This is a genomic window from Shewanella ulleungensis (genome assembly GCF_014648315.1).
In the GTDB taxonomy this organism is placed as follows: domain Bacteria; phylum Pseudomonadota; class Gammaproteobacteria; order Enterobacterales; family Shewanellaceae; genus Shewanella; species Shewanella ulleungensis.
Window position 1 is genome coordinate 115,343 of record NZ_BMQW01000009.1, and the last position, 57,671, is coordinate 173,013.

Annotated in this window: 40 protein-coding genes and 1 pseudogene (2 of these 41 running past the window's edge); 7 read left to right on the forward strand and 34 right to left on the reverse strand. The window is 39.5% G+C overall.

The genetic code is table 11. The features are described 5' to 3' along the window. Positions 1-403 carry the 3' end of a methyl-accepting chemotaxis protein gene (locus IEY40_RS16005; protein ID WP_188957921.1) on the forward strand. 1,220 nt of this gene lie to the left of the window's left edge, so only the last 403 of its 1,623 coding nucleotides appear in the window; its start codon lies beyond the left edge, outside the window; its stop codon occupies positions 401-403. 56 nt (positions 404-459) lie between these two features. On the opposite strand, the gene IEY40_RS16010 is transcribed toward IEY40_RS16005, so the two are convergent. Further along, positions 460-1,530, reverse strand: coding sequence for an L-dopachrome tautomerase-related protein (locus IEY40_RS16010; RefSeq protein WP_188957923.1), 1,071 nt, complete (start codon positions 1,528-1,530; stop codon positions 460-462). Between the two features lie 233 nt (positions 1,531-1,763). Here IEY40_RS16010 and IEY40_RS16015 point away from each other — a divergent pair, with 233 nt between their 5' ends. Next, positions 1,764-2,327 carry a TetR/AcrR family transcriptional regulator gene (locus tag IEY40_RS16015; protein WP_188957925.1) on the forward strand — a complete coding sequence of 188 codons (564 nt, stop codon included), beginning with the start codon at positions 1,764-1,766 and terminating at the stop codon, positions 2,325-2,327. Here IEY40_RS16015 and IEY40_RS16020 read toward each other — a convergent pair. Then, entirely contained in the window at positions 2,293-2,583 is a 291-nt protein-coding gene (locus tag IEY40_RS16020; protein ID WP_188957927.1) for a TetR/AcrR family transcriptional regulator, read from the reverse strand. The genes IEY40_RS16015 and IEY40_RS16020 overlap by 35 nt on opposite strands. A gap of 242 nt (positions 2,584-2,825) precedes the next feature. Between IEY40_RS16020 and IEY40_RS16025 the strand changes: the two genes are divergently transcribed. Then, positions 2,826-3,875 (forward strand): GGDEF domain-containing protein, encoded by a 1,050-nt coding sequence (locus IEY40_RS16025; protein WP_229777135.1) that lies wholly within the window; start codon positions 2,826-2,828, stop codon positions 3,873-3,875. A 253-nt stretch (positions 3,876-4,128) separates the two neighbouring features. Here the strand turns inward: IEY40_RS16025 and acnA are convergent, their stop codons facing one another. Then, a complete protein-coding gene (gene acnA, locus IEY40_RS16030; RefSeq protein WP_188957930.1) occupies positions 4,129-6,855 on the reverse strand; it encodes an aconitate hydratase AcnA in 2,727 nt (908 codons plus the stop codon). 92 nt (positions 6,856-6,947) lie between these two features. On the opposite strand from acnA, the gene IEY40_RS16035 reads away from it, so the two are divergent. Further along, positions 6,948-8,321, forward strand: a complete 1,374-nt coding sequence (locus IEY40_RS16035) for a lyase family protein (RefSeq protein ID WP_188957932.1) — start codon at positions 6,948-6,950, stop codon at positions 8,319-8,321. A gap of 309 nt (positions 8,322-8,630) precedes the next feature. Here IEY40_RS16035 and IEY40_RS16040 read toward each other — a convergent pair whose 3' ends face one another. Continuing rightward, positions 8,631-11,099, reverse strand: a complete 2,469-nt coding sequence (locus IEY40_RS16040; RefSeq protein ID WP_188957934.1) for an alpha/beta hydrolase family protein — start codon at positions 11,097-11,099, stop codon at positions 8,631-8,633. Between the two features lie 105 nt (positions 11,100-11,204). Then, entirely contained in the window at positions 11,205-11,888 is a 684-nt protein-coding gene (locus IEY40_RS16045) for a DUF6933 domain-containing protein (RefSeq protein ID WP_188957936.1), read from the reverse strand. Between the two features lie 211 nt (positions 11,889-12,099). Here IEY40_RS16045 and IEY40_RS16050 point away from each other — a divergent pair, with 211 nt between their 5' ends. Then, a complete protein-coding gene (locus IEY40_RS16050) occupies positions 12,100-13,509 on the forward strand; it encodes an MBL fold metallo-hydrolase RNA specificity domain-containing protein (RefSeq protein WP_188957938.1) in 1,410 nt (469 codons plus the stop codon). Positions 13,510-13,555: 46 nt separating this feature from the next. Here the strand turns inward: IEY40_RS16050 and IEY40_RS16055 are convergent, their stop codons facing one another. After that, the gene (locus IEY40_RS16055; RefSeq protein WP_188957940.1) at positions 13,556-15,613 is read right to left on the reverse strand and encodes a TonB-dependent receptor plug domain-containing protein; all 2,058 of its coding nucleotides are present in this window, start codon (positions 15,611-15,613) and stop codon (positions 13,556-13,558) included. 76 nt (positions 15,614-15,689) lie between these two features. Here IEY40_RS16055 and IEY40_RS16060 point away from each other — a divergent pair, with 76 nt between their 5' ends. Both IEY40_RS16060 and IEY40_RS16065 read left to right on the forward strand, forming a co-directional pair. Further along, complete coding sequence (locus IEY40_RS16060; RefSeq protein WP_188957942.1) at positions 15,690-16,079, forward strand: Cd(II)/Pb(II)-responsive transcriptional regulator; 390 nt, start codon at positions 15,690-15,692, stop codon at positions 16,077-16,079. A gap of 200 nt (positions 16,080-16,279) precedes the next feature. Further along, on the forward strand, positions 16,280-16,501 hold the full coding sequence (locus IEY40_RS16065; RefSeq protein ID WP_160053997.1) for a DUF2375 family protein: 222 nt from the start codon (positions 16,280-16,282) through the stop codon (positions 16,499-16,501). A gap of 398 nt (positions 16,502-16,899) precedes the next feature. Here the strand turns inward: IEY40_RS16065 and IEY40_RS16070 are convergent, their stop codons facing one another. The 28 genes and pseudogenes from IEY40_RS16070 to IEY40_RS16205 form a co-directional block, all read right to left on the reverse strand. After that, complete coding sequence (locus IEY40_RS16070) at positions 16,900-19,371, reverse strand: EAL domain-containing protein (protein WP_188957944.1); 2,472 nt, start codon at positions 19,369-19,371, stop codon at positions 16,900-16,902. Positions 19,372-19,808: 437 nt separating this feature from the next. Then, the gene (gene galU / locus IEY40_RS16075) at positions 19,809-20,687 is read right to left on the reverse strand and encodes a UTP--glucose-1-phosphate uridylyltransferase GalU (RefSeq protein WP_188957945.1); all 879 of its coding nucleotides are present in this window, start codon (positions 20,685-20,687) and stop codon (positions 19,809-19,811) included. Between the two features lie 11 nt (positions 20,688-20,698). After that, a complete protein-coding gene (locus tag IEY40_RS16080; protein WP_188957947.1) occupies positions 20,699-21,706 on the reverse strand; it encodes an NAD-dependent epimerase in 1,008 nt (335 codons plus the stop codon). 32 nt (positions 21,707-21,738) lie between these two features. Then, entirely contained in the window at positions 21,739-22,017 is a 279-nt protein-coding gene (locus IEY40_RS16085) for a hypothetical protein (RefSeq protein WP_188957949.1), read from the reverse strand. Beyond that, complete coding sequence (locus tag IEY40_RS16090) at positions 22,018-22,986, reverse strand: DHH family phosphoesterase (RefSeq protein WP_188958004.1); 969 nt, start codon at positions 22,984-22,986, stop codon at positions 22,018-22,020. A 34-nt stretch (positions 22,987-23,020) separates the two neighbouring features. Further along, positions 23,021-23,662, reverse strand: coding sequence for an adenylyl-sulfate kinase (gene cysC / locus IEY40_RS16095; protein ID WP_188957950.1), 642 nt, complete (start codon positions 23,660-23,662; stop codon positions 23,021-23,023). Positions 23,663-23,691: 29 nt separating this feature from the next. Next, positions 23,692-25,419: an SLC13 family permease gene (locus IEY40_RS16100; RefSeq protein WP_188957952.1), complete on the reverse strand. Its 1,728-nt coding sequence runs from the start codon at positions 25,417-25,419 to the stop codon at positions 23,692-23,694. A 94-nt stretch (positions 25,420-25,513) separates the two neighbouring features. After that, complete coding sequence (gene cysN, locus IEY40_RS16105; RefSeq protein ID WP_188957954.1) at positions 25,514-26,920, reverse strand: sulfate adenylyltransferase subunit CysN; 1,407 nt, start codon at positions 26,918-26,920, stop codon at positions 25,514-25,516. A 101-nt stretch (positions 26,921-27,021) separates the two neighbouring features. Further along, on the reverse strand, positions 27,022-27,930 hold the full coding sequence (gene cysD, locus IEY40_RS16110; protein WP_188958006.1) for a sulfate adenylyltransferase subunit CysD: 909 nt from the start codon (positions 27,928-27,930) through the stop codon (positions 27,022-27,024). A 218-nt stretch (positions 27,931-28,148) separates the two neighbouring features. Next, a complete protein-coding gene (locus IEY40_RS16115) occupies positions 28,149-29,021 on the reverse strand; it encodes a glycosyltransferase family 2 protein (protein ID WP_188957956.1) in 873 nt (290 codons plus the stop codon). A gap of 2 nt (positions 29,022-29,023) precedes the next feature. Next, positions 29,024-29,929 carry a glycosyltransferase gene (locus IEY40_RS16120; RefSeq protein ID WP_188957958.1) on the reverse strand — a complete coding sequence of 302 codons (906 nt, stop codon included), beginning with the start codon at positions 29,927-29,929 and terminating at the stop codon, positions 29,024-29,026. 115 nt (positions 29,930-30,044) lie between these two features. Continuing rightward, complete coding sequence (locus tag IEY40_RS16125; RefSeq protein WP_229777136.1) at positions 30,045-31,838, reverse strand: glycosyltransferase family 2 protein; 1,794 nt, start codon at positions 31,836-31,838, stop codon at positions 30,045-30,047. Positions 31,839-31,872: 34 nt separating this feature from the next. Beyond that, positions 31,873-33,219 carry a hypothetical protein gene (locus tag IEY40_RS16130; protein ID WP_188957960.1) on the reverse strand — a complete coding sequence of 449 codons (1,347 nt, stop codon included), beginning with the start codon at positions 33,217-33,219 and terminating at the stop codon, positions 31,873-31,875. A gap of 80 nt (positions 33,220-33,299) precedes the next feature. Then, positions 33,300-34,301 carry a hypothetical protein gene (locus tag IEY40_RS16135; RefSeq protein WP_188957962.1) on the reverse strand — a complete coding sequence of 334 codons (1,002 nt, stop codon included), beginning with the start codon at positions 34,299-34,301 and terminating at the stop codon, positions 33,300-33,302. Further along, positions 34,301-35,515, reverse strand: coding sequence for a glycosyltransferase family 2 protein (locus IEY40_RS16140; RefSeq protein ID WP_188957965.1), 1,215 nt, complete (start codon positions 35,513-35,515; stop codon positions 34,301-34,303). The genes IEY40_RS16135 and IEY40_RS16140 overlap by 1 nt, the downstream gene beginning before the upstream one ends. Then, positions 35,512-36,546 (reverse strand): hypothetical protein, encoded by a 1,035-nt coding sequence (locus tag IEY40_RS16145; protein WP_188957967.1) that lies wholly within the window; start codon positions 36,544-36,546, stop codon positions 35,512-35,514. Before IEY40_RS16145 ends, IEY40_RS16140 begins: the two co-directional genes overlap by 4 nt. A gap of 2 nt (positions 36,547-36,548) precedes the next feature. Further along, on the reverse strand, positions 36,549-38,567 hold the full coding sequence (locus IEY40_RS16150; protein WP_188957969.1) for a rhamnan synthesis F family protein: 2,019 nt from the start codon (positions 38,565-38,567) through the stop codon (positions 36,549-36,551). Beyond that, positions 38,567-39,634 (reverse strand): HAD family hydrolase, encoded by a 1,068-nt coding sequence (locus IEY40_RS16155; RefSeq protein WP_229777137.1) that lies wholly within the window; start codon positions 39,632-39,634, stop codon positions 38,567-38,569. The genes IEY40_RS16150 and IEY40_RS16155 overlap by 1 nt, the downstream gene beginning before the upstream one ends. A gap of 563 nt (positions 39,635-40,197) precedes the next feature. Next, positions 40,198-40,401 (reverse strand): annotated as a pseudogene (locus IEY40_RS20200) (CatB-related O-acetyltransferase); the annotation flags it as partial. A gap of 438 nt (positions 40,402-40,839) precedes the next feature. Further along, entirely contained in the window at positions 40,840-41,856 is a 1,017-nt protein-coding gene (locus IEY40_RS16165) for a hypothetical protein (protein ID WP_188957973.1), read from the reverse strand. Further along, positions 41,853-43,046 carry a sulfotransferase gene (locus IEY40_RS16170; RefSeq protein ID WP_188957975.1) on the reverse strand — a complete coding sequence of 398 codons (1,194 nt, stop codon included), beginning with the start codon at positions 43,044-43,046 and terminating at the stop codon, positions 41,853-41,855. The genes IEY40_RS16165 and IEY40_RS16170 overlap by 4 nt, the downstream gene beginning before the upstream one ends. Position 43,047: 1 nt before the next feature. Further along, positions 43,048-44,277: a glycosyltransferase family 4 protein gene (locus IEY40_RS16175; protein WP_188957977.1), complete on the reverse strand. Its 1,230-nt coding sequence runs from the start codon at positions 44,275-44,277 to the stop codon at positions 43,048-43,050. Then, positions 44,270-46,030, reverse strand: coding sequence for a glycosyltransferase family 2 protein (locus IEY40_RS16180; RefSeq protein WP_188957979.1), 1,761 nt, complete (start codon positions 46,028-46,030; stop codon positions 44,270-44,272). The genes IEY40_RS16175 and IEY40_RS16180 overlap by 8 nt, the downstream gene beginning before the upstream one ends. Positions 46,031-46,242: 212 nt before the next feature. Then, the gene (locus IEY40_RS16185; protein WP_188957981.1) at positions 46,243-47,490 is read right to left on the reverse strand and encodes a hypothetical protein; all 1,248 of its coding nucleotides are present in this window, start codon (positions 47,488-47,490) and stop codon (positions 46,243-46,245) included. A 28-nt stretch (positions 47,491-47,518) separates the two neighbouring features. Next, on the reverse strand, positions 47,519-49,468 hold the full coding sequence (locus tag IEY40_RS16190) for a hypothetical protein (protein WP_188957983.1): 1,950 nt from the start codon (positions 49,466-49,468) through the stop codon (positions 47,519-47,521). Positions 49,469-49,603: 135 nt separating this feature from the next. Continuing rightward, complete coding sequence (locus IEY40_RS16195) at positions 49,604-52,612, reverse strand: hypothetical protein (RefSeq protein ID WP_188957985.1); 3,009 nt, start codon at positions 52,610-52,612, stop codon at positions 49,604-49,606. Positions 52,613-52,785: 173 nt separating this feature from the next. Beyond that, positions 52,786-56,487: a reprolysin-like metallopeptidase gene (locus IEY40_RS16200; protein ID WP_188957987.1), complete on the reverse strand. Its 3,702-nt coding sequence runs from the start codon at positions 56,485-56,487 to the stop codon at positions 52,786-52,788. 242 nt (positions 56,488-56,729) lie between these two features. After that, a protein-coding gene (locus tag IEY40_RS16205) for a thrombospondin type 3 repeat-containing protein (RefSeq protein ID WP_188957989.1) crosses the window boundary here: on the reverse strand, positions 56,730-57,671 show its end. 3,744 nt of this gene lie beyond the right edge of the window; 942 of the gene's 4,686 nt are visible here — the last part of the coding sequence; its start codon lies off the right edge, out of view; it ends in the stop codon at positions 56,730-56,732.

Here is a 57,671-nt window from a genome sequence, read left to right on the forward strand (position 1 = left end):
TGCTGATGAAGTGAGAACATTGGCAGGTAAAACGCAAACCTCTACCATCAACATTCAAGAAATTATTACCAAACTGCAAAACCAAGCATCCAAAGCTGATGAATACATGCAATCAAATGCATATTTAATTGATGAAGCCCAAAAAATTGCTCAAGAAGTACGGGACTCCTTCTCAGACATTGCCCTATCGGTCTCTAGAATCTCAGAAATGAACTCTTTAGTCGCAACCGCTTCAACAGAGCAATCAAGCGTAACGGATGATATTTCTAAAAATATTACCCAAATGGTCGACATGGTGAATCAAAATGTCGCGGGAATTAGTCATAGCTCTAAAGCCAGTATCGATTTATCAAAGCAATCATCTAATCAGAAAAAAGTACTTTCATTTTTTACTATCAATTAATTATTGAGCATTAAAAAAGGCTACCCCAGGTAGCCTTTTTGTTAATTAGGGATTCATTATCTGCCCACAGTCGTCTCTGCTAAGGCATCAAATTGGATAATATAGTAACGTCCATCACTCTTATCTTCTTGGTTATTCACTGCTGGAGATAAGTGTAATTTATTAACTGCTACGAGAATTTTACCGTCAGTAGTGGTGGCAAAACCGTCTGCCCAACTCAATTTATCAGCGTCTTGGTATAAAATATGGTACTGGCGATCCGTATCAATATACCCAACAGCATTGTGAGTCATGTCAGTGACATAAATGTTACCGCTGTTATCTATTGTAATACCATCACTGATAGGCTTGTTGGCATAAAACTCTACTTTGCTACGCAACATATTGGCCGAAATTTTAGCATCTAATAAATATTGGGTATGCACGCGATACAACTTCTCACCACTCAACGCGCCAAAATAAACCCATTCATTATGAATGTCTAATGTAATAGAATCGACGCCAATACGGATAGGTTGCTCACCAATCGATAATGTTTTGCCATCAATCACTGCATCGATATCTTCAGGGCGTGTATAAACAGTGCTATCGAGAACTCTACGTGCATTACCTGTCGTTATATCAACCACAATTAAGCCTGCATTATCGCCACCAGCAGGGTCACTGATGTAAATAGCCTCATGATCGCGATCGACCGCTAAGTCATTCAAAAATGAATTAACCGGCAATACTGCTGCAGTTAACTCAATTGTTTTATAAAGTTGGTTATTTAACGTATCCCAACCGATTAAATGCCCTGCTCGGTCATGCCCAGTGGCCGTTTCAAGCATCCATAAAATCCCTTTTTCATCGACAACAACGCCGAGTACAGGGTTAAGCTTTTGATTAAAATCGCGATTAGGATAATCTATTATCGTACCGTCTTGCTTAAGCTCTACGATTCGAGCATCCACACCATAAAAGTGGTGATTACTCATAAAAACACGACCTGTCGCAGATACTGCAATATTACCCGGTGGATGCTGTTTATCTAACTCTCGAAAAACAGAAAATTCACCTGCATTCACACTGATTGCCGTAACACTTAATAAAGCGAGCAGTAATACGACAAAAATGAGCCTTAACATAACGAGGATCCCTATTGAATAATGAGTCTAGCGAGCTGTAATGATCAACGACACGCACAAACTAACTCATATCGTTCTTATTTGAATATGCATTCAAGATAATCATTTTCAAGCTTAGAAGCAAGCTTTTTTGAACAATCATTCAAGTGGTGTTATTATTATAAATAAGCCTCATGGATAACTCATTCAACTAGGCTAATTGAAATATGCAGTAGGATTTAGGAATAAGCGCTATGGCGAAGAAGAATTATCAACGTGAAGACGTATTAGATAAAGTTATTACTTTATTTTGGCAACAAGGCTATGCCGCATCAAGTGTCCAACAGATTACTAAAGCGACAGGATTAAAACCGGGCAGTATTTATCATGAGTTTGAAAGTAAAGAAAAGCTGTTTCAGGAAGCATTAGCTCGCTATGCCTCGTCCTCAATTGGCTCAATTCACCAAAAAATGGCCAATACCTCGAACGTCAATGAAGGTATCAAGCAAATATTGACTGATTTAATTGAACAGTCAAAAGCGTGTGATTACTGCGGCTGTTTTTTAATCAAAACACAACTTGAGTTGGCATCGCAAGGAAATAGTTTATACAAGTTTGCCTCAGAGCAATTAGCCAACATAGAAAAAATTTATACCCAATATCTAAGCCTAACCTACTCAGAAGTACAGGCTAAAGCTTACGCAGCACAGCTGATGACGGTCATTTTTGGCATTCGTATATACGGTTACCAGGCGGACTCGGCCAATACCATCATCCAAACCATCAACGCGCTACTCCCCTGGTTAAATGAGCACTAATGCGATAAGTACAATAAGTGCGATAAATGCCCATTATCTTATTATCAACAACTTCAACAATTTCAACAATAAGTTGTTCAAAAATATCGCTTTTCTTACCCAATAAATTATGGACAGTAGGAATACTCAACTGCTCCTTAGACGCAAGCTCATTAATGGTAAAGGCTTCAAAACCATTATTCGAAATAAGCTCTCTGGCTATAGAGAGTAGTCTCTCTTTTCTTAACGCTTTATTTGCACATAAGGAAGTTGGCATTAATGGTTCTGTCTGACATAACCATTAGCCACAATAAAAATGCCTTTCGAGATCTCATGCCATTTATTTATCTGGTTTTCGTTGGCAGCCACTTTAATGCGTTTTATTACAAATTTCATTGGAGAAACTATTATTTTATGGCACCCTAAATAAAGGCTTTACATGGCATTATTTTACAATTTCTGAGTGACTTATCTTATATGATGTAATGCCTCGCTCTTCAATCAAAAAAGGATTAAGCATTGCTAGCACTCATCAAAAAACACCGAAATAGTACCGCAGAGCAGCAACAGGCTCGGGTTATTTCGTTGTTTTCATTGGTTGGAATGTCAATCACCTTATTGATGGGAATAGTGAGCTTATTTGGTGATAACACAATCCTAACTATCGTCTTGTTTATTGCCAGTATCACGTATTTGCTGGCCTTCTTTTCTGTGAAGCGTTTTGATATTAGTATTAGCGCCACACTCGTGATTTACTCGCTGTATTTATTAATGTTTTATCTGGTCTTTAGTGGCGGAGTTTCCCTAACGGGCCCATTATGGATTTTCATTGTCGCGCCAGTATCGGTTTACGTATTGGGTTTGCGTCACGGCTTAATTAATTTATCTCTGTTCCTATGCATCATCTGCATTATCATATTTTTACCGCAGCAATGGGTTGAGCATGCACAATACAGCAATGAATTTTCGCTCAGGTTGATTATTTCGTTTTTAACCATGTCCTTTTTATCAGCTCTGTATGAATATTCCAGAATGCAAGCCTATATCAGTGCTCTTGAACTGAGCAGACAATACCAAGAGCTTGCTATGCGCGATCCACTAACCAAACTGGCGAATAGACGCAATGCCGCTGCGATTTTGGAACAAGAGAAATCAAGATTACAGCGCAACAATGAACCTTTATCAGTATTATTGTGCGATTTAGACCACTTTAAATTGGTCAACGATAAATACGGCCATAATGGCGGAGACATGGTACTCACCGAGTTATCGGCCCTCTTTAAAGAACAAGTCCGACAGCAAGATTGTGTCGCACGCTGGGGCGGCGAAGAGTTTTTGATTATTCTGCCACAAACATCATCAGAGCAAGCGAGCGTCATCGCAGAGAAAATCCGTAGCAGTGTTGAGCAATACACCATCAACTTTGTTAAACATCAGATCCGCGTCACCATCAGTATTGGCATATCACAGCTTGCTGAAGATCAAACTATTGATGAGCTGATCAACAATGCCGATAAATGTTTGTACCAAGCGAAAACTTTAGGTCGAAATCGGGTTCATCCGACGTAAATACGATTGCCCCGCGAGACGCTGTGCAGTGGTATTATTAGGCTTAATTGACCAGATAATTACATCATGTACAACATGGCTTACTTAGACATGGCTTACTTAATAGTGTCACTGTTCGTTAAGAGATAAACCAAACAGTTGCGGAGCTCACACCTCCCCGCTCATGAATGGGTTTAATATAAGCGCCTTAAAAATCAATTTATTAACAAGGCCAACATTAAACATGACCTTGTTAATAAGATTAATATGGGTATTACTTCGCTAGGTTTCGTAATACATAATGCAAGATGCCGCCATGTTGGTAATAACTAAACTCATTAGGGGTATCAATGCGAATTTTAGCTTCAAACGAATGTTGCTTACCCGCTTTGTCGGTCACTGATACCTTAACTGTTTTCTGTTCGGCACTTATCGCAGGAATACTAAATTGTTCTTCACCTGTGAGGTTTAGTGCTTCTGCACTGTCATCAGGCATAAACTGTAGAGGCAAGATGCCCATTCCTACCAAATTAGAACGGTGAATACGCTCATAACTTTGTGCTATAACCGCTTTTATCCCCAACAGTGCAGGCCCTTTTGCTGCCCAGTCCCGCGAGCTGCCAGTGCCATATTCTTTACCTGCCAGCACAATACAAGGCGTACCTTGTTGCTGATACTCCATAGCAGCATCAAATACGGTCATCGACTCACCGTTAGGCATTAAACGTGTCCAACAGCCTTCGGTCCCCGGAGCCAGCTGATTTTTTAACCTTACATTGGCAAAGGTGCCGCGCATCATGACTTCATGATTGCCACGACGTGAACCGTAAGAGTTAAAGTCTTTTATGGCGACTCCAGCTTGCTGTAAGTAGTCTCCAGCAGGGCTGTCTGGTGCAATAGAGCCCGCTGGTGATATATGGTCAGTCGTGACCGAATCACCTAACTTAAGCAAACAACGGGCATTGTCGATAGCCATAATGTTAGGTACTTCAGCACTGATCCCATCAAAAAATGGCGGCTGTTTAACATAGGTGGAGTCGGGCCAGTTATATTTTTGGCTTTGTACTACCTCGAGCCCTTGCCAGTCTGCATCGCCGCTATATACGTCGGCATAACGGGAAACAAACATCTCACTTTGTACCGCGCTGGCCATGACCTGTTGAATTTCCTGATTGTCTGGCCAGATATCTTTTAAATAAACTGCATTACCATCAGCATCTTCACCCAATGGCTCAGTAACCATATCGGCTTTCATATTTCCGGCCAATGCATAAGCAACCACCAGCGGCGGCGATGCTAAGTAATTGGCTTGTACTTCTGGATGGATGCGGCCATCAAAGTTACGGTTGCCCGATAACACCGAAGACACCTTTAACCTGCCTTGTTGTATCGCTTCACTAACGGGTTGAGGCAATGGACCTGAATTACCAATACAAGTGGTACAACCATAGCCAACCAACTGAAAACCTAGAGCATCTAAATCAACACTAAGACCCGATTTAATTAAATAATCCGTCACTACCTGTGAGCCTGGTGCAAAGCTGGTTTTCACCCAAGGTTTAACCTGTAAGCCTTTTTTACGCGCATTTCGGGCCAATAATCCGGCTGCGATTAACACCGATGGATTAGAGGTATTAGTACAACTGGTTATCGCCGCTATCACCACCGCGCCAGCTTCCAGCACAAAGTCTTTATCTCGATAACGACAAGCAACACCAGTACTGCCATCGGCGACGGGTACTTGCACCGATGGACCACCCTCGCTTGCCAACTCGTCTTTACCTTCGGCATCGATGTGGCTCACAGGGATTTGACTGTCCAACCATTGGCGGAAACTGACTCCAGCTTGCTCAAGTGCAATTCTGTCCTGAGGTCTTTTAGGGCCAGCAATAGAAGGCACAATACTGCCTAAATCCAGTTTTAAGGTTGCGTGATAACAGGCTTTGTTGTCGGATGCACTGGCCCACATGCCCATCTGTTTAAGATACGCTTTGATCAGTGCGATACGCTCTGGATCTCGACCGGTAAGCTTGAGATAATCTAGGGTTTGTTCATCAATCGGGAAGATGCCACAAGTCGCACCGTATTCTGGCGCCATATTGGCAATGGTTGCCCTATCAGCCAAGGTTAATTGATCAACACCGGCACCAAAAAATTCTACAAACTTACCTACCACGCCAAATGAGCGCAGCTGTTCGGTTACCGTTAACACGAGATCAGTCGCGGTAACTCCTGGGGGTAATGTACCGACAAATTCAAATCCGACAATTTCGGGTAACAACATCGTCACCGGTTGGCCTAACATCGCGGCCTCAGCCTCAATGCCACCGACGCCCCAACCCAATACTCCCAAACCGTTGATCATGGTGGTGTGAGAATCGGTTCCCACTAAGGTGTCGGGATACAATAGGTTATCGTCATCTTCTTTGACAAAGACCACTCTCGCCAAATATTCCAGATTGATTTGATGCACGATACCGCGCCCGGGCGGTACCACTTTAAAGTTGTCGAAGGCTTGCTGACCCCAACGCAAAAACTGATATCGTTCGCGGTTTCGTTGAATCTCAATGGCAGTATTTTTTTGTAGCGCCCCTGTTTCGGCAAATACATCAACCATCACTGAGTGGTCAATCACCAACTCTACCGGATTCAGTGGATTAATCGCGTCGGCATTGCCGCCCAATGTCACGATGGCATCACGCATTGCGGCTAAATCGACCACCGAAGGTACGCCAGTAAAATCTTGTAGAATGACTCGAGAAGGAACAAAGGCAATTTCGGTTTCTGACCAGTTATCTAAATCCCAGCGGGCCAAGGTTTCAATATCTTCTGGCTGGACAAAATCCGACTTTTCGTAACGCAGAAGATTTTCTAATAATATTTTTGCCGCAAAGGGTAAGCGGGCTAAATCGTAGTGTTCAGCTAATCGATCAAAGCTGTAATACCGGAAAGTTTTTCCATTACTTTCAAGCTGTTTCAATAATTGCATAGAATGGTTCATTACTGATCTCCCTATAAACGTTTATTGGCACTTCCTGCTAAGCTTAGTGAACACACTAACATATACAAATCAAAAATCGAGTCGGAAACCTTATGAGTAAGATGCGTATAGAATATGACAGTATGGGGAAAGTACAGGTGCCAGATGACGTTTGTTATCAGGCGCAAACTCAACGCGCACGAGATAACTTTCAGTTTTCGAAGCGGCGCTTTCCGACGCCAGCGATACTCGCCCTACTCGACATAAAATCAGCTGCAGCAAAGGCGAATAGCCAACTCGATTTGTTAGATAGCGCCATGGCCAAAGCGATTCAACAAGCGATTATCGCCGCTAAAAAGCTTGATTTTTCGCAGCATTTTCCGATTGATTTGTTCCAAACAGGCTCTGGCACCAGTTCGAATATGAATGTTAATGAAGTCATTGCCAGCCTTGCCAGTGACATTTTGCAGGCAAAGGTTCACCCTAATGATCATATCAATATGGGTCAAAGTAGTAACGATGTGGTGCCCGCCTGTATTCATATTAGTACGGTTAGGCAATTAAAGAACTTATTGTATCCGGCCATTAATGGCTTGCATGACAGATTAGCGTTTTTGGCCGATGAGTATTCCAATACAGTCAAAACTGGTCGCACCCATTTAATGGACGCCATGCCAATTACGCTTGGTCAGGAACTGCGATGTTGGCAACAACAGCTAAACAGTGCTCAAGCTCGAATTCAGCAAGTAGAACTTAGCCTGCATCATTTGCCATTGGGCGGTACAGCGGTTGGCACTGGCGTTAATTGTGATCCCAATTTTGCCAAACTTGCATGTGATGACTTACAACAGCAAGATAAAATCCCTTGGCAGGCGGCGATAATGCCTGCGTTATATATGAGTAGCCAAGACCACACCTTAGCCATGGCTTCGGCGCTCAAAGGGTTAGCGGTTACGTTATTGAAAATCGCCAATGATTTACGCTGGATGAACTCAGGGCCTGTAGCAGGGTTACAAGAAATTAGCTTAACTGCGCTGCAACCCGGCTCATCGATAATGCCCGGTAAGGTTAATCCCGTGATCCCAGAAGCGGTAGCCATGATTGCCGCTGAAGTTATTGGCAATGAAGCAACCATAACCATTGCGGCGCAATCGGGTAATTTTCAATTGAATGTGATGTTGCCACTGATTGCCGACAAGCTACTGTCCAGTATTGATTTATTAACCCATGCCTGCCAAGCCATGACCGACAAAGTGTTTGCCGAGTTTAGCCCCAATGTAGAACATTTAACCCAGGCATTGGAGAAAAATCCTATTCTGGCGACCGCACTTAATTCCGTGGTGGGTTACGATATGGCCGCAAAAATTGCTAAACGTGCAGATAAAGAACATAAATCAGTATTAGCCATTGCACTTGAAGAAACCGATTTGGACGAAGATAAACTCAAAACGATACTTGACCCATTGCATTTGGCCAAAACGAAATAATATTTGTAATGTACAAAGAAAAATGTGCGCGGCTTATTGGATACAAAAAGCAAACGCTTAACATGGCATACTGGCGTGTTAAGCATTTATCGTAACGTTAACAGGAAGGCATTTCATTGCTGGCTGCAGATTTTATCACGAGACAAGTCAATTCAATGGATCGAAATAGACCTATCTCATTGATACAGGCCGTCGCTATTTTCTTCACTCTTTACTTCACATTTTATCTCAGAGCGTTGAGTTAATAATGACAGCCTAATGATCTTTAATATGCTATTAACATGCATTTGCATAGGTAATAAGAGTTAACTACTTATCTGCAGTCTCAGGATAAAGGCTATTCCACCACTGAGGTTCGTCTTTGAGTTTCATATCAAACCAGGCCATGGTGGTGTTCCACCAATCAAAGCGTGCTTGGCGGGTATTGATGTGATGGTCTTGATCATTAAACTCCACCAACTCAACTTCCTTACCTAATAACTTCAGCGCGGTGTACATATAATGGCTTTCACCTACAGGTACGTTGGTGTCGCTATTACCGTGTATAAGTAATAACGGCGTAGAGATTTTATCAGCATGATAAAGCGGGCTTTGTTCGACATAAAGCTCAGGATTATTCCATGGAAAACTGCCACGACTTGCTACACCAGAATAGCCATAGCCCCACCAGCCATGTCCCCAATACGATGACAAATTACTGATCCCCGCATGCGACATCGACGCCGCAAAAATATCGGTTTGCGTGGCCAAATACATAGTCATAAAGCCGCCATAAGACGCGCCCATGTTACCCACACGTTTTGCATCAACATAACTGTGAGCGTTTAAGAATGCTTTAGTGCCTTCAATAATGTCATCTGCGCTGTACTTGCCCCAGGCATTAACATGACGTCCGCTAAAAGCCTGGCCGTAACCTGTTGCACCATTAGGTTGTAACACGTACACCACATAGCCTTGTGCTGCCCACAAGTTAAATGGCCAACGTCCTGTAAAGTGACGCCCAACCGGTGAAGTACCGCCATAGTAATACACCAATGCAGGGTATTTTTTATTGGCATCAAAATCGGCAGGTAGGTAAACGCGACCGTCAATGTTATGCCCATGTTTGTTAGTAAAATCAAAATCTTCGATCTTTCCTAAACGCGTATCGGCATAATGTTGTTTTTGGCTGTCGAATAACACTTGTTTACGGTTTGAGTTAAGCGACATGCTGTAGGCTTTTTGTGGCGAGGTTGCCGAAGTGCCCGCAACGACTAACGTCGGCGTTGATTGTTTTGCAGCCACACTAAAACCATCTACCATATCGACACCTGTATCGATTTGGCTAAAGCGACTTTTACGCTTATCAAACAAGTAAAGCGGTGAGCGGTCGCCTTCGGTAACAGTTACCAATAAATCATCATTATCAAGTTTGGTCATGCTACCAATTGATGGATCAAAGTCTTTGCTTAATGCACTCACTTTACCTTCGGCATCACGCCAATATAACTGGCCGTCATAGTCATTGACCTCAATATTGGGATCTTGCATACCCATGCCGTCCATAAAGCGTGGGCCAGCTGTGATATACATGCCCTTATCGGCATACAAAGCACCACTGAAACTACGATATTCACCAATCAGAGTTTCGCTTAAATCAGCTACCTTCAGTTCGATTAGCTGAGTGATGCCATGAGCGGGTTGTTTGTAATCGACAGATGAGCGAGTGAGCAACAAACTGCCTTTATCTGCATTACTGTCTAATAACGAACTGGTTATTTTACTGTCGGTCAATTGACGAATAACACCCGACGCAACATCTAATTGATATAACTGACTATTGTTACGCCAATAGCTCCAGCGATCTTCTAATGCTTGAAAACGCTTAGAGGTGGCTTTGTCATCAGCTTTAAAGGGCTTTTCCCAACTAAAGAGTAAACTGTCGCCAAACCACTGCAAACCTGAGACATTATCAAGCTCAGTTGCTGCGATATCGATGGTTAAGTCTGCCACATTCAGTAATTGAATCTGCTTATTGGCAACAAATGCGAGTTGCTTAGCATCATCAGACCACACCGCGCTGCTAGGGCGATTATCTTGCCAACGGTACATTACGCTGTTGTCTGGTAATTTACGTAGCTCGGTCACTTGAATAGGCTTATCACCCTGGGCTGTTTGATATTCAATGGTGGATTGCAGTAAATATTTACCATTAGGCGACAAGGTTAAGTTGCTGATAACTTTGGAGTCAAAAAGCTGCTCGGCTGATACGCGCTGTGTTTTTTGTGCGCTAAAATCGAGCCCATCGACATCACTTTTACCCTGCCAATCAAGGCTAAAAGACACCTCTTTTTGCAATCCATCTGCAAGCAACATGAGTTGATAATCACCATTAGCGAGTTCAAGCTCAACCTTATCTGCTGATTTTACTAACTGACCATTCAAATACACCTGCGGGTTTTCAAGGCCCTTTACGGTTAATGTACCTTGAGTAAATCGTTGTGTAGAAACAGGTAAACGGTAAGCTAACCAGCCCTCACCTTCGGCTTTCGATGTAGCGGTTTGCCATGAAAGCGCTTGATTAAATATTCTTACCTTACTGGCTTTATGCTCTTGGCTGAGTTTTGCTACCAAATTGGCACGCAAGGCATCTGCCTGAGCGCTTTTAGATAATGCCGTAGCAGAGACTTGTGTCACCGGGCCAATTCGCTCAATATGCTTAGCGTCAATTTCGGCGCCTTGCGCCATGCCCGAAACAGCCATGGCTAAACTGGTTAACACCAGAGAAAAAGCTTTCATTGCACGTCCTTTTATTTGTAATAAACCAGCCTGTAGTAAATCAGTTTTTAATAGGTCTGTTAATTTGTTCTCAGTGGGTTGTTTATTTTTAATCGAGAACAGTATCTATTTTCGATAATCGCTGAGGTAAACCAGATTAGTGGTGTCTACCGGGCTATCTTCAACATCAAGATCTTGTAACCAGGTATCGATAAACACATCGTTAGCAAAAAAGTGGCTACTGCGCCCTTTTGCATTTCGAGGGAATTTACCCATAAAAACGCTAAAATCAATAAACTCATTAGGCATTAACAGCATTCCGTCATAACATTGTTGCTCTAAGTGCCAGGCAACCTCGTTTAAATGCCCTTGCACACTGCGATCACCTCGCAGATAAAATGCACAGGTCGTAAATGTATCGTTATATCGTGCGATGGCTAAATCAACCTCGACACTGTCAACGCCTTTTTTGTTGGCTAAAAACGTAAAATTCGACACCATCATTTTCTCAAACATATTGAGAAAATCGATTTCATCGCCCTTTTTTGTCGCCAAAAATGTCAAGCAATAGCGGCTATCATAATCCATCACTAATAAGTATTTTTTGCGCTTAACGGTGACACAGTGCACTACCCAATGCCATTGAGTGCCATCGTGTTCTTGTGGATCAACATCTGCGGGGAAAGCTCGCGCAGCCACTGACTCAGCAATGGTTTTATGCGGCGCAGCTTTTAAACAAGACAACACTTCGCCTTTGCGAGTCACACTAAAAAACTCTGCAGCAGCTTTGGTACAGTTAAACACTAGCATCAGTGATCCATCGAACGTATGTCAAAAATTGATCTGATTATACCAACAACAGGATATTAACAACCACCACACAAAAGGGATTAACCCGAAATCGTCGACTTAGTTTGTAAGCGCTTGTTATCATTAAAGCCAAGGTCATCGCCTTTTCTCGCTAAATCACTGATCCACTGCTAAGTTATTTAACCGTACCTGACTCAATTAAAGGATTAATATGCAGATTATTCATCATGGCGCAGTGAATGGCGTAACGGGATCATGTCATCAACTCGACATAAATCCACTGCACCCAAGCAGCTACCTTATTGATTGCGGGTTATTTCAAGGTGCGGAAACCGCAGGTAAAAACTCAGTAGATCAATTACAAATTGACTTCCCAATCGACAACATTAACGCGTTGATCGTGACTCATTGTCATATTGATCACGTTGGGCGGATCCCTTATTTATTAGCCGCGGGTTTTAACCAGCCCATTTACGCTACAACGGCAACCGCGGCGTTACTGCCATTAGTAATTGAAGATGCATTAAAAGTCGGTGTGACTCGCGATAAAAAGCTGATCCAAGCGTGTTTAAATCAACTCAATAAGCTCATTGTGCCTATTGAGTATAGCCAATGGGTTTCACTGCCTATAAACCTCAGTCCCCATATGACTCAGCCGTTTAAGCAAATTAAGCTTAAGTTTAAACCTGCAGGGCATATTTTAGGGTCGGCCTATGTCGAACTTGACCTAAAAGGGCCGAGTCACAAACACCGAGTGGTATTTTCAGGTGATTTAGGCGCAACTTACGCACCATTACTGGCTAGCCCTAAAAGCCCGTACAGAGCCGATACCTTAGTCATTGAGTCAACCTACGGCGATAAAAAACATCAAGGCCGCAAAGATCGTAGCAAACAACTCAAAGGGATTATTGAAAAAGCTGTTCAAGATAATGGCGTGGTGCTCATTCCTGCTTTTAGTATTGGCCGTACACAAGAGTTGCTATACGAGTTTGAACACATTATTTTTCGTAATCAACATAACCCCATGTGGCAAAATATCGACATTATTGTCGACTCCCCTATGGCAGCAAACTTTACTAAAAAATATCGAGAATTTAGAAACCTTTGGGATAACGAAGCAAAGCAAAAGCTCAAACAAGGTCGTCACCCGCTAGACTTTGAACAACTCATTACGATAGACAGCCACCAAGACCATATAGCCGTGATTAATTATTTAGATTCAAAGCAAAAACCCGCCATCATCATTGCCGCATCGGGCATGTGCACGGGAGGCCGAATGAGTAATTACCTTAGCCGCTTTTTACCCAAAGCCACCACCGACATATTATTTGTCGGCTATCAAGCCCAGGGCACCACTGGCCGAGACATCCAACAATATGGTCCTCAAGGAGGCTATGTGTATATTGATGAACAACGCATCGACATTAAAGCGAGCATTCATACCATTGGCGGGTACTCTGCCCACGCGGACCAACACAACCTCAGCAACTTTGTTAAACGCATGCACCATAAACCTAAACACATTCGCATCGTTCACGGCGATGATGAGGCCAAACAAGCGTTAGCCTCAGCATATCAAGCATTGTTACCCATGGCAGAGATTGAGATAGGTAAAGCATAACAACCCCCAACACCAATCAACGACATTTCAGCGGTGAGATGACAAGTTAATGGCCAAATTTAACTCTGACGCCTGCGTTAGCAATAAAGCCATCGTTACGTGACCAAATATCAGTGGTCCATTGGCCGCTAGGCGCGCGACTAGGCAACAACATCGGGTGTTCGTCGGTTTGCTTAACATCAAGTAGGTTTTCTAAATTAATAAACCAACTGACGCTACCCACTGTAATCTCACCCATTAAGCCTAAATGCCAATAGGGATTGGTTTCATCAATATAAGGATTATCATTTACACGCTGCGTACCTGTGTAATAGGCCTCAAAACCTGCTCTAAAGTTGCCATGTTGCTCCCACATCGCCACAAAACCGCCAGAGTGTTCTGGGGTTAAGGCTATATCTCGTCGCCCTGTCCCTTCTGGAGACTCCTCGGTTGCATCTAAGTACAAATAGCTTGCCGTGAGTTTAACATCGCCCAAATAATAACGTAGCAACACTTCAGAGCCGCGAATTTGGCTTTCACCAGATGCATTGACTAATCTCACGGCGTCTAATGTGCCGTTGCTGTTGTTAGAGAAAGACTCTAACGTGGTGACGTTATCCACATTGGAACCAAACAAGGTCAAACTGGTTTCTACATCATCAAAACGATAAGTAAAATCAAGCGACGCTGTTTTAGCGCGCTCTTCTTGCAAGTTATCAATAGGCGCGAGCCTTGATAAACCAGCGGCCTCAATCTCCTCTACAAACGGTGTTGGGGCAAAATAGCCTTCACCATAAGAGCCTCTTATGGTTAAGTCATTTGGTCGGTAAAGTACTGACACTCTTGGACTAAATTGCGTACCGTATTCGCTGTGTTCATCAATGCGCGCACTGTAAGAGGTGGTGATTTGATCGGTTAATTCATAATCAAGCTGGGCAAACGCGCCGGGGACGTCGTAAGAATAATCAAACTCAGGGAAAGTATCTGAGCTAAAGACTTCAGATTGATACGCTAAACCAACTACCCAATCACTGTTGTCTGTGTAACCTGCAATACTGTTTTCAAATAAATAACTCTCATGTTGATCTTCTTCAATATCAGTACCATAAACATGCACATGATCTTGCACCATCGCCGAGCCGCGTGTGGTCATGGTTAAGGTCTCTAATAACGGCATGGTAAACACCAAGCCGCCATCAAGCCTTTCAGAGTCTTGTGATTGCTCAAACGAGGTGCCATCGGCTACCGTGTTATCATCGAGAGTCCCGCCTGTGCGATCTTCGGTCATATAGCCGCTGGTGACATACAATGTTTGCCCCGCTTCGCCTTCCCAAAATAACCGAGGACGCACGGTATAACGCTCATACCCCGCCAGATCGATCCAGCCATCGTCGTCAATATCTTGCTCGTCTTGATAATGCGCCCCAGCGGTAATCGACCCTTTTACATTCTCGCTCAATGGCGACTCCACATAGGTGGTGACATCCTGACCATTGCGAGTGGTACCATTGACCAATACTTCACCATTCAATTCATCGCCAGGCGTGCGAGAAACAAGGTTAATCACTCCACCAAGCGCAGAACCACCATAAAGCGATGATGCCGAGCCTTTAATAATTTCAACACGGCTTAAATCTGTTGGCGGTACTTGCAGCAAACCAATCGATGCCGCTTGGTTACCATAAAGCGGTAAACCATCAGCCAGTAATTGGGTATAGCGACCATACAAACCTTGTAAGCGAATATTGGCACTGCCCAGCGCGGGTGATGTGGTTTGTAATCTCACCCCGCCAGTTTCAGCCACCAGCATAGAAATGTTGCCCGGTCTCATTGCCGCTTTTTCTTCAATTTCTTCGCGGTTAACCACTTCTACACGGATAGGTTGTTCATCGGCAATTCGGCCTGAACGGGTAGCTTGTATCACAATGGTTTCCATTTCTTCTTCGTGTTCATGCTCATCTTCATGCCCCTGCTCATGATGATCAGCATCTGCATGACGTTCATCATGAGAGTCAGAGGCGTGTTGCTCAGACGTGTTAATCGAATGCACCTCATCACTTGCGTGACTTATCCCCACAACACTTAGCGACAAAACTAACGATGCCATAGCACAATAGCTAAACATACAACTTCCTTATAACAACACATGATCTAAAAATGATATGATTGAGCTTAAAGGTTACAGCTACTGGAAGGTCAAGTTGAAAATAAGTGAATTGGCATCAATTGCCCAGGTTTCGGTAAAAACCATCCGATATTATGAGCAAATTGGATTATTATCTGCCCCTAATCGCAGCGATAATGGTTATCGGTTTTATCAACAAAAAGACATTGAAACGCTGATTTTTATTAGACGTTGTCGAGAGTTGAATATTGCATTAGATGACATCAAGCGCCTTGTGGATACCCAGCAAGATCCTAAATCTTCATGTGCTTTAGTAGACAACATCATCGCCCAGCAACTCGCACGCATTCAACAAACTCAGCGGGAACTCGCATTACTAGAGCAATCACTCGCCGCGCTAGCCACTTGCTGTCAAAACCATCAGATAAAAGATTGCAGTATTTTACATACACTTAAATCGTCATAGGTTAAATGCACTTATCATTAAATAAGGGGTGGCAGCGCTTTACTGCATGCGCCTAAACGACTATGATCCGGCTCAATTAACCCGTTGCGTATACTGTACTGTTAACGCTCCGAAATTCAGGGCGTTAAACCATGATAACAACACTCAATTTAAACGCTATTTAGGACTGTCTGGCTCTCAGACACTGTATGGATACCATTATGACAACACAAACAATCACAGTACTTTACTACCCAGCAGAACTTGCCATTAAGCCTTTAGCCGAAGTGTTATACGATCTTGAAGTTGGCGTTAACGGCCGAGTAATTATCCCTATGGAATACAAAGAGGATAAAATCATCGTCGCAGTATTTAAAGGTGAAGTAGAACTGTTAAACGCATTGGGTGATCGAGTGGCATCTGAGTTTACTGACGTTGCCTAGAGGCAACAACACATAACTTGCAACGGGTGAACCAGCGGAGAAATAACGTTACACGTTTGGCATGAATACAAACATTTTTATCGGGTTTAAAGACATGCTTACATAAAGGTGCTTTAAACATTTACCAGGACCAATGGTACCTGGCAATTCATGAACTGGAGTAAACACTTGCTGTTAACATTAGCAAATGCGATATCGGCAATAAGTAACTTTGCACTTAGCCCTTTCATAAAAGCCCGATGATAATCCTTTAAAAAACTCAGATTCATATCACACAGCCCTCAAAAACGCTGCCTAAGCACTACCTAGACACTGCACAATAACTTGCACCAGACTCGGCTATACTCTTCCCTTGGCCAGAGCTTAATTCCCCCATCCGCAGTGCATTAGGTGACAAGTCATTTTTGGAGCATCTTAAATAAATGCCCTTTGACTTGTTCCATTGTAATAGCACCTAAAAATATCCCTGTTTTACCGGTAACCACCATGACTGATTTAGGGTATAAGCAAAAATGCTTAATTAATGACTCTACTGAATAATCGGTATAACAAGTGTACTCGACAGGCACCATAATTTGATGCGCCCTTTTCGTTAAGGTTAATCGATCATGTTTTGTTTCGGCATTGGTGTTCACATACGGACTAATGGCAGCGTTAACCTCATGTTGTGAAATATGCCCAATACATTTACTGCTATTAAGTACCATTACGACATCGGTAGTATCGTACATATCAATGAACATCTCTATCCGTTCATCAGGCTCAACAAGAGGCGGTTTGGGCATTAAAAAGTCAATCACCGTGGGTATTTTTTTCATGTCGCTAACAAGAAGCTTAAGCTGAAGATTGTCTATAATGGCGTTAATATTACTAACGGTATTGCTGTGCTCCATTAACGAAAGCGGCTTACTAAAAATATAGCCTTGAACATAATTCACCCCCATCTCAACTAAAGCCTTGAGTACGTCTCTGCCTTCAACGCCTTCAATCACAATTTCCCCACCCATTGAGTGAATAAATTGAGTAAACATTTTCACCATTAAGCGCTTTTGCTTATCTTTTACGATATCATCAGTAATTAACTTATTGATTTTAATTAAATTCAGAGGCAATACAGATAAGTCAGTAAACGAAGTATAACCAGAGCCAAAATCATCGATAGCCAGCACGATATCATTGTCGGTAATATGTTTAATATCATCCAGAATGGTTTGGTTATCTGTAAACACTGCCGATTCTGTTAATTCAATAGTAATCCGTCTAGGGTCAATACCTGTCGAGTTAATTAACGTTACCGTATCATCCAGGGTAAAGCGGTTTTTAGAACTGTTAATCATTGAACGGTTAATTGATAAACCTAAATTATCATTTCCTAACATCTCAGCTAAAGTCGGTAATTCGCTTATTGCAGTGAGCAACACTTTTTTATCAATAATATTGATCCAATCATTTTCCTCAGCCAGATCAATCAACTCCTGGATACTATGTTTAACCGTCGTGTTGATATTAAAGCGAGCCAACGCTTCAACCTTCTCAATTTTCAATGTTTTTAAATTGATAATCGGCTGGTAAACCACATAGATCTGGTCATGCTCCAAACAACTTTTTAACGCCGATTCTAACTTTAATTTACGGTTATTAATGATATTGATTTTGGGATTAAAATACTTAACCTTATGCTCATTTACATAGCTAAACCCCACAGAGGATGTCGATAATGCTTGTAGTGCATTAGATAACAACTGTTCATTGTTTTTCGCATCAACACCATCAATCGACACGCCAATATGACATTTAATTTTGTGATCTAACTGTAACTGACTCTCTTCGAGCAATATGTCAAAAATGTCGGCTAAATCACTGTGGATCGTCTTAACTAATTTAGATGAAATAAAGGCGCCACAAATTTGTTCATCATTTAATAAACCTAATTTAACCACATGCCTAAATGCCTTAAGCTTTGGGATTGCTTGGTCAAACAACCATCTCGGGGAAATTGAATTTTTTGATGAGTGAAAATAGGTGTTAATAACAAAAACAACCAGGCTTTCTTGATTATTTTGTAATGAGCGCATTTGGGCTAATGAATCGAAAAAATCAAATTTATTATTCCAATACCAATTTGGTTTTTGCTGAGAAAATTCCACAATATCAGAGAAAGAAAAATCTAACTTATTTAACTGAAAAATATTTAACAGCGTACTTTTATCTGATTCTGAGTAATGCAATATATTGGCTTTAAAAGCCACATAAGACCTATCTTTATGATAAAAAAATAGCTCTCCATCCCAGATGCCATTGGTTTCACAATTAAATAAGTACTCCTGGAACACATTATTTTTATCATGAATAAAGTCGCTAATATTTTGGCCAATAACCTCGTATTCCTCATAACCAAGGTACTCAACGAGCATCTGATTAATCAGTAATATTTGGTTGTTATCATCACAAACAAACAGCAAACGCGAAGATTTATAAAACAGCTTCTTTAAAATCGAAGCCTCTTGATTTTTTGATGGTAATAAACGCTTAAAAAACAGACTGCCAGCAACCAATTTTAGATTACTCGAATAAATGGTGACTTCAACAAGGTACCGAATATTGGCGATGGTAAAAACTAAATGGCTGATAACGACATTTTGAGAGGATATGCTGGTTTCTATATTCTGTTTAAAATACTTTGCCTGATTTGCGTCTAATAAGTCGACAAGTAACCTGAATCTAACAGAACCTGGGTTTTCAGGGCCAAAAATGATCTTTAACAGCTGCTCGCTGTAAAATAGTTTTTCATCAATGTTCCATTTCCATTGAAAAGATTGACCAAGTAGATTTTTTTCGGCGCTCTCAAGCGTCATCATGATTCCATTCATTTCTTACCACATCCTTATGACTTGTCAGGCAATAGCCTTTTAGTACAAATCATCACATCGTTGAGCCTATTCTAAAGCTCGACTTAACTATCACTAACCTTTTTATGTAAGGTCTATAAAGTTGTGTGATGATGTTTACCATAGTACCTACTTAACTACGATATGCAAACTCGTTATCGCAATAACTTAATAATACCTATAATGCTGGTAACACTAATATAATCAGTGTTATCCAGACAAGTCGTATCATACGTTCAATTTGATAATTTTATCAAGTAATTGACGCTATCATAGAAAAGATAATTGAATTGAATTGAATTGAATTGAAGGAAGTAAAAAGTAAAAAGTAAAAAGTAAAAAGTAAAAAGTAAAAAGTAAAAAACCAACAGATGGTACCTGCTGGCTTTTTACAACAAAAAACAATTAGAGTTATAATATTATAGTAAGCCAGCTATTCGCTCTTTAAATTCTTTACCTAACTTAGGGTCACGCAAGCCATATTCAACAAATGCAGCCATATAACCTACTTTATCGCCACAATCGTGTGATTTTCCGGTCATATTGAACGCCTCAACGGTATCTTGTTCAATTAACATATCAATAGCATCAGTTAATTGAATTTCGTCGCCAGCGCCTGCTGGTGTTTTAGCTAATAATCGCCAAATTTTTTCTGAAAGAACATAACGGCCAACAACCGCTAAGTTAGATGGCGCTTCACCAATCGCAGGTTTTTCAACCATGGCGCTGATTTTAGCAGAATCACCTGGAGCAATTTCAACGCCATTACAATCGGCAATACCATACTTATTCACTTGATCATCAGGGACAGGAGCTACCATAATTTGACTGGCAAAAGTCGCTTTATATCGAGCAATCATAGAAGCTAAATTTTCATTTTTTTGATCAGCGGTGTATTCATCTAAAATCACATCAGGTAGCACCACAGCAAAGGGGTTATTGCCGATACAAGGGTATGCGCATAATACAGCATGTCCCAATCCTTTTGCTTCACCTTGACGCACATGCATGATAGTCACATCTTTAGGACAGATAGCCTGCACTTCTTCAAGTAGCTGTCGTTTAACACGCTTCTCAAGCTGTGATTCAAGTTCGTAAGACTTATCAAAGTGGTTTTCGATGGCGTTTTTACTGGCATGAGTCACCAATACAATCTGTTTTACACCAGCAGCAACACATTCATTAACAATGTATTGAATCAATGGCTTATCAACAATAGGTAGCATCTCTTTCGGGATTGCCTTCGTCGCAGGCAACATGCGTGTACCCAAACCAGCAACAGGGATAACAACTTTCATCTCAACTCCTTTTAAATGTTATAATATTTTTTATACCAACTCACAAACTTACCTATTCCCTCTCGGATATCTGTTGTGGGCCTATAATCAATTAAATCGAACAACTCACTTGAGTCAGCCCAGGTGGCATGAACATCACCAGACTGTAATGGCAGCATATTTTTAACCGCGTTAATGCCAATGATATCTTCAAGCGCCTCAACAAAATCCAATAACTTCACCGGTTTTCCATTACCAAGATTATACACTCGGTAGGGGGCACTGCTCTGAGACAAAGGATCATCACTCATACTCCAGCAATCATTTGCTTGAGGTATTTTCTCTTGCACGCGAACAACACCTTCAACAATATCATCGATAAAAGTGAAATCTCTACTTAAATCACCATAATTATAAATATCAATAGGTTCGCCATTTAAAATCGCTTTAGTAAACTTAAACAATGCCATATCTGGACGCCCCCAAGGGCCGTACACAGTAAAAAACCGTAAACCCGTGGTGGGCAAGCCATATAAATGAGAATAACTATGACTCATTAATTCGTTGGCTTTTTTCGTTGCGGCGTAGAGCGAAATAGGATGATCAACACTTTGTTGGGTCGTAAAGGGAATATTATCGTTCAAGCCATAAACAGAACTCGATGACGCATAAACAAGATGCTCTATTTTATGATGACGGCAAGCTTCTAATATTGCTAAATGGCCCACCAAATTACTTTCGGCAAACACCATTGGTTGTTCATGTGAATACCTTACCCCAGCTTGCGCAGCAAGATGAATAACCCGATTAAATCCATGTGAAGCAAATAACCCATTAAGTTTAACGCTATCAGCTAAATCGAGTGTGACGAATGAAAATGATAAATCATGGCCAATATGAGCCAACCTGGCATGCTTTAAACCAACATCATAGTATTCATTAAGGTTATCAACCCCCACAACATCATGACCTGCTTTACACAAGGCTTTGCATACTGCAGAGCCAATAAACCCAGCAGCCCCTGTCACTAAAAACTTCATACAAACTCACTTAAAAACTGATTCATCAGCGCCTATAAACGATACGTGCGACTAATGATGTCACCGGTCTTAGCATCAATGAGAGATATAGAAATAGAGCACGGTAACACTTCAACATCCCAATAAACACTCCACCCTAAAAACTCTCTACGTGAGATATTTGGGTTTAACACCGGGAATTGATATTCTTCAGCACACATCAATAGCTCACAGCAATAATCAAATGCATCATCTGTAGAATTAAATTGTCCATCTACAGCTAAATGATTTGTTACGCTACGCGCTATATCATCAATAAAATTAATCAACATCTAAGATATGTGCCCAGAATAATAACGCTCAGTGACCGATATAAACTGATTAATATCATCCTTTGCTAATGCATTAATACCCGCAGCTGCAGCGCGTCCGCCGCCAGTCGCAAATTGGCTACAAATATCGCCAGCACCTTGCTTGTTATTTAAGGGGGCTCTAAGAGAAACAGTATAAGTATGGTCAGCGTTTAATGTTAACACACCATTAGCAAGGTCGGGGGTTTGGTTAGCTAAATGGTTACCGTACACGCCACTAACACGCCTTGCCCAAGGTAAATCCGGTAATTCAAACAAGGCAAACTGTTCACCTTTATAACGGGGCGCAATAGCTAAGGCATTGGCCATGTCAGCCTCGTAAGCATCATGCAACAACCAATATGGAGAGTGCTTGTCAGTAAACAAATCAAAAGGTGAAGGGTAATTTAGTAGTAATTTATACAACTCTGCAGGGTGAAAGTGTAAATCTTCCACACTTGACCCATAACCATTGTAATTGATTAAAATACCCAGTTGTTTTAACTGCTCAGATTGTTCGTCAGTTAAGCCTGCATTTCTGCTTAATTGGTCAGCTTTGGCAAATAAGTTATCACCATAAGCAGCCGTTATCGCCCATAAGTGAAACTGACCATCAAGCCATTTATCGACCAGTAAGCCTGTGCAAACATTGGGGTCTAAATCTATCAGCGCATTAAGATGAGCAACATCTGGAATATCACCACTACGATGATGGTCGGCATAAAAAACCTTTACACCAGAATCCAGTAACTTAACCAATGCGCTAATGTTCTTCTCCATTGAAATATCCAATACCACCACTTCATTGGTACCAACCACAGGGACACTTTTCAATAGCTCAATATCGCGCTTAACCCCAGTAATGAGTTTATTATCAGCGGGCTGAGCTAAGCGAAGTTGTAAAAGCGAGATAATGCCATCGGCATCACCATTAAACACATCATAATTCATCATAAAAACCCAAACCTATCAGCTTATATGCAACTTAACGGGCAACAATACCTTTTTCAACTAAATAGTCGACAACTTGTGAAGCACAACCTTCAATTGAAGCTAAATCGGTTTTAACATGTATTTCAGGCGATAAAGGCATATCATAAGCAGAATCAATACCAGTAAAGTTTTTTATTTCACCCGAACGGGCTTTTTTATATAACCCTTTAGGATCGCGACTTTCGCACACATCAATAGGTGTATCGATAAACACTTCAACAAAAATACCGTTTGGCAATAAATCTCGCACCATTTGCCTGTCCGCTAAAAAAGGTGAAATAAACGCCGTCGACACGATCAAACCAGCATCGACAAATAATTTAGCAACTTCGCCAATACGACGAATATTTTCAATCCTATCGACGTCTGTAAAACTTAAATCACCATTTAAACCATGACGAACATTATCGCCATCAAGCACATAAGTTTTACAACCTAAATCAAACAACATCTTATCAACCGCATTCGCTACAGTTGATTTACCAGAGCCACTTAACCCTGTATACCATAGTACAACTGGCTTATGTCCATTGGCACTTACACGTTGCTCAGTTAACACACTTGCTTGATGCCACACCACATCAGAAGACTTATCACCAATAACATCAATATTTTTATAAGGTACATCAGACATATGTAATCCCTTTCCTGCTAAAACATGACTTAAAACGGAAATACGATGGGCACCATAATTAATACCACCGCACCATACACCAAACTCACAGGCAAACCGACCTTAATAAAGTCAACTAATCGGTAATTTCCCGCATTAAACACCATCAAATTAGTTTGATAACCATATGGGCTAATAAAACTGCCACTCGCGGCAAATGCAACTGTCATAACAAAAGGCAGCACATCGACGCCAAAGCCTAATGCGACACTATAACCAATAGGAAACATTAGTGCTGCAGCGGCATTATTTGTCACTAACTCAGTCATAAACCAAGTCACTAAATACACTAAAACTAGCGCCATAAAGACATAAGTAGGATCATTAAACTGATTAATTAAGCCACTTAATTGCTCTACAACTCCAGAATTAACTAAGGCATTTGATAATAAAATAGCAGATGAGACAACTAACCAAATATCAATAGGAAAACGTCTTACCAACTCATTTGCGGTTAAACTTTTGGTAAACAACAAGCTCCCTAGCAATAAAACTAATCCTTCCAATAAATCAACTGCACCTGTTGCCGCCAAGCCAATAATCGAAATAAAGCCACCGATTGATAACCATGCACGCCAACCGTTTATTCTGGTTTCTGGTTCAACGCCCGACAAAACCAAAAAGTTTTTACTGATGTTAGTTCTGGTTCGATAATCTTCGCCTACAGCTAATACTAAAAAATCTCCGGCCCGAATAACCACTTCACCTAATTTACCGGATACTTGCTCACCATCACGACGAATCGCAACCACAGCGGCATCAAAAAGTGCCCTAAATCCGGTTGTTTTTAACGTTTTTCCGACGATAATACTCTCTTGCCTTACAACGACTTCAGTTAAATTGCTGTCTAACGAACCATTTTTTTCCGCAAAAATCTCTAAACCAGAAAATTGGCCTAACTGTAGAAGCTTCGTCACTTCGCCGCAAAAAATAAGCCTGTCATTAACTTGAATAACCTCTGTTGGTGCAACAGGGCTTATTAAGCGGCCATTACGAACAACCTCAACCAAAAATAACGATTCTAAATGACGCAAACCATTTACTTCAACTGAACGGCCAACTAATTCAGAACCTTCACGTACTTTTGCATCAATAAAATACCCTGCTGAATTGGCATTTTCCTGCTTTAAGTCAGGTAAAAATCTAGCACAGAAAAACATCACACCCCCGCAAACTAACACTAAAATAGCGCCGACAGCAGTGAATGAGAAAAAAGATAATGACCGACCTGAAGCCTCTATATACATAGAATTAACAATCAAATTGGTTGAAGTACCAATCAAGGTCAATGTGCCGCCTAAAATAGAAGCATAAGACAGTGGAATTAACAGCTTACTCGCAAAATGGTGAGGGTTATTACGGATGGGTGAAAGCAACGTCGCCACTACAGCTGTATTATTCAAAATAGACGAAAATAAGGTGGTAATCCCAAACAATCTTAACCAAGTAGAATGATAGTTACTCACTATAATTTTAGACGCCACAATTCTAAGCAAGCGCGTTTTCTCTAAAGCTAACGAACACAATACTAATAGAATAAGTGTCACTAACCCAGGATTCGCAATACTGGTTAATAACTGGCTTTTAGTCACGAGATCACAGCCAATTAAAGCAATCAAGGTACCACCAAAAACGGCCACCGGCCGACTTTGCAATACAATTAAGCCAATGACTGTTAACGTAAAAATAAGTAGTGTCAAATAAGCATCTAATGACATGAAATAACAACCATCCGTAGCGATAAACTAACCGATAAAAAATAGGCTGTAAGTCACCTTACAGCCTGAAATTTTGGTAACAAAAGCGCGTTAATTAACGGATCACTTTTGCATCCCAATGTGGGTAATGCTTACGAACAAGTGCATTAAATTCAACTTCAAATGCAGAATATTGACTGTCTGAAGTAGTAGGCTTACTAGTTAACGCTTTACGGATCATACCCGCGCCAACGGTAACATTAGTTAAACGATCAATAATAATAAATGCGCCTGTATTGCGATTTACATCGTATTCATCAAACTGCACGGGAGCCGTTAATGCAAAATGACAATTACCTATTTCGTTTAGGTTAAGTTGAGAAGCCTCTTGTTGCTGCATCGTATTTACATCAACTTTGTAATTAACCGTTTCAACATGGCCAAATACTGACTTACTGCCAACTTTAATAGCGTACTCTCGGTCAACATGAAGCGCTTCTTCAGTCATCCACACAACATCCGCTTCTAAATGGCTTGAAGAATGAGGCTTCTGGTGCGGACGAACTAACATATCGCCACGGCTCACATCAATTTCGTCTTCTAGCGTCAAGGTAATTGCCATACCTGCACTAGCTTTTTCAATATTGCCATCAAAGGTTACAATCGACTTAACTTTGCTTTCTTTACCTGATGGTAATGACGCAACTGTATCACCAACACGAATATCGCCAGCACCAATGGTGCCGCAAAAGCCACGAAAATCGAGATTAGGACGGTTTACATACTGTACTTGTAATCTAAATGCATCGCTTTTGGCTCGTGTAATTGAAACAGTATTGAGCAATTTCATTAATGTAGAACCCGGATACCAAGGCATCTTCTCGCTTTCATTTACCACGTTGTCACCGCGTAATGCAGAAATTGGCACAAAGCGAACATCATCAAAAGCCAGGTCTTCGGCAAATTCACGATAATCTTTTTTGATGTTTTGATAAACAGATTGTTCGTAATCTACCGCATCCATTTTGTTAATCGCTACAACTACATGCTTAATTCCTAACAAAGAGCAAATGTAACTATGTCGACGAGTTTGCACTTGAACACCATGACGAGCATCAATTAAAATAATTGCTAAATCACATGTAGAAGCCCCTGTGGCCATGTTACGGGTGTATTGTTCGTGACCAGGAGTATCAGCAATAATGAACTTGCGTTGCTCAGTCGCAAAATAACGGTAAGCAACGTCAATTGTAATTCCCTGCTCACGTTCAGACTGTAAACCATCAACGAGTAGAGCCAGGTCAAAATCGCCATCAGTGGTGTTAAAACGCTTTGAATCTTTTTCAATCGCAGCCATTTGATCTTCAAAAATCATTTTACTGTCAAACAACAAACGACCAATTAACGTAGACTTCCCATCGTCAACACTGCCGCAAGTTAAAATGCGTAGCATGTCTTTGTTTTCATGAATTTTTAAATAAGCTTCAATATCCGAAGCAATTAGAGCCGTACTATTAGACATCTGAATATCCTTAATCTCGCATACGCCCAGAATTCACTGAGCCATAAACTGTTTTTGCATGCCGGAAAACCAGCAAACAACAAAAATTACGCCAATGAAAATTAGAAGTAGCCTTCCATTTTTTTCTTTTCCATTGAGCCAGCAGAGTCATTATCAATAACACGACCTTGACGCTCAGATGTCGTACACAACAACATCTCTTGAATAATTTCTGGTAGCGTCTGTGCAACGGATTCAACAGCACCTGTTAACGGATAACATCCTAATGTTCTAAAACGTACCATTTTGTTTTCTGCAACTTCGCCTTCTTTGAGCTCCATACGCTCATCATCTACCATGATCAACGTACCATCCCGCTTAACCACAGGACGCTCTTTTGCAAAGTACAATTCAGGAATTTCAATCCCTTCTAAATAGATATATTGCCAAATATCTAACTCAGTCCAGTTTGATAAGGGGAACACGCGAATACTCTCACCCTTATCGACTTTACCGTTATAAATGTTCCATAATTCAGGACGTTGATTTTTAGGGTCCCAACGGTGCTTGCTATCACGGAATGAATACACACGTTCTTTTGCGCGAGACTTTTCTTCATCACGACGAGCACCACCAAAAGCAGCATCAAAACCATGCATATCAAGCGCTTGTTTTAAGCCTTCTGTTTTCATGATATCAGTATGCTTAGCACTACCATGCACAAACGGGCTACACCCCATTTCTATACCACGAGGATTTTTATGAACAATTAGATCAAAACCATATTTTTTTGCCATCTGGTCTCTAAACTGGATCATTTCTTTGAATTTCCAGTTAGTATCTACATGCATTAGCGGAAAAGGAATTTTACCTGGATAAAATGCTTTACGGGCAAGATGTAATAATACTGAAGAGTCTTTACCCACTGAGTATAACATCACTGGATTATCAAACTCTGCAGCCACTTCTCGCATAATGTGAATAGACTCGGCTTCGAGTGCTTTTAAATGGGTTAATCTTTCTTCATTCATGATGTTCATTCATATCCTAAATTATTCAATATCCATACGGTTAAAATCAATGACTTAACCAAATCATAATCTTACAAATGGAAATACAGTCAAAAAATATTCTTAAACGGGTATTTAATGGCAATAACTTACCATATCAACAAAAATTATTCATGAAAAATGCCTTAAAACGATTAGACATCAGTTACTTTTTTAAAATAATTTAGTCCAAAATCGTATCAATGATGCCAATGTTTATTATAAGCGCCTGAGCGGCCTAATAGTCCGTCCCAAATACCTCTAACCATATAAACAAGCCTTTTACGTTTATTGGTTTGCATAACGCTGTTTAAAAAGAGCCTAATCGGCATAAAAAACAAACAGCGTACTTTCCAATATGTCGGCACATAAGGGCGACGACTCAACAACAATATATTTCTAAATTGATAATAAAGCCTTATCGGTGCACCTACTTTATATGTCACCCCAATAAACTTACTTCTTGAATCTCCTAATCGATGGAGCATCTCAACTTGCTTAGCTCGCGCTATCGACAACCCCATACTGCGGGCTCGCCAGCACCACTCATGGTCAACCCCATCAATAAACAATGATTCGTCTTTTAAACCCACCTCATCAATGGCGCTTAAATCAATCATCATTCCAGAAGCAATAATCTGGGTAACACCGACCAATTGTTCATAATCAAACACTTCGCGCTGCACTAAAGAACGCACATTTTTATCAGAAAAAGAGCAATGTATCCTTGGGCCAATGGCCACAATGTCTTGTTTCATCGTTTTAGAAGCTTTAAGCAAACTACTTAGGTTAAACACCATATCAGTAGGGATTAAACTGTCTTGATCGAGCAATATCGCGTACTCACAACCAAGCTTAAGCAAATGAATTAACCCTGCATTATGAGCAGCAGCAATACCGATATTTTCAGGAAAATGCAGATAGGTATAATGCTCAATCACTTTTTTAAAACTATGAGGCTTAGGGCTATTATCAATAATAATAACCTCTTCAGTTTGCCCATAAAGACGTGTTAACAAACGCTCTGTTAATGCTAAATCGGGATTGTATACAACAAGAATAGCGCCAATCATGGCTAATGATGTCTCTTCAAATTAAGTAAAAAACGGTCACACTTATAGGCAAACTTAATGCCCCACGCGGGCATCATTCTAAGTGTTAATACTAATAGAGCATAGCAGTAGTTCTGTATCGAACGCTGAGACAATAACTCCATAGCAAGTAAGCGAGCTTTAAACTCGTTAACCGACTTACCTCTACCACGGCGCTTATAAAAGCCGTTAATGCGCCTAAAATGCAACAATGGCTCACGCACATTTGCAAACTTTTTACCGTCAGCCGCTAGCGCGATCCATAAAAAATAATCTTGGGTATTCAACATTTCAGGTAAATAACGATGCCCCTGTTCAAAAACAGAATATCGAATAGCAACAGTAGGATGGTTAATAGGACAACGTCGAGAAAATGACTTAAGCAACTTAGAGTGAGTTAATGGTAAACGGCGTATCCCAGCACGGTTACCATTTTCATCAATTTCCCATAAAGCAGAACCTAAAACATCAACATCCGGGTGCTTTTCAAGCAAAGTGATTTGCTTTTCAAACCGATGCAATACGCAAATATCATCAGCATCCATTCTGAAAAAGTATTTAGGCTTTAATGGAAGTGTCATCTCAATGATATAATTCATGCATACACTAAGGCCACGATTAACCAAACCATGCACGAGTATGAAATTACGATGTAATTTTTCGGTTTTGGATAAATACAAAGAAATTTCATCAGACACATTACCGTCAAGTACCACAACCAATAAATCTGGGGCTATAGTTTGATTCAATAAGCTCTCAACAGCCTGCTTCACCCATGCTAACTTGTCATTGGTGTATACAGACATACCACACACGGTTTCTACAGTGCTCGGCAGAGGGAAAGATGATTGCAGAATAAACTGACTATTTGACGCTAGGTTCTGACTCATGTCTTCTCGGTATAAAGTAAAAAACCTAAAATAGTCATCAACAGACAAACTAATCGGGTCATAGATAAGGTTTAGGCATACATAAACACGGCAAATGAAAGTAAATCGCCAATAATCAACTACTTGCTCTAAACTCTTTTATTCCAAAATTTTCACGTCTAAGTGTTAAATTAGGATTGTAAGCCGGATCAGCAGCAATAACATGCTGCCAATGAGACTGCAAATAAGACAATTCACCTTTAAATCTTAACACTTTTTCAGGGGTATCTTCATGTCCTCGAGAAACAGACTCATGATGATACAACACCGCCTCTGCACAATACAGATTTCGCCTGCCTAGCTGCAATACTTTCAAACACAGGTCTACATCATTAAATGCAATCGCTAAGTCTTGTTCGTTCAAGCCACCTACAGCCCAAAAATCGTCTGTAGTAATCAATAAACAAGCTGCGGTTACAGCACTATAATTATGACTCGCTACCAGACGGTTCATGTACCCAAAGTGATCTGCAGGGAAGTATTTATGCGCATGCCCTGCACCGCCACCGTAACCCATTACGACGCCAGCATGTTGTATCCTATCATCAGAAAACAGCAATTTTGCGCCAACACAGCCAATATCATCACGTAATACATGGCTCACCATGTCCTGCAACCAATCAGGCGAAATCACTTCAATGTCGTTATTCACCAGCGCTAACACTTCACCATTTGCATGCTTAGCGGCAAAATTGTTAATGGCTGAATAATTAAACGCTTTGTCGTAATTAATAACACGAATTTTGGGGTGTTTAGCTAGCTCAACGAAGTAGTTTATACAGTCAATGTCATCAGAACCATTGTTTATCAACAAAATTTCATAATTAGAATAAGTTGTTTTTTGTAAAATAGAGTCAATACAAGCTTTTACAAGTTCCATTGCATTTTTCGTCGGAATGATAATCGACACTAAAGGCGATGATGGCAACTTCCAGCGCAAGGTTAATGTTGGCAAATTTGAAGCAATGATATCGGCAAATGGCCGATATGCATCTGCCAGTAATGGGGCGGCTAAATTAAAAGGGGCGACATTTTCTGGGCGAGACACTAATACCAGTGAAATATGCTCAATGCGTTGTTCGTTACCATTCACATAACATAAACATAAAAACTGACTGATTAAGAATGGGGTTAATCGGCATGACTGGCCAACATGAGCCTCAACACGGCTTAATTTATCGACCCACACGCCCGAACTAACATACCCAGCAGTAAGCTGTAAATCGGGATTCCAGTCAGGCTTAAAATCAGGGAAATTATTGTTTCCTGCGGCATCATGAATATCGGTATCAACGTAAGCGATATTGGTTCCGGGTGTCACTTGGCTAGGTAAAATCATTCGTAAACAAGGCACGGTAACGTCCCCAGCGTAAATGATAAAGCATGGCGAGTCGGCTAAGCGAGATGGAATATCAACTAAAGCACTAATTAGTATAAAAGTGGCGTCAAGGGACTGACTTAGCTCTGCAGTTACAGACTGAACGTCTTTTTGAGGGCACCAAACAAGCACGTCCGAAAATGACATCTGTTGTTTAATAATACTGCTTAATGTAATTTGTAGCGCATCTGCATCAAAGGTAGGAACACAAATTAATAAGTTTAGTGAGGCTGAGTGCGCCAAATCCAAATGTAACTTAGACGTCGAAACGAGTTCAGTAACATGTTGCTGTTGATATTGTTGGTATGCGGTGTAAGAGCGAGTTAGCTCTTCCATGGTTTGCAACTGATAAAGCAAACCACTTTTATGCAAATTACGACTATACGCCGCCACTAATTTAGGGTGATTTTTTACCCATAACACCCAAGCTTTAGGGGTGACACTCATAACCGACTTGGTAAGCTTAACCAGCAGTTTTCTAACTATTTGCAACTACAACATCCTTATCAAGTCGTCAGCTAACTTACTAGTTAAGCCGTTTTTCATTTTCAATTCTTTGCTCATAATATTTAAGCTTACTTTTAATTAATGGCCCATTAGGCCTTAATAGCATCGCTCGAGACATCAATCGATAAGCCAAACCAATATCATCATTATTTTCAGCTAGAACAGCCAACTCCCGCAATAAATCGACATCACTAATATTGTTATCAATTTGTAACTTCACTCTCAACCGAACCAAATCATCTGAAGCAATGGTTGATAAAACAGTATGTTCATCAACACGACGTCCAATTAATTTATTGATTAAATTGGTGATTATAGATTTTAACATGTTCTTGTTCGCTACCTCAGACAATTTATATGTACTGGTAATATATTGGCCAAAATCACTTCGAAAACACCTTTGATAAGATACTAAATATAGTGAGTAACAAATACTCCGGTAAAGTGAAGGGTCACATTCATGCAAGTAGTTTGCAACCATCTTAAACTGGACCAATGATAGCTTTTGCTCAAAATAAGGTTTAGATGAATAAGAATGGATATCCTCTAACAAAGCATTAGACATAAACACATCATATTTAGAGCAAAAATCATTTATATAGCCATAAGCTTGAGTTTTGTAACGTTCTACTGTTTCTTTGTTCAGTAAACTAAACCTCTGTTTATCAGAACTAAATGCTTGTAATAATTTATCTGCTTTTAACGCAATTTGTGCTGAACAAAATTGATTCAGCCAACGTTTAAACTCAAGCGCTTCAAACGAGTAAGACGGGTTGATTTGCTTAGTAATATTATCCGGGGGCAATACACCCAAAATATGATAAAAATCAGCAACAATGTTACCACCAGCAAATGCATTAGAGCTGTATGAGCGTAAGATAAAGCGATCTTTTGAAAATTGTTCAATAAATTTATCAAGTTTAGCTAAGTAAAAGCGAGGTAATTTAATACTCTTTTTAATTGGTTTAGTATGATGATGACGCTTTACCGATTGGTTATACAGCGACTCGAAACTATCTAATGGGTTTCTCACATAAGCGATAAACCTTGCGGTAGGCAATAGCTCAACAATATCAGTCAAACGTTCGAAAAAAAACTCTGAACTTAACAGTAATGTATGAAAACCAGACTGGGAACAGAATTTAAGCAAAGCTACAACTTTAGCATCATTCAATACTCTTTCATCACCAACTGTATCAAAAATAGAGTTAAGATTACCTGAGCTTATGCCATTAACGTCGGTTGTATGCTCAGGATAAAAAAAACCTGCTTCAGTTAACCTGCTGCGGTCATTTTTCAAACAAAACTGTATAGCAGACGTGCCCGTTTTAGGCGGACCTATATGAATCAAAATATTAACAGTCATTACACCTAACCAAGAAATCAACCGGATGCGAAATTAAAACGAAAACAAGATAAGAAACTGTACGCATCGAGGTTCTAAGATTATTGCTTCATTTTAGCCTTATACTCACTAATTTTCCTATTTATTAATGGACCTTGAGGACGATATTTTCGAGCAATAAGCATTAATTGATACGCAAGATTGAGATGTGAATGTTCTATTTTCATTGCTGCATCACGAAAAAATGACACAGCCTTTTCAGAGCTATCAAATAAATTTGGGCGTGACAATAATTGATTAAGCAATCGATTATCGATTGTTACATTTGGAAATGAAGTTGATTTAAATAATGTGCTTAATTCAGGGTAAGCTTGAGCAATGGCTTGCAAACATTTGCCATTTCGATCATCCGTATTAACGGTTAGGTACAAAGCGCTTTCTTGTGTATTATCAATAACTTTGAATTTATCAGATACAATTCGAGGTAAAATAAGCGTTGGTGTATATTTAAGTAAACTCATACACTTAAACCAAATATCATCGGCATTATCGGCTAACGCTTTAAACTGGTCTACATTGGTCACTTCAAGATCAAGCGAGCCATTTGGATACAATACACCACCGTAACCTATAGGAAGAATACCAAATGGTGCCATAACTTCTGAGTCATTATTTAGCAATGTCCATTTGTCGTAGCCCTCAAAAAAACCATGTTCATTTGTGATCATCAATCGGCCACGAGACGCGATCACAGTATTAGGATGACGCTGGTGCGCATCAACAAAAGCCTGAACAACATTAGCAGGGATAATAATATCATCATCAAAGGTAATAATATGGGCGTCTGGAAAGATCTGTAAAGAAGGCACTAGCTTTTTATAACTTTTATAATTGGGACAGAAACGAACCTCGAAGAGCTCATCTTCAAGCGCAGCAAGTGCTGAGGGTAATTGCTGACGGTTTATTTCGGCTTCATCTAGCCATAGCACAATTTTATCCACTTGATAAGTTTGCTTTTTTAGCGATTCAATCACAAGATGAACCACATTAATGCGCTCAGCATAAGAAGTTAATGATATGATAACAGGGCTTATTTTCATCATTAGCACTCCTCTGTAGATTTTAAAGACATCTGTAATTGAATCAACTGATCTAATTTCTTATTAATTAGCGGACCATTTGGCCGAATTTTTTTAGCCAACGATATAATGTCAATCGCCTCATCAATATCTTGCTGTTGCGCCTCACTGGACAAACGGATCAATAAATCGACATTTGTCGGCTCTAACTCAATCAATTTTGCTCGGTGTTGTTTAAATGCTTTTAAAACCTGCGCGTCACTCACACCTGAAAATAGCCTCATCATCAGGGAGTAGTCTTGTGATAAATGACTGTCTATATTATCAATAGAACGCTGGTAGCGATCACATACAAATTGTTCAGCTTCAACAGCTAAAGAGGCACTATCGATCGAATCAATAAAGTCAGCATAACTCGCCTGATATTCAGTGACTTTAGCTTTATCTAACTCAACCAAACAGGACTTTGTTGTTAATTTAGGATAACCACGCCGATTACTTTTATAAGCAAAATTATCACCAGGACGACCACGATATAGCAATGACACATACTCGTACTGAGAACGATGCGCCCTGTGGTAAATAAAACTCGATTTCAAAAAATTAACTGATTTATCAAGTGCCTGCTTAATTTTTTCTTGCCCTTTGAACAATGATTGATCAACAAGTAGAGTATCAACGGGTTGTTTAAATAATGGTAAATGATGGCGGAACTCTTTAATACCAATATTGATTGGCAATAAGGTTTTAACCAGCGGTGATAAATTACCTGTCAATCTCGAGGGCAATCGACTAAAAGCATCAGCAGAAGGTGTGCAATCGTTTACCCACTCAAATGCAATAGGAGTGTTTTGTGGGTATCGACCAATGATTTCGTGTATTGATGAAGCTAAGCCATCTAAAACTAAAAATTCATCAATATCTAAAAAGAATATATGGGTAAAATCTCCTGCTTGTTGGCAGTCATACATGGCTTTAGCATAGGTAATAAATTGAATATGCTTACTTGCATCAGCGGGGCACCAATCAATCCAATCAGCATACTGCCAGCTAACGTTAGGATAATGCTTGTTAATGTTATTTAGCACTTTATCGCTGTTGTCTGTGGTTCGATTGATAAAGATTTCAATGTCATCAAAACCCACAAATAAATGATGATGAACCCACTCCGGTATGTAAGCCGCTTCATCTTTGGCAATGGCAACTAGCTTTACTTTATACTCAGTGTTTGCTGTCATTTCACTCTATCCATAAGCTGTAAAATCATGTCCATTTGAATGGCATTAATATCTTCTAATTTTTCAATTCTCTTCATCAAGAACTGCATATCATTGTCAGCACTATCTTTAACAACGTCTAAAGACATAGTGTTATCAAAAGGCAAATTAGGGAAAAAACGTTTAGCTAATATTTCATTAGACTCTTGGAAACGAGTAAAAAGAGTTTCCCGTGTTGTATTGCTCATTTCTAGAAGATATTTTTTACCTATTATCTCATTTGAATTTGGGGCTGATGAAATAATGGAGTTTTTAACACTCTGATCATGCTGATTTATATAAACAGTATTTATTTTTGCTAATGTATCGCATAACGCAGAGCTTATACCTGCGTTGCTCGAATCAATATCAAAATTAAGTTTGGCTTTGTTTATAACCGCTCTAGTGCAAAAATCGATTAATAAATTCTCATCCGTTAAGTATTTACGTTCTAACGGAAAAACTTTTAATACACTGTCGGAATAGAATTGCTTTAACTTTGAGGCAATAAAGTTAAAGTCTGCAAATTTAGTCTTGGCTAATTTACATACATACTCATCCAAACTGTAGCCATCTTTATGCCCCCATTGCTGCCACGCAGCAAGTAACAAAGTGTCTTGGCGGCGAACATAATAAACAATTCTGACTTTGTTAAATTTTTCTGCAAATAACTGATGTATAGCACTAGTCATTTTACTTGATATTGCATTAATCAAATTTTCAGCAGAAATAATGACCCTTCTGCAACCCATTTCTTCAGCATGATTAATCAGATCATCAATTTTGTTAGATAACTCACTAATATTTACTTCACCAGACTGAATTCGAGCTAAATAATCTCTCGGAGTATGAGTTAAATGAAATTGATAGTCTTCATGACACGGAAAATTAAAATTTAAATCAGGTAGAAAAATACCACGATTACGCAATAACTCCCGATTGGCATATAAAAAATCTTGAATGCTTGTCGAACCGCACTTTGAATGACCAGGATGTAATACTAAATCAACCATAACTACTCACCTAAAAACGGAAAACGGCCAAAATCACTGACTAACGGACCCCATTTTAGGATCTGTTGTTCATTTAAACTTAGTTCACCAACAAATGGGTTATCCCAACCTGCAGCATGCCATTTATCCAATGGGTTTAATATGTGCATGTTTTGTAGACCAAAATCACCCGGAATTTGTGCATCTGCAACGGCGTTATCGCCAACATGAATAAAGGTTTTATTTTTACCAAGCCCTTCTTTAATGTGGGGCCATAATGTGCCTGCGTCTTTGCGCTTACCTAAATCACTCGATACAAGTAACTCATAACCCACACTAACTCCCACTTTAGCAAGCATGAGTGAGACTTGCTCAAGCGTATAATAAGTGTCAGACGCCACCGTTATGCGTTTACCTTTTAACAATAGTTCATTAAAGATATCGACCATCTCATCTTTGGGCTCTATCATTGCCAAGTCATAAGCAAACTCTTGCTCGGCTAACTCATTTGATTGAGCTTCAGACCAACCAAGTTGGCTGCCTAAAAGAGCATAAGTTTCGAATATATTGACGTCGCCGACAAAGTTTTTCGCTTTACGCACCTCAAACTCCGCTTTATTGCGCTTGGCAACAAACTCGTGGGCATCATTAACAATTCCTTGAGACACCAGTGCTTTACCGAGCAATAGCTTGGCATAATCTGGCACAAAGTAACGTCTGCGCACTAAGGTATCAAAAACATCAAAGCTGATATGGTCAAAACCACTCAATTGATTACGTATACCTTCTTGAGTGTTGACATATTGACAAAGAATAAAGCTGTCATCATGGGTGAATTGTCCAGTTGTTGGGTAGTAAAATAGCTGCCGATAACCATTTTTTTCAGCCAGTAAACCTAACATTCGCTCTAAAGCATGCAATTCTGAGCCATCATTAGGCAGAGGCTCTGCAGGAAAATCATCATACTGATGAGGTTTATCTAGCAACTGTTTTAATGCATCTGGTCTGGCCCAAAACATACCACCAGCAGGGTATGCTAAAAAATCTTCTGTAAGCTCAATACCCCACTCTTTGGCCATTGTTTGTGCATGAGGTTTATTTTTAAGCCAATGGTTAACCCAGTTAGGCATCATCCAAAACGATGTGGGGTAATAAATGCCTGTTTTTGGCGAATCACGAAAATGATTTAGCAGCTGTTTAATCACATGCTGATCATTAAGTAAGTACTCACCTAAATAATCAGCCCATTGAGTTTGTGCCCGCCCAGAGTAAAGTGACTTTTTGGAGTGCATGTGGCAAAACAAGTCGTATGCTTGTAAATCTTGCGCAAACTCAACCAACATGGGGCCAAAGTTACGGCCATGATTAGGCACAACCTTTACCTTAACCTGGTTGACTTTACTGCATGCGGCAAATTGCTTTTGAGCTTTTGCGACTAACTCTTCACTACTCACGCTAACAAACACATCAACCGACTGAGGAAACTTAGATAAAGCATTGCAGTAATAATCAATAAATTCACCATAAAACACATGGAAACACATGGCAATTTTATGCTCTGTGGCCTCTCCGTCGGCAGTGGTTTCGATTGCTTTTGGGTGCCATTTGGGCGTTGCTGGTGGCGACATGCGCCCTTCAGCTTTACCATGGCTAATATAATGAACAAGTGCCTGTTCACCTTGTAAATAAATGTCGGTATTACACTTATAATAAAGCTCTGTATCAAAGGCGGAGCTTGGGTTAACACACGAAAAAGCCCCTTTTTGTAAATAATCCTCAAATGCTTCTTGCTCGCAAGTAAATACCCTGCACTGATTTGCGCTATACCAAGCATAATCGAATAACCCATAAGCCTTAGCTTGACTCAATAGCAGCATTATTTGTTTTTGAGAGTATCCTTTTTTGTTGGTATTGAGTTTAGCGTAGGCTCTAGCACGAAGGCGTCGATCAACACTTTTGGCCACACGAAATAAAAAGGGCTGCTGTTTAACAAAGTTAAATAGTGCAGGCATGCGAGTTTTAACGAACTGTTTATTAATCATTATGCTAAACCAAAAAATTGAAGGGCATTAACCGTACCATTACCAGTAACATCGTCATCAATATCAAAGATATGCCTCACTGAGCGAGGAACCATATTCGCCTTACTTAAATAGCTTGTAAAAAGCATTTCTAGCTCTTCAACGTCGAAATGAATACCGTATTTTGCTGCATGTTCACAATACTGAAGCGCACCTTTCATCACTTGCTCAAGCTCATGAAAATAACGCTGCGAAGCCACTTTTCGGCCATAGTAGAAGTCAAATTTAGTAGGGTCAAAGGTGTTTAATCTAATCCCCCTAAATTGGCCATAAGGTGCAGTGAGAAGAGACTCCAAAAACATCGAGCGATCGAGTGGTAAGTAACCATCGCCCAATTTCACATTTTCTTTTAAATACCCATGCATTTCGGCTTGCTGATTTTCAATAATATGCTTGCCAGGCTTAGAAGCAATTAAATAATGTCCGTGCGTATCTTTATCAAGCAAGATACCTAAAAGAGACTGAATCGTCCCCGAGTAGCCAACATCTACTAAGTGTAATGAATCTTGATGCAACACACCTAATGTTTCTAAATAGCTCAAATAAGCTTGCTTACTGGGGGTGATGACTTCTTCAATTCGAGTAGAGTGTTGATTAAGGACCTCGATAATTTTCTTCTTATCATCAGGTAAATACACGAGTTCTTGAGCGGTTTCCTCATCAAAGATCTGCTTGATTTGCGAGTCTGACAATAGGAATCGAGTGCGAATGAGGTCATAAAAAGCGCCACTAAAACTGCTTTTTAGAGAGTAAGCATAACTACGTTTATCGCTTGCAAGAATTTTAAATAAAAAAGCTCTAGACACCAGCAAATAATGACTTTCACGTTGAATATCGGCACCATTTAGGTAAGATTGGTAGGCTTTTTCTAACCAATATCCTTCTCTAGCGAGAAAGTACAACGGCTTATCTCTTGGCACATGATTGACTAAGTTTTGAGCAAAATAACTCAATAATGGCCCCATGAACGTTGTCCCAAAGGACGAAAATCGTGCTTCATGCACTTTTGTTTCGGTTACATTTGCCATTTTTAACTAATACCATGATGTTTATAATGAAAAATACTGACGAGGACACAACAACTATCACGTTGGCAATGGCTTCTGCTCCCTGAAAATAGTCTGCTAGTTTAAGTGGGGTGAGTTACTTAGTAAACCGGTAAAAGCACTCCAATCAAAATCATCCTTACAAACGTTTATTTTACGCACAATTTAATCTTTTAGGACACAAGGAGTTACCGGTTTTCTATTCGAGATTTATACTCTTGGTATTTGCGCTTTATTAACGGTCCTTTCGGTCTTGCCTCATGAGCTAAAGCCATTAAATAATATGCAAGTTTGATGTCTGTGTTCTCGAAGGAAATAGCCAAATCACGGCAAATCCCTACCTCATGTTCACTTACAATATCTGACAATATAATCGAAAAATATGCTTCATCACTCACTTTTTGTTCAAAACGTGATAACAAAGACACATCAAACACCTTCGGTTTGAAGGGGGTTAATTTTCCAGCATTAATTTTGTTTACAAGTATTTCAATGAAAGACTCTATTTCATTATTACTATTATCTAAATCCCAAAAGCCAAATTGCCACCATTTTAATTCAAGTAACTTTGCTATAGTGTCATGTTCAAACCGGTATCGAATAATTTTAGCTGGTACGCCACCAACAATCGCATAAGGAGGCACATCTTTGGTTACCAGTGCATTAGAACCAATAACAGCACCATCACCAATCGTTATTCCTCTAGCAAGCGTTACATCTGCACCAATCCAAACATCATTACCTATGATGACATGACGAACAGATTCATTCACATGATTGGAGCGAATTTTATAACCACTGCCCCTATGTTCAGCCAATGCTTGAGACACAATAATGGAATTAGCATCGTACGATACTGAAGATGTAGTAAATCGGTCTATAGGATGATTAATCCCCTGAACGTTAAGTCCTTCTGCGATACTGCAATATCGCCCTATTGTTAATTGAACAACAAAAGGTAATGGAAGCACACTATTGCTGTATGAGAATGAGCCCATAGAGTGTAGGTTAAAGCCTACATTAAAAGACGTGTACGGCTCAATCTTACAATTATTGTTGATAACTAGCGTATCGCCATGTTTTAAACGCTTTTGACCTTGATAGTGAAAATGAATCTTATTGTCATTGAACACCTTTTCAATATGGCTGTTCACTCGTATTTTCATAAAATAGATCTCTGCATCACTTTACATTGACTCTTTACACTTGAAAAAAGCATAAATAAGTTGCATAAAATCAACATGAGTTAAATACGGCGTTGTGATTGACTCTCTAAAAGGAACATTTTTGGGAATATCAATAAACAATGTCTCGCGATCTAGTCCATATTCGGCACACAACAGACGATTTGACTCAGCATAAAATGCGACAACTTCATTATATTGCGCCTGTGTCATGAGTCGAGTTCGCTGAGGTTGTAATTCACTGTCAATTAACTGCTGAGCAAATGACATAAAATCGTGGCGTTCCTGGCCAACAATATGTTGCATTCGAGCGTTGGCAATGCGAGCAAACTCCAGCATTGGATTGCTCCATTTCTCATTTAACTTTTCTTGTGAGAAATCAAATGACGATGAGTCTGTAACACCAAGCATTCCTAAAAATGATAATCGGATATCGTCACCAATAGACGACTTTTCATAAGGAATGAGTTTGAGAGCTTTTTTGCCAAAAAACTCACTCCATAAATCAATGAGCTTTTTATAATCGTAACGTAATGGTTGCGATTGATATTGCTCCATCACTTTAGGAAATACTTTTGGGCTTCCTGCTTTTATTTCTGTGGAATAGGACGATTCAATATAATCGGCCTGGGGGCGTAAATAAATGATGATCTCAGGCTCAATATCGTGCAGCTTAAAAAAATCACGCATAAAAGCCAATGCTTTAGCTCGTAACCGAGAACTAAAATGTTCTGCACTAATCACAATCGTTTTATCTGGATGAGTCTTAATACACTCGGCTAACTTGTCCCACAAATACAAAGAAGAGTCTTTAACTGGAGCAAGAAACTCCATGTATTTCCCATTATTATCAAGAGGGTGAAGTGCATTTACTAAATCAAAATGTGCATCTTTACGCTGACCAATATGAGGATACAACACACCATTAGCCAGCAATGCTTGCCTATTTAAGCTCATAAAATGCTGTATGCTTGTGGTTCCGGTTTTTTCAGTCCCAATATGAAGCACTACACGAGTCATGCCTTTTGCTCCGTATCTCTTAGGGTAGTATGTGCATAATATTGTTCATCGTAGCTGTAATGTTGCAATGTCATTTCCTTGTCGCAAATCCCTTTAAAAATATCGATTTGCGCATCTGTCCAACCAAAGTCTTCAATTGATTTTGCTCTACTCTGAATAACTGATGTTTGCTCTGGCCTGTCATCAGATGAGAGTTGCTTTTCAAACACATTTTTCTCTCTTTTATCAAATGCTAATAATTCTGAGATGGGCGTAACTACCGAAGCAGTATTGGTTGCCATATCAAATTGGTCAACTTCGATAAACCATTGATTATGTTTTAGAAGCTTATTAATTTTTTGTTTGCTGTTTCGCCAAGCAATAAAAGACTGGCGCCATTGCTTAACGTGCTGTTCAAAAGCAACTTTAGGAAATTTAATCATTCTGGATTGCACATTTTCCATTGCGCGGCGCTTACAAAAAATTACCTTAGCATGTGGCCAGGCCATTAGCGCGAGAGGTAAACTTTCTAGCATAGGAATACCGGGGGTCTTATCAAGCAATACCTCATCACCGTAATAAAGGCGATAAATTTGCCTTAGTGCTGTTAATTGCTGGGCGATAATAACAGTACGAGGAATAGCATTGACAAGATTACCGGATATAGATGCGGTTTTAGACTGCTGAAAAAATGCGTCTGCTGTCGTTAGCATTCTATTTACACCCTCAACTACATGTGATTCACCATGTGCTGATGACCTTAATGCCTTTCTACACGCCTTACCTAAAGCAGAAGTACCTGAACGTGGCGAACCAACTACTAACAATGCTCGTTTTGGAAGTACAACAGGTTGAATAACACCTTCAATAATAATTAGATTGTCTCGTTCGCCATCTTGATTCTCTACCTCAGCGACAACAGCGAAATGGGCATCGTCAATCAAATCAGTTCTTTCAATATTGATATTAAATCGATAAACAGCCTGTTTCGGAGCTAACATCATTTGCTGATGAAGCTTAGGCGCGGAATGATATTCGATGACGGCATTAAACTCTTCGCCTAATAAGTTTTTGGCTGAAACCGAAGTAATATTCCCGTTTACAACAATTCGCCCCTGAATTGTCAATAATGGCTTGAATAACACACCAATACTAGGTGTGGCAACGTTAACCATATCGTCGTTGGCAATAGTAATAAAATAACTAAACATATTATATACTTATAGAATTATTTATTTGCTGATAACTTTCTGGTAAAGACAGAGGCTTAGTGATGTTGCTCACTAATTTAGACTGTAAACTTTTGTCAGATAAAATAGCCATAAAAGTATCAGCCAGCGATACTGCGCTACGCGCCCTAAAATGCAGACCCGTCACATTATGCTGTATTTTTTCTGCCATACCACCAATATCGCTCACAATAACAGGTTTACCATGACTCAACGCTTCTTGAATAACCATAGGTGAGTTTTCCCACCAAGTCGACGGTACAACCACCCAGTTTATCGTATCTAAAATACGCCCTAATTCATGAGGTTCATAAGCGCCATGCATCCTAACGACATGACTCAACTTTTTAAGTTGCTTTGATATCTTGTGTTGAAAATCACTCTCTTGAGAACTAAAATTAGCCCCATGAATATCAATATACAGCTGCTGCTGAGCCTCTTCTGGTAAAAGTTCTAATGCATCGAGCAAAACGTCGATACCTTTAAACGGGTTAATTTGACCGATGTAAGCAATACGCACTTGCTTATCGGTCACATTGACATTAGGAATAACGCTAACAGACGGCTGACCATTTTCGACTACATGAATTTTAGCGCAGTCTACCCCCCAATCAATATAACGGTCACGCAGAAATGCAGACGGTGCGATAAAACAATCAACCCAATAAAAGCATTGTTGAATGTATTGTTTTCGCAAAAAAAAGTCACCGGGAGATTTATCAGGAAAGCATTGATTACACTCTCGAGTGCCTGACTCAAAACACAATTTTTTATCTTTACCTGTTTTAACCATCAGTCCAGAGTTATGACAAATGGCGTAATACTCATGTAGGGTCAGTACTAATTTTACATTAGGTAACACCTGCTTGATAATTTTCATCATCTCTATACCTAACAGAAAATAATGATGACAATAAATCACTTCTGGTGATAACTGTGTTAATAAATCCGCGAAGTCTCCCCATAAATGGCGCGTTTTAATATTTGAAAATAGAAAGAAATCGTCATGAGTGGTGTGAAATAAGATTTCTCTTTCATTCTTAATCGTTGAAAATGCGGCACCACCATGAGGCGAGATAGCTGTACGAGCTAAAAAATAGGCATCATCACCTTGTGATAAACATTCTTGAAAAAATTGGTAAGCAGCTTGCTCGCCTCCCCCCTTATTAAATTCAGGATGACCATGAGCAATAACTAATACTTTTTTATGCATAATGTTGCTTAACCTTCTCGATTGCCTGACCCCATTTATTTTTTTGGTATAGCCCATTGAGTAATGTCAGTTTGTATTTCCAATCACCGCTATCTACTAAGTTCTGTGATAAACGTTCTAAATGAATAAGTGACTCTTCGGTATCTAAGTAGATTTTTTTATTTTGATCATATACTTTTAAACACAAATCGGAGTCCTCAAAATCCCCCAGAATATAACGCGTATCAAACCCACCGACTGATTCATAAAGTGACCGTTCTATCAACATGCAAGCACCAGTAACTAATTCAACAGCCTTTGTGCCTTCACTTACCACTAATTTAGCAGGCATGCCTTTGTGCGGATGATAATTCATCCAAATACCAGGGTAATAGGCATCTTGCTGAAAGTGCATGCCAATATGCTGAAGTGTATTGTCTTCATAAACAAGTTTTGTGCCTAAAATGCCTACATCTTCCAATTTGTCATATTTGTTAACTAATCGCGATAACCAACCATGTCTAGATGGCAAAACATCAGAGTTTAATGCAAGTATAAATCGACCTTGAGCTTGGCTGGCCCCTAGATTATTTGCACCAGCGAAACCGAGGTTTTTGCCAGCGTAAACAGTTTTGAATGGCATGGTAAAAGTATTAAATACACCACTGCATGCAATGGTAAATTCACGTGCGATTTTAGGGTCGTCAAGCACATAAATAATTTCATGCTTAGCCATATCAGGGTCTTGCGAAAATGCCAAAAGTTGGTGCTGAACAAAGTCGTAGCGACCATATATTGGAATCACTAATGAAACAACAGGTTGCTCGGTTTGCTCACCATATTCACAAACTTGCGGGCTTAATCCATCCATAATAGCTTCAGCTTGCCAAATATCGGACACATGTCTCAATATTGCAGGTTGACCGCTGCTAAAAAAATCATCGAGGTGCACATCAACTAAACCTAAATAAGTTTTTAATAAGGTAGATTTAGACAAAGGCACAGAGTGTAATGAAACAGGCGCAGACAGACTCTCAAAACCATCAATATTTATAGATAACGTTACTGCTTTAAAACCGTCGGGTAATCGGCAAACACTGACAAAACCAGCAGCTATGTCCATTGTTAAATTTAGTTGTTCATTCAAATCATGTCGAACAAAACGAAAACACTCAGTCACCGTGAATGTCTGGCCTTGTCGATCGACTACAACAATATTGTTTAATGCTTGCTCGGTTAATGCCCAGCCTTTAAAGTAAAGCAAATTACCGTCGGTGACTAAACAATCATCAAAGTAAAAGTTTATCTGTTGCTTTTCATTTTCAGGTTTAACACTCTTATCCCTGCTAACAGCATCATCAGACTGATAAAAGCCTTTGATACTTTCAACAAAAACATCTTTTTTATCATCTAATGCAGCAAAAATAATGTCTGAATTATTTAGTAACTTAGGGGTTAGCGATTTCATATCGATAACCTTACCATTTACCGATATAACAAAGTTTTGAAAATCATTCGAATCACTAACAAAACAATGTACAAAGCCCACAGCAAATTTGTCATCTCCTAACCCTAATGCGTCAATAACATCTGGGCGAGGTATGCTCTGCCATTTTTGCTGAGTAATTTCTGATGCGGCTTCACTGATAACAAGTAAGGGAGCTGTACTTGAGCTCACTAACCAACCAGATAAACTCCAAACGTTGTCTATTTGTGCTACAAAGTCCACATGAAATACAACGTCATTGGGCTCAGAATTGACTTGTTCAGACACTTAACATTCCTTTTATTTAGTTTTATCTAAGTATTCTTCATGTCTAGGATACTAAATATGCTTACTTAATTACTATAACAACTCATTCAAGGTTTACTGATTTATCTCAAACACTTGATATTATGTGTAAATCGTACCAGTTTGAATAGCACAGATTGGCCAAGTCCATTTTAAAACGAAAACTGTCGTTCAATAACACCATTGATCATAAATTATGTGTATTTTTTTAGCTTATTTTTGATCATCTCAGCGTCGGGCTTAAAATATAATACCGCTTTAAAAAACATCACAGCTTCATCAATACGTCCAGCTTTTTCAAGGGCTAAGCCTAGCTCACGACAGAATCTAACTTCATTGATGTTTGGTTTAGCTTTAATCTCTTCAACGACTTTCGATATAAAAGAGTAATCCTCTTGTTCATCTGACACAGTGACAGGGGGTTGTCGCTGCGCTTGCGCTGGATTATTGTTCACTGCAAGATGAAGGTTGCTATCAACAACTTCAGAGTCCTTAATTACATCAATAATTTGCAGGTATAAAGACCCATCTCTTTTTTCAAGGAAACGAAGCACACTTTCATAATCCTCAACGGATGCTTTTTGCTGTACAAAGCTTTTTTGTGTTTGATTTTGAAGTTCTTGTAAATAAGGCTGTAAATGTGTGAGTGAGAAACGCGATATAAACTGCTCGAGTTGATGAGTGACTTTAATTCTCAACGCTTCATACACATCTGGGCTAAGTAGTGAAAAGTCCTTTTTACCCTCTGTGTATGACTGCAATATTTTATCTATTTTCACAGCTGATTTATCATTAAAATGATGATTAAGCTGCCTTTTTAACTCTAGCGCTTCAAAACAGTACGACGGATTAATTGATTGGTCTTCATCTACAATAAAATCGATATCAAAAACACTTAATAAGTCGCTTATCAGGTTATTACGCACAAATAACTGAGATGAATATGGACGCAGAATAATGTCTAATTCACTATTGTTTTCGTACAACTGTTCAATCAAACTCAACACTCTAAACTCAACATGTCGCTTTGCTTGAAGTTTTTCGGTTTTAAAGGCCCTTTTTACGGCTTGATTATATCCTGACTCTATCACATCAATAGGGTTACGAAGGTATAAAATAAAAGTAACATTTTCAAAAGCTTGATTAAGTTCTGTTAGCAAAGGAAAAAAATGTTCTGACGACAACAGCATCACATCACAAAGTGATGAATCGAACTCTCGTTTTAATTGTTTTACTTTTTTAGTATCTACAACAAAAGATTTAGACTGTTTTTTACTTAGAACACGGCTGAAATTACCACTACTCACATTATTTTCGTCTGCGGGATGATCTGGATAAAAAATGCCCTTTGATTGTAATAACTCTCGGTTATTGAGTAATGCGAACTGGATAGCTGATGTTCCAGTTTTACCAGGTCCAGCATGTATAAATATTTTTTTCACCTTAGCCTCGTTACTCTATTTCGCTTAATCAATCATGCCGATAAAACACAGCGTCCTTAGCAGGAACTTCAACAATACTAGATTGCATTCCTTTCCCTTTTTGGGGCCCAGACCTTATAGATTTACCGTTATTTTTATTTAATTTTTCTATGTTTAGAACATTATCATTATTAGTTGGATTAGCAATAACCGCACCATGTTCAAATTGCCTAATGGCCACATAATCACCAATAAATACCGATAACGACCTTACCTTAATAGCTGTGTCATCTTCTAATTCAAAAATAACTTGTTGCTTGCCAGCCGAGACTGAATTAAAACCATAATGACTAATAAAGTTCTCGGGACCAACCCAAGACATCTGCTCATGTGTTGAGGAGGTCTTAACCGTTAACAAATTTGCTCTGTCAGGGTGCTTAGTATTAGCACGATTGAGTACAATCTCTGCAGAAACTATTACATTACTAGGTTTGTCTAACTCGATTGGTAATATAAAACGCGTGGTTTTGCCCTTACTCCCCTTAAACACAACTGCCCCCTCAATACTCACCTTTTGAGTACCTGTTGCCGCAGTCAATAAGCCAGAAACATCGTGCTGGGTAATTTTTTTACTTTGGTCATCCATATACGAATATGGGCCTATAGGTTTCCCCAACCAACCCAGCTGCCTTTTTTTAAGTGAAAGTTCAGGCCAATTATCTATTTTAAGTCCGACAGGAGCATAAGCTGGAGCTGCGACCGCATCCATCATTAATGAGGCTGCAACCCTTAACCGCCTATGGTTATCTTGAGGTTTATTTTTAAGCTTTTTATTTTGGGGGGTTAAGCCAATTTTAATATAGCTAAAGCTTGGTAAGTGGCTATGTTCATTCCAGTAAAGGTGGCGATTCATGCCACTTGACCAAGTATCTATTTCAGGATCCCAATGGCTTGGCCATGTTTCACTTTCAATACCATTTAAAATACCAAAAGCTCGTTGCTGATTAAGTTCGTTGCCATCGGCAAGAATCAACTTATTATCACCAAGCTCTTGGCGTAAACTTGTCAAAAAACGCATGACCCCAACACTGTACTGTTGCTGGAAAACACGATCTTCATCAGATGCTTTACCATCAAAGTTATAATCTATAGGGGTTTTACGTGAATGATGTTTAAGTCCTCGAATATCTGCTAACACATCAAATTCGACGCCATCAAATACACTCAATGGCTGACCTTTACCCAAATATTGCAATAAATTTTTTGTTAACCGAATTGGCATTCCACCATCATTATCAATATTGGTGAAATTGTAGCGCCAAAGCGCCTGCTGACTTTCTGGAGCTAACGGAGGTTGAGAAACATGGGGAGCCAGATAAGCCTTTCCCTTTTTATGGCTAATAGGCTTAGAACCAAACAATCCACGTTTTACATGAATGGTATTACCTTTACCAACACTAATAATCTTAACTTGTTCAGCATTTTGCCAGTCCAAGTCACCACTATCTTTTAAAGGGACAAGTGCAAGATCATCAGCACCTCTAAATACATTACTGTCAACCACAGAAAACCTTGTATCAGATGCGGTTATGGGGCTGGTTGAATGCGTTCCTACAAAATACGTCCAGTCTTCGGCCTTAAATGCGTCAAAATCAAAGTTAGGATCTCTTGCATTACCATTAAAATGGAGCAACATTAATTTGGAAGGGTTATCTTTTTTATATTGAATAAACTTCCCCTGAGCTTCTATTGAGCGCCCTGGGATTTCCTCATCTAATGCTTTGACAACCATGCCATCAAGCTTAGACCAACGTTTAGCCCATTTCTGGTAGCTTATATTGGGATTTGCGGCACTATTTTCTGCATTACGAAAGTAAATCGCTTTGGGGTATTTATCGTTTAAAATGCTCAGCGACGACAGCTCAGAAGCTATACCGATAGAAGATGACAGCAACATACTGATTGCCATAGCAAATAAAATCTTTAACATATTTGTCACAGGCATTCTTCCTTAAATAGTAATCATAGAACTATCACACGAATGCTATATTTTACCTTAAACACGACTCTAACATGATACTTATAATGAAAAAACCTCAGTAAACTGAGGTTTTTCTTATTAATAACAAGTAACTTACTGACTATAGATCAACGATAGGTCTATTCCGCTTAATACTGTCACTCCAGCTACTTTTGTTGTTTGATTTAGACCACTGATTGCGACATCCTCAATACCATCGGCATTTGCATCATAATGTGATAACGATAAATCTTCCCATTTGCCAGATAAGGTGTAACGACCATATTCTGCCGCTGTTTGACCGTCTCTTACAATCAACTGAATTATTCGATTACTTTTGGTAAATCCCAACAAACCAAACTCGCTAAAGCCATCCTTATTAAAATCACCTAGTTCAGTGACTTGAATATCTTCCCAGCTCGCTGGCCAACTGATATTGGCGATGCGTTCATTGGCTAATCGACCATCGTTAATACGTACAAACACTTTGCCACTATCAGGATGTGTACCTAACACCGCAACCTCACGGATACCATCGCCTGTGCGGTCTGCCACCAACATTGGTTTCACATCCACTAAGTCATTTGGCCAACTGAAAGTTCGGATAACACCACGTTTATCATGGCCTTTTTTGACGATCCATTGATAACGATCATCATCTTTGCGCTGACCAAACTGCCCCCAATCAAGAGTGCCGTCGCCATCTAGGTCATCCATCTCAAATAACTGAATGTCATCCCACAATTTATTCCAGTTATATACATCGACCTTGGCATTAGCATCGGCACCATCATAAACAAACAACTGGCCTTTATCTAAACGGCTATGACGACCATATAATGCAACCTCTTGAATCCCATCCAGTGTCACATCAGACATAGTAACAAACTGCGGTTTATCCCATAAATTTGGCCATTTAAAGGTTTGATAAGCCGCTTTAGTCGCACCGTCTTTTACCACTAACTGGCGCGTGCCATTTGCTAAATGCACACCGCTTATCGCATATTCTTGTATACCATCACCAGTTAAGTCGGCTAATACTTCAAACTTAACCTCCCCTAAGGTTGCTGGCCAGTTCCAAACATCTATTCGCTCACCACTTTTACCATTATGTACAATAAGCTGATATCTATTTGTCGATGAATCGAAACCAAACACTCCAACATCAATTACGGTATCATTATCACGATCATCCAATAAAACAATCTTCGCAAAATCAAATGAATGATTAATAGAATATTGTTGAATCATCAATTGGCTATTGCCACTTAATAATTTGATCTCAACACTCGAACTAAGCTGAGTTGTTTGTAACCAATCAATTACATTATCGCCATTAACATCACTAAACAGTTGAACAACAAGAGATGACTCAGGCTTACTTGCAGGATCTAACGGGTCGGTTCCTGCTGTAACTTCTTGTTTATCATCGACGCCATCACCATCAGAATCAGAGTTATAAATATCAGTTCCAAGACTAATTTCTTCGGCGTTTGTTAGGCCATCATTATCAAAATCAGCTTCACCATCTTCAGAATTATTTGGATCGAGTCCTAGATTAATTTCAATTTCATCTGGTATGGAATCATCATCCCAATCATGCTCAATCACTTCATAGAAGTTAATTCTTGGTTTTCGGAATAAACTAAAATGACGATCTTCAGGTAAAGGCCCGTACCAAAATTCATCCAAGCGATCAATCCACTCTAAAACGTAAATTCGTTTTCCTATTCTTTTTAGGGGTAGCCAATGACGCTTTTGAAATATTAAGCATGTCATCTCATTGGCAATGGGGTCGCATCGATAAAAATCATACCCTTCATACAAATCTGTACGAGAACTTAGAGTTACTTTTCCAAATTCATCTTGTTCCCAATAAGTATCGTTAAACCCCCTATTAAGCAAACTTGCGTAACTGCCTAAAACCCGATTTGCCAATCCATCATCCAATAATCTAAAGCCAAATAATTCATCTGAGCCCAATCCTCCAGTGTCAGTTAAGTCAGTGTTTTTCGTAGTGATGAAAGAGCTAACCAGTACAGTATTTTGCAACTCATTAAAATTAGCGTTTTGATCCCAATTGATACCAAGAGAAACATTTGAAAAATAACCACTTTTAGACCCCTCCCCAAGCGCAAGATAACTAAAGCTGTCTCTTTGCTGCTCTAGTAACAAGAAAGAAACGGAGTAGTCTTCATCCGCACCATCGCTGTTTGGTTGCTTATAAGCAAGAGTTAAAGTTTTATCGGGCGTAACAGACCATTGCCCAGAAATGGATGAATAATATGTCGAAAACTGTCCATCTGCGGCAAAAGTGACAACATCTTCAAAACTCGTTAAAACTGAAGAACTTAACCCTAAAGTAAAAGATTGATCCGATAACATAGCTGAACTGAAACCAGTACTTTGTTGTGTAAGATAATTAACATCAATGAATGTTGATAGATGCTCATTAGAAAGGGCTATTTTTGAGCTAGCATCTATACTTCCCCACAATAATGAACGCTCGGTATTATCAGATAAAAAATACTCTTGATACTCTTCAATATAAAAAGTATCTGATTTATCTTGATTTTCTATTAATTGCCATTGCTGATAACTTGGCCTAATCTCAACGGTAATCCATTGTTCATTAGAGTTTTGCTTAAAAAAATCTATTGAAGCTTGGTCTACTAAATTTAAAGCAAGCAATTCTTCAAGTCGAACATATCGAATAGTGGCAGGATTTTCCTTAGGCAATAGTGTCATGACACTATTAGAGATAGACCATTGATATTCTATTTTCCCCGAATCTCCTATCGTAAAAGCAGCGCCATTAGAGTCGATTTTTAAATAGGTATCAGCAACGCCAGTAATAATATTCGGCTCGTCCAGAACACCATAGAAGTCGGATACATATTCATCTGAAATATCGTCAATAGTAAAAGCTAATCCGGCGGATTGTCTTAAAGATGGCGCTAATAAAATTTGTTTTTGTGAATTACCATGACTAACAGTTACATCGTCTGCCAAGCTTTTGTTGTTATGAGTTGTTATTGACAATTCAACATCAAATTCAGATGAAATTGCAGGGGAAGCAAGGACTGATAGTGTGATGATAAGAGACAGAAGTTGTTTGTTCAATTTTGGTACCTCATCCTAAGGAACTAATAATGTTAATCAATTTTGCGATGAGTTTACTCTTTGAATACTTTATGCGCAACAATTGAATTACAAATAAGCAACAAGAGTTGTACATAAAAAAGCCTCAGAAAATGACTTACTGAGGCTTTTTTAATAAAATTTGATAGTTTTAATTATTGACTAGCAATAACTGATAAGTCTTTACCACTTAGTGTTGTAAATACTTTCGCTTTAGTTGTTTGATTTATACCACTGATGACTACATCATCAGAACCATCCTTATCAATATCATAATGCTCAAGTGACAGCCCTTCCCAGCTTCCTGATAATGCGTAACGACCATATTCAGTGGTTGTTTTACCATCTCTTACTATCAACTGCACAGTTCGGTTTGCCTTGGTATAACCCAACAAGCCAAACTCGCTAAAGCCATCGCTATTTAAATCGCCAAGTTCAGTAACTTGATAATCTTCCCAGCTCGCTGGCCAGCTGATATTGGCGATACGTTCATTGGCTAAGCGACCATCATTTATCCGCACAAATACTTTGCCATCATCTGGATTAGTCCCCAATACCGCGACTTCTCGTATACCATCACCGGTTCTATCTGCAACCAACAGCGGCTTAACGTCCACTAAGTCATTCGGCCAGGTAAAGGTTCGGATAACACCACGCTTATCATTACCCTTTTTAACCACCCATTGGTAACGACCATCGTCTTTACGTTGCCCAAACTGACCCCAGTCGTTGCTGCCGTCACCATCAAGATCATCCATTTCAATTAATTGAATGTCGTCCCATAATGTGTTCCAGTTATAAACGTCCACTTTACTGTCTGCGTTGGCGCCATCGTAAATAAAGAGCTGGCCCTTATCTAACCGACTATGACGACCATAGAGTGCGACTTCACTGGTGCCATCAAAGGTGACGTCGCTCATGGTCACAAACTGCGGAGCATCCCATAAATTAGGCCATTTAAAGGTTTGGTAACTCGCTTTAGTCACACTATCTTTCACCACTAACTGGCGAGTGCCATTTGCTAAATGCACGCCGCTTATCGCATATTCTTGTATGCCGTCACCGGTTAAATCGGCTAACACTTCAAACTTAACCTCCCCTAAAGTTGCAGGCCAGTTCCACACATCTTGCTTAACACCCGTTAACCCAGAATGCACTTGTAGTTGGTATCGATTTACATTCACATCAAAACCAAACACCCCAACCTCATTGATACCATCGGCATCACGATCATCCAATAATATGGTTGATGGTGTAGCAAACGAATTTTCAATCACATAATTGGCAAGCGCGTTATAGGTGTTACCACTAAATAAGCTCACCTCAACACGATTTGAGTGAGTGGTATACTTTATCCAGTCAGCTACGCCGTCTTGGTTAACATCACTGAATAATATTGAAGTACTAAGTGAACCCACTTGAATATATTTGTTTAAAGGATCGCTGCCATTAGCGACCTCAATACCATCAACAACGCCATCACCATCTGAGTCAGGGTTATTAACCTCAGTACCTAAGGCTATCTCTACTGCATTACTTAACCCATCATTGTCATTATCAAAGTCAGCATCTAAAGGGTTTGAAGGATCTAATCCATATTCAACCTCTAACGCATTGGCTAATCCGTCACCATCATAATCTTCATTTTCTTGGTTTTCATCGCAATAAGTCGGTAACCAAGCAACACCAAAGCGCTGTGCTGCATAATTAACCTGCCAACAAGGAATTAATTCGTTACCAATTAGACTAAGCCCATTAACAGAGTCTTGAATAGTAAAAATAGGAGTAATATCGAGAAGGTTATTGTAATCGAGAGAAATTACTCCCAATGAGTTTAAATTAGCAAGACCACTAATATCATTTATCTGATTATTTGTTGCCGAAAAAACACCTAACTCTAGCGTGTTAATGTTAACCGGTACCGACTTGATTTTATTATTATTTATATAAAGATCTGTCAAAGAGGTATTCTGAGAAATCGCTGATAAATCACTAATTAGATTTGTACTAGCATCTAAAAAAGTAAGGGAGTTCAAATGACTTAAAACATCAATATCTGAAATACGATTATTGTTTATTCTCAGTAACTCTAAAAATGGCTTTGCTGCCAAAGGTGATATATCACTGAGCTGATTATTACTTAAGTTAACATTTATCAGCTTAGTTAATGATTCAATGCCCGATAAATCAGTAAGACCTACGTTACTTAAATCTAATACCCTTAATGCTTGCATACCACTAAGCTCAAGTACGCTAGAAAAATGATTACCAGACAAGTCTAAGAAAAATAAATTTGAAAAAACGCCTAAGCCAGATAGGTTATTTACTCCCCAATAACCACAATAAATATTCTCAAGCATTCCTGAGTATTTGGGTGACCCACTATAAGTCAAGTTTTGAGTTATACATTTTTGTAATCGACTATCAACAATTGACTCAATCGCTGTATCTAAAAGCGTTAAATCAGGCTCTGGCTGAAAAAAGTCTTCAAGCTCAAACCTTACAGCATTAAGAGCAAAAACAGCATCAGCACCATTCACAGGATCATTTCTATCAATACCGCAAGGCTTACCATTACAGTTGAGCGAAGGACTAGAGAATTTATAAATTTTACTTGCAGCAAAGACACCTTCATAAGCCATGACAGTCGTAAAGTCATAATTGATACCATAGCCAAGAGCAAAAGAAAAAGTCGCACCATAACTATTCTGACGTCTTGAATGCATCAGTCCCATATTGTGTCCAAGCTCGTGGGCCATCACATAATCACCACAATCGATACTTGTGTGGCTATACATTAAGTCACGAGAGTCACTTACGCTCCCATTAGAACCATTTGCCCAAGCAATACCACATGAATCGTCACCATCTACATACGGACGAAGTAATATAACCATGTCGGCACCAAGTTCATACCGACGAGAAGGAATATACTCAAAGACTGTATTGTTTTGAAAGCTAATGTCATTTAGTGCCGTATTAGAATAAACACTATCTGAATAATCAACCTCTTCAATCGCAACCGCGTTAACATGAATAAATACACCACTGTCGACATAAATTTGATTTGTGACTGAAATTAGATGATATATACGCGTTAGCGGGTCATCTGAATAAAGCGCATTAACACCCGGTGTGTACAAGATTAATACATCCACTTCAGCCATAGTTTGGTCATCAGATTGAGCGACTGCCAATGTAGAGGTTGGATTAAGTTCTACGTCGCCAACGTATTGTAAATTAGTTGCGCTTGATACAGGCTTAATCTGACTATTTTTTGAAGTTTTTTTTAGTTGAATTTGAGCTTCTATTTGTTTCTTAATTTCTTGTTGACGATTAAATTCTTCACTGTCTTCTGGATGCAAAAAATCCTTTTTATCTTTGTCTACCACATCATCAAGTACAGCTTCTTTTAACAAACGCCCAGAAACCTTATTTCCAGAGGCTATATAGGTGCCTGCGGGAGTAACGGCTCTGATAAAAAAGCTTTTTTCACTCGCTGTAATGATTACAGGTAATGCTTCCCCATTATCATCGATTGTGGCATACAAGGTTTTACTGCCATTAGGGTGAGTTTCAATTTTCATTATCTGTGCTTCAAAGGCATCAGAGTCGATGGGAATGTTAACTTTTTTGCCTATCGATAAGGTATCTAATAATGCTTTATTGAGCCTTATTGAATTACCACTTAGATGGAGTTTTTGCAGGCTTGATAAATGATTATCTCTTGAGGCATCATCTAATTCGACGAGTTCCGTTTGTACTTGTTCATAAGTAAATAACACATCGTCATAGGCTGCATGTGCCAGCTGACAAACCGAACTAAAAAACAACAATAAGTAGCAAAGCTTTTTCATACAAAATCCTTTTAGAATGAACAATCCACGTTATATTTTATGATTTATGTAAATAGTTATTAACTTGTTAATTCTACATCCAAATCTAAAACTATAAAATCATATTTATGAAAATAGCGATATACAAAGCGTTTTTGTTACGAATATTGAATATAACTTCATTATCGTAAATAAAAAAATCCCAACAGCCTTGCTGTTGGGATTTTTATTTTATCGACTTAACTAAAGTGTCGACTCCGAAACTATTGAATAGTACTCGACATTAACGACAAATCTGCACCGCTATATGTGTTAATGAATCTAGATAATGCGCTCTCTTCAACACCACTGAAAATCACATCATCTTTACCGTCATTATCAATATCATATGAGCTTAGCTGCATATCAACCCATGTACCATCTAATGTAATACGGCCGTATTCACTTGTATCCTGGCCGTTTTTAATCACAATTTGATGCCTACCTGAATTAACATTCACACCCAATAGGGCAAACTCATTAACGCCATCACTGTTAAGATCACCCAGCTCAATCACTTGAGTATTATCCCAAACCGCAGGCCAGCTAATGTTAGCAATACGAGTATTAGCTAAACGACCATCATTGATGCGTAAAAACACTTTACCGTCAGTGTCTTTACCAACAATTGCCACTTCACGAATACTGTCATTGGTTCTGTCTGCGACCATTAACGGGCTCACATCTGTTAAATCACTTGGCCAGGTAAAGGTACGGATAACACCACGCTTATCATGACCTTTTTTAACAACCCATTGATAACGACCATCGTCTTTACGTTGCCCAAATTGGCCCCAGTCTACGGTACCTTCACCATCAACATCATCCATCTCAAATAAGCTAATGTTGTCCCATAAACGGTTCCAATTATACACATCAATTTTTGCACTTGAATTAGCACCATTGTATACAAACAACTGGCCTTTATCTAAGCGGTCATGACGGCCATATAAACCAATTTCAGGCACGTTATCTGCGGTCACATCAGACAGGACGACTATTTGAGTATTTAGCCATAAATTAGGCCATTTAAAAGTATCGTAAGTGGCTTTAGTTGCGCCATCTTTAACCACTAACTGTTTGGTACCGTTCCCCAAATGAACTCCAGTGATTGAATATTCTTGAATACCATCAAGGGTTAAGTCTTTTAGCGCAACAAACTCCAC

Bases quoted from the DNA above. Each gene is read 5' to 3' on its own strand.
- IEY40_RS16200 (WP_188957987.1), bottom strand. From the start codon at position 56,487: ATGAAAAAGCTTTGCTACTTATTGTTGTTTTTTAGTTCGGTTTGTCAG.
- IEY40_RS16170 (WP_188957975.1), bottom strand. From the start codon at position 43,046: ATGTTTAGTTATTTTATTACTATTGCCAACGACGATATGGTTAACGTT.
- IEY40_RS16010 (WP_188957923.1), bottom strand. From the start codon at position 1,530: ATGTTAAGGCTCATTTTTGTCGTATTACTGCTCGCTTTATTAAGTGTT.
- IEY40_RS16140 (WP_188957965.1), bottom strand. From the start codon at position 35,515: ATGACAGCAAACACTGAGTATAAAGTAAAGCTAGTTGCCATTGCCAAA.
- IEY40_RS16120 (WP_188957958.1), bottom strand. From the start codon at position 29,929: ATGAGTCAGAACCTAGCGTCAAATAGTCAGTTTATTCTGCAATCATCT.
- IEY40_RS16115 (WP_188957956.1), bottom strand. From the start codon at position 29,021: ATGATTGGCGCTATTCTTGTTGTATACAATCCCGATTTAGCATTAACA.
- IEY40_RS16045 (WP_188957936.1), bottom strand. From the start codon at position 11,888: ATGCTAGTGTTTAACTGTACCAAAGCTGCTGCAGAGTTTTTTAGTGTG.
- IEY40_RS16150 (WP_188957969.1), bottom strand. From the start codon at position 38,567: ATGATTAATAAACAGTTCGTTAAAACTCGCATGCCTGCACTATTTAAC.
- IEY40_RS16165 (WP_188957973.1), bottom strand. From the start codon at position 41,856: ATGACTCGTGTAGTGCTTCATATTGGGACTGAAAAAACCGGAACCACA.
- IEY40_RS16015 (WP_188957925.1), top strand. From the start codon at position 1,764: ATGGCGAAGAAGAATTATCAACGTGAAGACGTATTAGATAAAGTTATT.
- galU (WP_188957945.1), bottom strand. From the start codon at position 20,687: ATGAAAGTTGTTATCCCTGTTGCTGGTTTGGGTACACGCATGTTGCCT.
- acnA (WP_188957930.1), bottom strand. From the start codon at position 6,855: ATGAACCATTCTATGCAATTATTGAAACAGCTTGAAAGTAATGGAAAA.
- IEY40_RS16035 (WP_188957932.1), top strand. From the start codon at position 6,948: ATGAGTAAGATGCGTATAGAATATGACAGTATGGGGAAAGTACAGGTG.
- IEY40_RS16085 (WP_188957949.1), bottom strand. From the start codon at position 22,017: ATGTTGATTAATTTTATTGATGATATAGCGCGTAGCGTAACAAATCAT.
- IEY40_RS16130 (WP_188957960.1), bottom strand. From the start codon at position 33,219: ATGACTGTTAATATTTTGATTCATATAGGTCCGCCTAAAACGGGCACG.
- IEY40_RS16070 (WP_188957944.1), bottom strand. From the start codon at position 19,371: ATGAATGGAATCATGATGACGCTTGAGAGCGCCGAAAAAAATCTACTT.
- cysC (WP_188957950.1), bottom strand. From the start codon at position 23,662: ATGTCTGATGTACCTTATAAAAATATTGATGTTATTGGTGATAAGTCT.
- IEY40_RS16050 (WP_188957938.1), top strand. From the start codon at position 12,100: ATGCAGATTATTCATCATGGCGCAGTGAATGGCGTAACGGGATCATGT.
- IEY40_RS16145 (WP_188957967.1), bottom strand. From the start codon at position 36,546: ATGGTTGATTTAGTATTACATCCTGGTCATTCAAAGTGCGGTTCGACA.
- IEY40_RS16155 (WP_229777137.1), bottom strand. From the start codon at position 39,634: ATGGCAAATGTAACCGAAACAAAAGTGCATGAAGCACGATTTTCGTCC.
- cysD (WP_188958006.1), bottom strand. From the start codon at position 27,930: ATGAATGAAGAAAGATTAACCCATTTAAAAGCACTCGAAGCCGAGTCT.
- IEY40_RS16090 (WP_188958004.1), bottom strand. From the start codon at position 22,986: ATGAATTATGATGTGTTTAATGGTGATGCCGATGGCATTATCTCGCTT.
- IEY40_RS16065 (WP_160053997.1), top strand. From the start codon at position 16,280: ATGACAACACAAACAATCACAGTACTTTACTACCCAGCAGAACTTGCC.
- IEY40_RS16020 (WP_188957927.1), bottom strand. From the start codon at position 2,583: ATGCCAACTTCCTTATGTGCAAATAAAGCGTTAAGAAAAGAGAGACTA.
- IEY40_RS16100 (WP_188957952.1), bottom strand. From the start codon at position 25,419: ATGTCATTAGATGCTTATTTGACACTACTTATTTTTACGTTAACAGTC.
- IEY40_RS16080 (WP_188957947.1), bottom strand. From the start codon at position 21,706: ATGAAGTTTTTAGTGACAGGGGCTGCTGGGTTTATTGGCTCTGCAGTA.
- IEY40_RS16055 (WP_188957940.1), bottom strand. From the start codon at position 15,613: ATGTTTAGCTATTGTGCTATGGCATCGTTAGTTTTGTCGCTAAGTGTT.
- IEY40_RS16175 (WP_188957977.1), bottom strand. From the start codon at position 44,277: ATGCATAAAAAAGTATTAGTTATTGCTCATGGTCATCCTGAATTTAAT.
- IEY40_RS16135 (WP_188957962.1), bottom strand. From the start codon at position 34,301: ATGATGAAAATAAGCCCTGTTATCATATCATTAACTTCTTATGCTGAG.
- cysN (WP_188957954.1), bottom strand. From the start codon at position 26,920: ATGTCTAATAGTACGGCTCTAATTGCTTCGGATATTGAAGCTTATTTA.
- IEY40_RS16040 (WP_188957934.1), bottom strand. From the start codon at position 11,099: ATGAAAGCTTTTTCTCTGGTGTTAACCAGTTTAGCCATGGCTGTTTCG.